Genomic DNA, 43,069 nt, shown 5'->3' with positions numbered 1-43,069 from the left:
GGGCAGGGTGACCGGGGTGATGTCGGCGGGCCAGAACCCCGACGCGATCGCCGCTTCGGCCAGGTTCTGGCTGCGCACCCCGAACTCGTCCTGCTCGGCCCGGGAGATCCCCCGCGCCTGCGCCACGTTCTCCGCCGTCTGCCCCATCGCCAGGTAGACGTCGGGCATCAGCCCCGCCTCGCGCGGGTCGCTCCACGGCTCGCCCGCGGCCACGCGGGCCGCCTCGCGCCGTCCGGCCGCCACGAACTCCGGGTGCGGCACCACGGCGTCGCCCGTGAGGTAGTGCGCGGGGTAGCGGCTCACGCACTCCACGCCGCCGGAGACGAACGCCTCCCCCTCGCGGGACCAGATCGCGTGGGCCGCCATGCGGGTGGTCTGCAGGCTCGACGCGCACGCGCGGTTGACGGTGGTGCCCGGCAGGTGGTCCATGCCGAGCAGCACCGCCACCACCCGCGCGATGGTGAAGTCGGCCTCGCCGCCGGGCTGGACGCAGCCGATCATCATGTCGTCGATCTCGCGCGGATCGAGCTCGGGCACCTGGTCGAGGGCGGCGCGCACCATCTGCGCGAGCAGGTCGTCCGGGCGCATCCCGGCGAGCGAGCCCTTGAGGGCACGGCCGATGGGCGAGCGGGCGACGGAGACGATCACGGCCTCGGGCACAGCGGTCCCTTCGTGGGCGGCAGAGTCGGTAGGAGGGCGACGGGCAGGACGGCGACGGCTACGGGCGGCGCGGCGGGCGCGGCACCAGGCCGCTCGTGCGCGCCGCGTAGGCGGTGAAGGCGTCGCCGCGGGAGCGGGCCATGCGCTTCTCGGTGAGCCTCTTGCCCGTGCGCGACACGAGCATCCGCGTCATCAGCAGCGGTGCGACGACGGTGACGACACCGATCCACGCCCCCAGCGCGATGAGCCAGAACGAGAACATCACGCAGATGTCGCCGAAGTAGTTCGGGTGCCGGGTCCACGCCCACAGGCCGGTGTCGAGGATCTTCCCGGCGTTGGCGGGGTCGGACTTGAAGCGGGCGAGCTGCGCGTCGCCGACGGACTCGAAGACGATGCCGAACGCGCCCAGGGCCACGCCCACCCAGGTGAGCCAGTTGACCGGCTGGAGCTGGTACATGGCGACGACGATCGGCGTCGCCACGACCCACATCACCCAGCCCTGCGCCCAGAAGATGTTCTTCACGGCGAACGGGAGCAGCGCCCCCTGCCGCTTGGACATCAGCGCGGTGTAGCGCGGGTCCTCGCCCTTGCCGTGGTTGCGCCAGTGGATGTACGCCGCGAGGCGCACGCCCCACACCAGCGGCACCAGGAGGGCCACCAGCCGGCGGCCGTCATCACCGTGGCCCGCCGAGATCACGTACGTGGTGATGGCCACGGCGACGAAGCCCAGGCCCCAGAACGTGTCGATGATCGACCAGTTGCCGCTGCGCGCCGAGATGGCGAGCACGACTCCCATCAGGACGCAGATCGCCACCGCAGCGGCGACGAGGCCCACCACGAGCGGACCCCACGACACCTCGCCCACACGTCCTCCTGACGCTTGACAGCACTGTTAGTTGTAGTGCGTGGCAGGGATCGCGTGCAAGGGATTCGGCGCACCAGTCGTCGAGTCCGCGCCCGGCGTCTCGACTTCCGGGACGTCGACGCCCAGGCCCTTGCCGGAGTTACTTCGTTTGGTGTAGTAAACAGGACCGTCCGTGCATGCACCGAGACGCCCACGACGAGGGAGCGCGCATGAGCTCGACCACCCGAGCGGCACGACGCCGGTGAGCCCCCGCGTCGAGGTATCGCTCGGCCTCTGGCAGGACCGGCCGGCGACGGAGGTCATCGACACCGCCCTCGCGGCCGACGAGCTGGGCTACGGCGCGGTGTGGGTCGGCGAGATGGCGACCTGGGACGCGTTCGCCCTCGGCACGCACATCGGCGGGCGGATGTCCCGGGCGCGCCTGGTGCTCGGCCCGTTCGGCGTCGCGATCCGCGACCCCATGATGATCGCGATGGGCGCGGCGTCGGTGGCCACGCTCACCGGCCGCGAGGTGTCGGTGGCCCTCGGGACGTCGTCCAACCTCGTGGTCGAGCGGTGGCATGGGCGCGACCGCAGCCGCCCGGGCCAGGCGCTCGAGGAGTCCGCGCGCGCCGTGCGGCTGCTCCTCGACGGCGAGAAGGCCGAGGTGCCCGGCGAGGTGGTGCGCACCAGCGGCTACCGGCTGCGGCTCGACGCGCCCCGCTCGGAGCTCGTCGTGGCCGCCTTCGGCGACCGCGCGATCGGCGTCGCCGCCCGGCACGCGGACCGCATGGTGCTCAACCTCGTCGACCCCGCCTCGGTGGCGCAGCTGGTCGGCCGGCTGCGCGACACCGCGGCCGAGCTGGGCCGCGAGATGCCGCGCGTGGCGGTGTGGACCACGTGCGCGGTCGACCCCGGTCCCGCTGCCATCGAGCAGCTGCGCCGCGGTGTGGTCGGCTACCTCGCCGCTCCCGGCTACTCCGAGATGTTCCGCCGCGCGGGGTTCGGCGACCTCGTCGACCTGGCGCTGTCCGGGCCGCACCCCACGGCGCTGCTGGCCGAGGTGCCGGCCGAGCTCATCGAGGTGGTGGGCCTGGTGGGCGACGAGCAGCGCGTGTCCGAGCGGCTGTCGCAGTACCTGGCGGCCGGCGCGGACGACGTCGTGATCGTGCCGTCGGCCACCGACGACGACCCCGCGGCGCGTCACACGCTCGAGGCCGTGGCGCGCATCAGCTCCCGGCTGGGCTGAACCCCTCGCGCGGCAGGCCGCCCTTGCCGTAGGGGGCGAACGCCGGCGGGCGCCGCTCGACGAAGCTCTGCACGCCCTCGTTGAAGTCGAAGGACGACAGCGCGGTGCGCTCGCGGCCCTCGGCGTCCTCGACCGTCTCGAGGAACGTCTGCTCGTAGCTGTGCCGCAGCTGCTCCTTGATGTGCGCGACCGACGCCGGCGAGCAGTTCGCCGCCAGGTCCTCGGCGTAGGCGCGCGCGGCCGCCACGACGTCGCCGTCGGCGGGCACGATCGTGTGCACCAGGCCCATGTCGGCTGCCTCGTCGCTGGTGAACGTGCGGCCGGACACGAGCAGCTCGGTGGCCCGGCTCACCCCGATCAGCCGCGGCAGCAGGTACGACGCCGCGTGCAGGGCCGGCAGCCCGCGCCGCGCGAACGCGGTGGACATGCGCGCGCCTGACACCGCGAACCGCACGTCGCACATGAGCGTCTGCACGAGGCCGAACCCGGCGCACGCGCCGTTGACGGCCGCGACCATCGGCTTGGGGACGGTGATCGGGTACCAGTCCGGCTGCTCGATGGTGGCCGCCTCCGGGTTGAAGTCGCCGGTCTGCGTGTACGTCTGCAGCTCGAGGAAGTCCGCGCCGGGACAGAAGCTCGAGCCCGCGCCGGTGACCACGATGGCGCGCACGGAGTCGTCCTCGACGCACTCCTGGAGCCGGCCGTAGTAGCGGCGCTGGAGCGGGATCGTCCACGCGTTCTTGCGCTCCGGGCGGTTGAGCGTGAGCACCGCGACGCCGTTCTCGTCCGACCGCAGCACCAGATCCTCTGCCATGCGCGTGGACGCTAGCCGAGAGGGGCGTCGTACTGCAATAGTCGAAGTGACTCCGGCGGCGTGCCGGCGCGACGACCGGTGGGGAGGGCTCCGTGGGACGACACCGGGGCAGCCGGAGCGCGCCGCCGCGGTCAGCCGCGCCGCCAGCGCAGCGTGTGCGTGCGCGTCGCGCCGCCCGCGCTCTCCTGCGCCACCAGCGCGAGCGCCGTCCCGTCGAGCAGCACCGTGCGCCGCTGCTCCGTGCCCACGAGCGCGGGGTTCTGCGCCACCTCCACGGCGTGCACGACCTCGCCGCCCTCCACCCGCCAGCGGCCGGCGTAGGAGAAGCTGCCGAGGTAGGCCGACGCGAGGGCCTCGGCCGGGGCCCGGCGCGGGCTCGGCGTGGGCAGCAGGGGGCGGCGCCGCTCGGACACCACCGCGGCCATGCCGCCGTCGGGCGCGTACACGAGCAGTCCGGCCGGGTCCTCGCCGTACGGGCTGCGCTCGCCGTCGGCGTCGGACAGGGTCCAGGCGGTCAGGGTCCAGGTGCCGACGAGCGCGGTGGCGATGTCGGACTCGGCGGGGGTCATGGCAGCTCCGGATGGACGAGGAGGACGCGATGAGCGTGGCACTGGTGCTGGGGGCCGGCGGCAGCGCCGCCCTGGGCTGGGAGACGGGCGTGCTGGCCGGGCTCGCGGACGAGGGCGTGCTGCTGCCCGACGGGCTCCGCGTGGTGGGCACCTCGGCGGGCTCGCTGCTCGCGGGACGGCGGAGCCGGCCCGCGGACGGCGACCTCGAGAGCGGTCTCGCCGACGTCGCGGCCCTGCGCCCGCCGTCGATCGACTTCGCCGAGGTGGCCGCCGGCTGGGCCCGCTCGGCCGCCGGCGCGTCCTCGGCGCAGGACGCCCGCAGGCGCATCGGCGACGCGGCCAAGGCCGCCACCACTATGGACCCGGCCGAGCGCCGCGAGGAGATCGCCGTGCTCGCCGGCCGGCAGGACTGGCCGCCCGGGGAGGTGCTCGTCACGGCTGTGAGCGCCGACACCGGGCGCTTCGTGACCTTCGACCGCGACTGCGGGGTGGAGTGGCTCGACGCCGTGGGCGCGAGCTGCGCCGTGCCCTCGGTGTGGCCCACCGTGGTGATCGACGGCGAGCACTTCATGGACGGATCTGTGCTCTCGCCCACCAACCTCCCGGCCGCGGCGCCCTGCACCCGGGCGGTGGTGCTCGCGCCGCTGCTGCCCGAGCTCGGCGGTGGCATCGCCCGCGAGATCGAGCGCCTCGGCGAGGGCTCCGCGGTCGAGGTGGTGGCCGCCGACGCCGGCTCGCAGGCGGCCTTCGGGCCCAACCCCCTCGACCCGCGGGTCACCCTCGCCGCGGCGCAGCAGGGACGCCGGCAGGGCCGGGGGGCCGCCGCCCGCGTGCGCGCCCTCCTGGCCTGAGACGGGCGCCGTCCTCACACCAGCCGGAAGTCGACGCCGGACAGTCGCACGGTGCGGCCCGCCTGGGCGCGGTCGGTCGCCGGCAGCTCCACGGCGACCAGGCCCTCGGCCCCGTCCGTCGGCACGAAGCGCAGCGCCGCGCCCGGCAGGTCGAGGCTGACGCCGTCGGCTGCGACCTCCACCTCGAGGACGTCGGCCCACGTGGCGGCGACGGCGTGCGGGTCGCGCACGGCGAGCTCCACGGCGGTGTAGTCGCCGACGACGTCCGTGCACCCGGTCTCGAACACGCGCGGCGCGTAGTGCCAGGAGTCGGCCGGGCGGATCTGGTCGAACTCCGCGAGGGTGCCGAGCCCGCGCGGGTGCCACTGCGTGATCGTGTGCCCCTCGTACGGGGTCTCCATCACCAGCGTGAGCCCGCGGTCGAGCGCCCGCTTCTTGGTGCGCTCGGCGTCGTCCACCTGCACCACGACCATGTAGCCGAGGTCGCCTCCGCGCTTGGCGAGCAGCCGGGCCGGCATGGTGTCCGGCCCGAGCGGCGCGGTGAACTCCAGGAACGTCGAGCCGATGGTGAGCACCTCGTGCACGAAGCCGAGGTCGGCCATGCCCTGCTCGTCCTTGATGCCCTGGCGCAGGCCGAGCCCGCTGCGCGCGTCGGCGAGCGTGGCGTCGAGGTCGGCGGCCAGGAAGACGAGCTGGCGCACCTGGGGCAGCGCGGGGGTCTCGGGCATGTCAGGCCTCCTGGCCGTCGAGGGAAGCGGCGGGGTCCGCGAGCCCGGTGAGGGTGGTGCACAGCTCCCACAGCGCGGCGCGCTCGGCGTCGGTCTCGCGGGTGGCGTCGGTGCGGTGGGTCTCGCGCGGGCGGCGGTCGAGCCAGAACTGGCCCGACGTGGTGGCCGGCTCGTCGGCCGAGCCGAGCCACACGATGGTGTCGGCGCCCTGCGCCGGCGTACGCAGCACGTCGCGGAACTTGGCCTCGAACTCCGGGATGGACGACGAGACCCCCGGGGTCGCGGCCCACCCCGGGTGCATCGAGTGGCACACGACGCCGGTGCCCGCCAGGCGCTCGGCGCGCATCTCCGTGACGATCACCTGGCCGCGCTTGGTGCGCGAGTACACGGCGGTGCCGATGAACTCGCGGTGCTCGGTGTGCGGGTCCTCGACGTCGATCCGCTGGCTGTACATGCCGCCGGAGGACACCTCGACGATGCGCGAGGGCGCGCTCGCGACGATGCGGTCGAGGAGCAGCTCGGTGAGCAGGAAGGGCCCGAGCAGGTTGGTGGCGAGGACGAGCTCGTAGCCGTCCTCGGACAGCAGCCGCTCGTTGAGCAGCACGCCGGCGTTGTTCACCAGCACGTGCACCTGCGGCTCGGTGGCGAGGATCTCCTCGGCCGCCCGGCGCACCGAGGCCATCGACGACAGGTCGCACACGATCACGCGCAGGTCGTGGTTGCCGGTGGCCTGCTCGATCTCCTCGAGGGCCGCCTGCGCGCGGGCGCCGTCGCGGGCGAGCATGACCACGCGCGCCCCGAGCGCGGCGAAGCCCTCGGCCGCCGCGCGGCCGAGCCCGGAGGTCACGCCGCTGATGACGACCGTGCGCCCGGCGACGTGGCTCATGTCCGAGTCGTCCCAGGTGGGACGCCGCATCTCGTACCCGAGGCGGCTGAAGCTCACCTTGTCGTCGGCGGTCGCCTCGGCGTCGATCGCGTCGGCCTGCGCGCGGTCCATGTCAGCGGACTCCGTCCTGTTGCAGCTGCTCGCCCCTGACCCAGCAGGCGTGGAACCCGGCCGGGACCCGGCCGGGCAGGAGCACGCGGGCCAGCGGGCCCGCAGCGATGTCGGTCGCGTCGAACACGTCCACCTCGGCCGTGCCCTCGCGCTCGTCGGTCACGAAGCACACGACGTAGCCGTCGGTCTCCCCGGTCGAGCCGTCGCGCGGGGCGAACGGCGCCTCGGAGCCCCAGCGCCCCGGGCCGAAGAAGTGCTCCTGCTTGACGTCCTCCTGCGAGTCGTAGCGCACGAGGCCGTCGAAGAGCAGCGTCGGCTCGGCGGCCAGCCGCATGGAGTAGGAGTACCGGTGCGGGAGCCCGACCACCCGGGCGTCCACCGACGGGAACTCGATGTTGTCGTCGTCGAGCGCGGTCTCGGTGGTGCGGCCGGTGCGCAGGTCGAAGCGGTAGCGGTAGAGCTGGGCGTCGAGCCGCATGTAGGCGAGCATGTTCGACAGCGGCGTGGCGAACGTGGTCTGGTGCTGCGGGTTCTTCACCCGGCAGGCGTCCATCACGATCTCGTCGCCGGACTCCCACGCGTTGATGACGTGGTAGATGTAGCAGGGCTTGGCCTCGAACCACCGCACCTGCTCCGCCGTGCCGTGGCGCGGGATGACGGCGAACCGGCTCACGAGCGCCTGGTCGTAGTAGATCCGGTACTTGCCTGCCGCGCGCGCCTCCTGGTCCTGCACGAGGGGCAGGTCCATGAGGACGGAGTAGTTCTCCGTGATCGCCATGTCGTGCGGCAGCCGCGGGCCCGGGATGTCGATGTGCACCAGGTCCGTCTGGCGGCCGTCGGCCCCGATGACGCCGTACCGCAGGTAGGGCAGGTCCGGCCCGTAGTCGAACCACATGAGCTCGTGCGTGGCGTCGTCCACCTTGGGGTGCGCCATCATGTCGCCGTAGAACGTGTCGAGGAACGTCTGCGCCCCGAGGGTCTCCAGCGACAGCGGGTCGACGCCGTAGGGCGAGCCGCAGAGGTACCACGTCGCCAGCACCTGGCCGCGGTGGTAGATGACGTCGGTGTTGGCCGAGTCCTTGATGCCCAGCCCGTGCGTGTTGCCGAACGGGTTGCCCTGCGGGTTCTCCATGAGCCCGGTCCACAGCGCGCGGCCGGCCTCGGACTCGGCCTCGAACGCCTTCGTGCGGACCCACCGGTTGCGGTAGCGCGCCCGGCCGTCCTCGAAGTGCACCGCGTGCACCATGCCGTCGCCGTCGAACATGTGGTAGCGGCCGGGGGCGGCGAAGCGCCGGTTGGGGCCGGTGCGCAGGTAGACGCCGTTGAGGTCGCGCGGAAGCTCGCCGATCACCGTGAGGTCGTCGGCGGTGAGCTCGGCGTCCACGGGTGCGTAGACGCCCAGCGTGTAGGGGTTGTCCGGGTCGGTCATCGACGCGGCGGCCAGCACGGGGCGGTCGGTCGCGGTCATGCGTCCTCCTCTCCTGCGCCCACGTGGGGACGCCGGGACTGCACCACGCGGAATCGCCCCGCGATGAACGACTCGTCGCTGAGCGTGGCGGTGCCTGCCGGGTTGAGACCGGTGACGTGGTAGTCGCTGTAGGCGGCCGAGAAGTTCAGCGGCATCGGGCCGGTGAGGTTGACCGACAGGGCGACGCCGGCGTCGGCGCTGAGCTCCTCGGCGAGCTCGACGAACTGCTCGTCGGTCGAGTAGACGAAGCCGGTGATGGCACCGACCTCGCGCGCGTCGCGCGTGGCCCGCTCGATCGCCTGCACCGCGTCGTCGGCCACCACGACGAAGCCCACAGGCCCGAACTGCTCCTGGGCGAAGAGGTCGTGCTCGGCGAGCCCGACCAGCCCGAGCAGCGGACCGCTGGTGCGCGCCGCGGGGTGCTCCGGGTGCTCGTACGCCGCCGGCTCGAGCAGCACGGTGCCGCGCGCGGCCACCTCGTCGCGCACGCGGGCGAGCAGCTCGAGCGTCGACTGCGCCTGCACCGCGCCCATCACCGCCGCGGCGCGGCGCGGCGTGCCGGAGATGGCGCGCACCGCCTCGGCGAGGCGCGCGGCCACCTCCTCCGCCGGCACGACGCCGTCGGAGGTGGGCAGGCCGTCGCGCGGCACGTAGACGTTCTGCGGGCTCGTGCACATCTGGGCCGTGAACAGGCACAGCGACCCGGCGACGGCGCGCAGCACGGGGGCGAGATCGTCCACCGACTCCAGCACGACGAAGTTCGCGCCGGAGGTCTCGGTGTACACCCGGGCCGAGCGGGCGTTCTGCTCGATCCACGACCCGAACGCCGCCGAGCCGGTGAAGTCGACGATCCGGGTCGCCTCGTGTTGCACCAGCCGCTTGGCGACCGGCTCGGCCGCGGAGTCGACGCTCAGCGACACCAGCGCCGGGTCGAACCCGGCGTCGGCCAGGGTCTCGCGCAGGATGCGCACGGCCAGCGCCATCTGGAGGACCGAGCTCGGGTGCGGCTTGAGCACGACCGGGTTGCCGGTGACGAGGTTGGCCAGCACCGCGGGGTAGGCGTTCCACGCGGGGAAGCTCGCGCACGCGATCACCACGGCGAGGCCGAGCGGCACCAGCCGGTAGCGCTTGTCGAGGCGCACCGTGGTGGACCCGAAGTCGCGCGACCACGTGGCGCTCGGGGCGACGCGCTCGTGCGCCAGGTGCGCCTGCGCCACCGCCTCGATCCCTCGGTCGATCGCGTTGGTGCCGCTGCCGGCGTAGGACATCGGGAAGCTCTGGCCCGTGGTGTGCATGGCGGCGTACGCCAGCTCGAGGTTGTGGCGGTAGAGCCGGTCGCAGGCCTCGAGGCAGACGCCCACGCGCTCCTCGTGCGACGCGCGGCGCCACGCGGGCCAGGCGGCGAGCGCCGCGGCCACGAGCGCGTCCACGTCCGAGCGGGGGTAGGAGATCCCGAGCGGCTCACCGGTGTAGGGCGACACCTCGTCGTCCTGCACCACGACGGGCCCCGGCTGGTCGAGGTCGAAGGGGCGGCCGAGCTGCCCGCCGAACCACTGCTCCGCGGCGGCTCGCCCCTCCTCGCCGGCCGGGTGCGCGGCCGGGTCGTCCGGGTACGCCGTCCAGTTGCGCCGCGTGCGGCAGGCCTCGACGGCGCGGCCGAGCAGGTCCCGGTGCCGCGCGAACAGAGACGTCGCCGACGCTTCGCCCGTGGTGGCCGGCACTACCGACCCGTCGTGGGAGCGGCCTCGCTCCGCATCACCTTGGCCATCCCGCGCTCCCAGCGGACCGGGTCGAGCGCGTACTTGGCGCGCGCCTCGATCGCCATGCGGTCGGTGTCGCTGATGCGCTCGCCGCGCTCCATGGCCTTGAGGCCGGCAGCGGCGATGTCGCGGGGGTCCTCCTTCGAGCCCTCCACGTGGTCGGCCATGCGGGTGTCGACCGAGCCGACCACCAGCGCCGTCACGCTGGTGCCCTGCGGCTCGAGCTCGGCCCGCGCGATGATCGACAGGAACAGCGTGGCCGACTTCGCCGGCGAGTAGCCGCCCATGAACGCCGTGGGGATCGCGCCCGCCACGGAGAGCACGTTGACGATGGCGCCGCCGCCGTTGGCCCCGAGCACCGGCGCGAAGCCGCGGATCATGTTGAGCGTGCCGAAGTAGTTGACCTCCATCTCCTGGCGCGCCATGTCGGGGTCGCGCGCCAGCACGAGGCGGTCGCGGCCGTGCAGGCCGGCGTTGTTGACCACCACGGTGACGTCGCCGCACCGCTCCACGGCGCGGGCCACGGAGTCGCGATCGGTGATGTCGAGCTGCACCGGCACGACGCCGAGGTCGACCAGCTCCTGCGGGACCGCGTCGAGGTCGCGCGAGCCGCAGTAGACGCGCTGGGCGCCGCCCGCGACGAGCTGCTCGCAGAACGCGCGCCCGATCCCGCGGTTGCCGCCCGAGACGATCGCGACGGCACCGCTCACGGTGGCGCTCACGACGCCGGCCCGGCGACGGGGGGACGGGGGACGCTCGAGGTTCGGGGCTCCGGCATGCGCCGCACGCTACAACTAATGGCGTTACTTGCCTAGGTCCCCTCGGCGGTCCACGCGTCGACGAGACGGCGCATGCCGGACAGCCAGCGCTCCGGGTCGGCCGCCTTCTGCGCCCAGAACGTGGCGACCTCGGGGTGGGGGAGGATGAGGAACGCGTCGCGGCCGAGCCCGTCCATCACGGCGTCGGCCACGGCGTCGACGCCGATCACCGCTCCGGAGGCGGCCACCACGCGCGCGTACTGGTCGCCCGCGGCCAGCGGCTCGGCGAGCAGCGGGGTGTCGACCCCCATGGGGCACAGCACGCTCACGCCGATGCCGCGGCCGCCGTAGGTGACGGCGAGCCACTCGGCCAGCGCCACTGCGGCGTGCTTGGTGACGGCGTACGGGGCGTCGCCCGGGGAGGTGAGCAGCCCGGCCGCGGACGCGGTGCTGAGCAGGTGGCCGCTCCCCCGCGCGAGCATCGACGGCAGCACGGCGTGCGCCGCGTGCACGTGCGCCATCACGTGGACCTCGTACGCCGCCTGCCAGGCGGCGGGGTCGTCGAGCCCGGCGCCGGTGGCCATCCCGGCGTTGGAGCACAGCAGGTCGACGCGTCCGTGCTGCTCGAGGGTGGCCTCGACCATCCGCCGAACGGCGTCCGGGTCGCGCACGTCGACCGTGACCGCGGTGCCGCCGACCTCCTCGGCCACCCGTGCGGCCGCGCCGGCGTCGCGGTCGGCCACGACCACGTGCTCGGCCCCCTCGGCCGCGAAGCGCCGTGCCAGGGCGGCGCCGATGCCGCTGCCCGCTCCCGTCACCAGGGTGATGGCGCCCTGGACCCTCATGCCGACCTCCTCCGCCGCGGTGACCGCCTCGTGCCCGTGCCCGGGCGTCCTGCGCTACACGCCGCCGCTCAGCGTGAGGCCGCCGTCGACGACCAGCACGTGCCCGGTGACCCACGAGGCCTCGTCGGAGGCCAGGTAGGCCACGGCGCCCGCGACGTCGTCGGGCTCGCCGAGCCGGCGCATCGGGTAGCGGGCCACGACCTCGTCCTCGTGCCCCTCGAACAGCATCGTCGCGAAGCGCGTCTTGACCACCGCCGGCGCGACGGCGTTGACCCGCACACCCGGGCCGAGCTCCGCGGCCAGCTGCTGGGTGAGGTGGATGAGCGCCGCCTTGCTCGAGCCGTAGAAGCCGATGTCGGCGGCGGGGCGCAGGCCGGCGACGGAGGCGACGTTGACGACGGTGCCGCCGTGCTCGGCCATCCAGGCGCGGTGGGCCTGCTGCACCCAGCCGAGCGCGGAGACGACGTTCACCTCCAGGATCTTGCGGGCCGCGCCGAGGTCGAGGTCGAGCAGCGGGCCGGCGGCCGGGTTGATGCCGGTGTTGTTCACGAGCACGTCGAGGCTGCCGAACGTCTCGACCGTGCGGGCCACGGCCTCGGCCCGGTGGTCGGGGTCGTCGGCCTTGCCGGCGACGGCCATCGCGTGGTCCGGACCGCCGAGCGACTCGACCGCCTCGGCGAGGGCGTCGGCGTTGCGGGCCGTGATGCACACCCGGCCGCCGCCGGACACGATGCGCGCGGCCACCGCCAGGCCGATGCCGCGGCTGGCACCGGTGACGATCGCGGTGCGGCCCTCGAACCGGGTGTCGGTCATCGCAACCTCCTGGGTCGGTGCAGCGTGCGTCCGGGCGGCACGCGGCGCCCAGCGTGGCACACGGGCCGCCCCCGCCCGCGGCCGACCGAGGACCCCGGGCGGACCGTTGACTGGCAACACTGTTTGTTGTAGTAATGAAGACCTACCTCGCCCCGACACCGCGCGCCCGTGCGCGACCTGCGGGCGACGTCGACTGACGGGAGTCACCGTGCTCGACGCCTACGTGTACGACGCCGTGAGGACCCCGCGCGGCCGGGTGCGCCGCGACGGCGGCGTCCTGGCCGGCGTGCCCCCGTGGACGCTGGCCGCCGGCCTGCTCACCGAGCTCGACACGCGGCTCGGCCTCGCCGAGCGCGGCGTGCACGTCGACGAGGTCGTGCTCGGGGTCAGCTCGGTCGTGGGCGACCAGGCGGCCGACATCGCGCGGTCCGCGGTGATCGCCGCCGGCTGGCCCGACGAGGTGTCCGGATCCGTGGTCTCCCGCCTGTGCTGCTCCGGCCTCGACGCGATCGCCGCCGCCTGCGCGCAGGTGTCCAGCGGCATGGCCGACATCACCGTGGCGGGCGGCGTCGAGTCCATGTCGCGCGTGCCGATGCTCTCCGACCGGCCGGCCATCGAGCAGGACGAGGCGCTCGCCGACCTCACCGGGTTCGTGACGATCGGGGTCTCCGCCGACGCCACCGCCCACGTCGTGGGGCTCGACCGGCCCGAGCTCGACGCCTACGCCCTGCGGTCGCACCAGCGCTCGGCCGCCGCCTGGGCCGAGGGCCACTACGACCGCAGCGTCGTCCCCGTGCGGGACGCGTCCGGCGAGGTGGTGCTCGCGCGCGACGACGCCATCCGTCCGCAGATGACCCTGGCCGACTTCGAGGCGATGCCGCTGCTGTTCCCGGACGACGCGGTGGCCCACGCCCGGGTCGAGCGGCGGCTGGGCCTCGGCGGCTTCCGCCCCGTGCACACCGCCGCGTCCGCGCCGCAGATGGTCGACGCGGCGTCCGCCGCCGTCATCGCCACCCGGGGCGCGGCCGACCTGCTCGGCCGCGAGCCGCGGGCCCGGATCCTGTCGGCCGCCACCGCCGGAGTGCGCTCGCCGCTGCTCACCGCCACGGTCGACGCGATCGGAAGGGCGCTCAAGGCCGCGGGCATCGGCGCGGACGACGTCGACATCGTGGAGGCCAACGAGTCGTTCTCGGTCAGCCCGATGCTGGTGCAGCGGGCGTTCGGCTTCGCGGACGAGATCGTCAACGTCGACGGCGGCGCGGTCTCCATGGGGCACCCGCTCGGGGCCAGCGGCGGGATCCTGCTCGCGACGGCGATGGACGCCCTCGAGCGCACCGGCGGACGGTACGCCGTGCTCACGATCCCGGCCGCCCTCGGGCTGGCCACGGCACTGGTCGTCGAGCGGCTGGGGAGCGGCTCGTGACGGACGCCGGGCGGCCCTGGCGCGTCGTCCAGTGGGCGACGGGCGCGGTCGGCAAGACCACGCTGCGCGCGGTGCTCGACCACCCGGACCTCGAGCTGGTGGGCCTCTACGTCTACTCCGACCGCAAGGTCGGCAAGGACGCCGGCGAGATCGCGCGCCGCGAGCCCACCGGGGTGCTGGCCACCCACGACCTCGACGAGATCCTCGCCCTCGACGCCGACGTCGTGCTGCACACGGCGCGGATCGGCGTCCCCTACGAGTCCGGCGACGCCGAGATCCTCGCGCTGCTGGAGTCCGGCAAGAACGTCATCACGACGCAGGGCCAGCACTACCCCCGCGCGCACGGCCCGGAGCGCGAGGAGCTGCTCGCGTCCGCGGCGCGCCGCGGCGGCGTCACCCTGTTCGGCACCGGCATCAACCCGGGCGTGGTGCTCGAGCGGCTCGCCCTGACCGCCACCGGCATGTGCCTCGACGTCCGGTCGATCACCGTGCGCGAGGTGGTCGAGGCCTCGGGCATGCCGAGCCCGGAGTTCGTCTTCGACGTGATGGGCATGGGGTCCGACCCCGCCTCGCCCGCCCTGCTCGACGGCCCGCTGCCCACGCTCTACGCCACGCTGTTCTCCGAGGCGATCCGCTACGCGACCGACAGCATCGGCGTGCAGGTCGAGCGCATCGAGCCGGACCACGAGATGTTCCCGGCCACGCGCCGCCTCGAGGTGCGGGCCGGCGTCATCGAGCCCGGCACGGTGGCCGGCACCTGCTGGCGCTGGCACGCGATCGTGGACGGACGCCGCTTCCTCACGCTGTCGATCAACTGGATCATGGACCGCGACCTGCCCGGGTTCGAGGACTTCCACCTGTGGACCGTGGAGGTCGAGGGCGTCCCGGGGATCCGCATGTCGATCGACCTCACCGAGCCGCCCAACCCCGACGGCCGGCTGACGCGCGCCGAGCAGTACGCCACCGCCGCACCGGTCGTGGCGGCCATCCCGGTCGTCTGCCAGGCACCACCCGGGATCTTCGAGCTGCCGACCCTCCTACCCTGGCACCCGTCCCTGCGCGCGCAGGCCTGAGCCGGCGCTCCCCCCACGACCCACCTTGGAGCTCGCATGACCGCCGAGACAGCACGAGTCGCCATCGTCACCGGAGCCGCGCGGGGGATCGGCGCGGCCGTCGCCCGCCGGCTGTCCGCGGACGGGCTCGACGTCGCGCTCGTCGACCTCGACGAGGCCTCGGCCGCGGCGACCGCCGCCGAGGTGGCCGCCCCCGGCCGCCGCACGCTGGGCATCGGGGCCGACGTCGCCGACGAGGCCTCGGTCGAGGCCGCCGTCGCACGCGTGGTGGCCGAGCTCGGGGCGCCGACGGTGCTCGTGAACAACGCCGGCATCATCCGCGACAACCTGCTGGCCAAGATGTCCGCGCTGGACTGGGACTCGGTCATGGGCGTGCACCTGCGCGGGTCGTTCCTCATGAGCCGCGCCGTGCTGCCCTCGATGACCGAGGCCGGCTGGGGACGCATCGTGAACCTGTCCAGCTCCTCCGCCCTCGGCAACCGCGGCCAGGCCAACTACGCCGCGGCCAAGGCCGGGCTCCAGGGCTTCACCAAGACCCTGGCCAAGGAGCTCGGCCGCTACGGCGTGACCGCCAACGCGATCGCCCCGGGCTTCATCGAGACCGACATGACGAAGGCGACGGCCGAGCGGATGCGGATGTCGTTCGACGACTTCCGCGCGGCCGCGATCGCGCAGATCCCGGTCGGGCGGTCGGGGGTGCCGGACGACGTCGCGGCCGCGGCGTCGTTCTTCGTGCGGGACGAGGCGTCCTACATCTCGGGCCAGGTGCTCTACGTGGCCGGCGGACCGCTGTCCTGACGGACGGCGACACAGGAGGAGACACGTGCGCACGTTCTCGGGGCTCGCGGAGCTCGAGGCAGCGGTCGGCAGCCACCTCGGCCACGGCGGGTGGCACACGGTGACGCAGGAGCAGATCGACGCGTTCGCCGACGCCACCGGCGACCACCAGTGGATCCACGTCGACCCGCAGAGGGCGGCGGGCGGGCCCTTCGGCACCACCATCGCCCACGGCTTCCTCACCCTGTCGCTGATCCCGATGCTGGTGCAGGACGTCTACCGCGTCGACGGGCTGAGCATGGGCGTCAACTACGGCTCGGACCGGGTGCGCTTCCCGTCCCCCGTCCCGGTGGGCTCGCGGGTGCGGGCCGGCGTCGAGCTGGTGAGCCTCACGCCGGCCTCGCTCGGCGTGCAGGCGCTGACGCGGGTCACGGTCGAGATCGACGGCTCGGACCGTCCGGGCTGCGTCGCCGACATGCTGAGCCTGCTCGTCGCATGACCCCGCCCGACCCCGACCTGCTCCCGCTCGACCGGGTGCTGCCGCTGGTGGCCGCTGCCGCCGGAGACGACGCCTGGCTCTCGGCGACGGCGTCGCTGGTCGCCGGCGGCAAGTCCAACCTCACCTTCCAGCTGGCCTGCGCGGCCGGGCGCCTGGTGCTGCGTCGCCCGCCCGCGGGCGAGCTGCTGGCCACCGCGCACGACATGGCGCGCGAGGTGCGGGTGCAGCGGGCGCTGGGCGGCAGCGCCGTGCCGGTGCCGCGGATCGTGCTCGACGACGACGGCTCCGCGTTCGGCGTGCCGTTCTACGTCATGAGCCTGGTGGAGGGCGACGTCGTGCGCGACGGCCTGCCGCCGTGGCTGGCCGACGACCTCGAGACCCGGCACCGCCTCGGCCTGGGGCTCGTGGACACCCTCGCCGACCTGCACGCGGTGGACCCCGAGGCCGTGGGGCTCGGCGACTTCGGCCGCCCCGCCGGCTTCCTCGAGCGGCAGGTGCGCCGCTGGGGCCGGCAGTGGGAGGCCAGCCGCACGGAGCAGGTCGAGGAGGTGGACCGGCTCGCCGGCCTCCTGCACGACCTCCTGCCGGAGAGCCCGGCGCCCACCGTGGTGCACGGCGACTTCCGGCTCGACAACTGCGTGGTGGGGCCGGGCGAGCGGCCCGTGCGCGGCGTGCTCGACTGGGAGATGTCCACCCTCGGCGACCCGCTGACCGACGTCGGCATGCTGCTCTTCTACTGGGTGGAGCCCGGCGAGCCGCCGAGCCCCCTCTCCCCCGCGGGGACGGCGTACGACGGCTTCCCCCGGCGGGCGGAGGTGGTCGAGCGCTACGCCGCCCGCACCGGTCGCGACCTGGGCCACCTGTGGTTCTACCTCGCCTTCGCGCACCTGAAGTTCGCCGTGATCACCCAGGGGATCCGGGTGCGGGTCGACAGCGGCGCCATGGCGGGCCAGGACTTCGGCGACCTGCGCGACGAGGTGCGCCGGGTGGCCGCGGCCGGGCTGGCCGTCGTCGACGAGCACGTGCGGCACGCGGGCTGAGCAGGAGGAGCGGGATGGACTTCGAGCACTCGGCGAAGGCGCAGGAGACCTGCGCGCGCATGTGGGACTTCATGCACGAGCACGTCTTCCCGGCCGAGCGCACGTACGCCGAGTGGCGTGCGGCCAACGACCCGCACGCCCACCCGCCGGTGATGGACGAGCTCATGGCCGAGGCGCGCCGCCGCGGCCTGTGGAACCTCTTCCTGCCGGCCGAGTCCGGCCTGTCCAACCTCGACTACGCCCCGGTGGCGGAGATCTCCGGCTGGTCGCCGGTGATTGCGCCGGAGGCGATCAACTGCCAGGCGCCGGACACCGGCAACATGGAGACGCTGCACCTGTTCGGCACCCCGGAGCAGAAGCAGCGCTGGCTCGAGCCGCTGCTGGAGGGCCGGATCCGGTCCGCGTTCGCGATGACCGAGCCGGAGGTCGCGAGCTCGGACGCGCGCAACATCCGCACGAGCATCCGGCGCGACGGCGACGACTACGTCATCAACGGGCGCAAGTGGTGGATCAGCGGCAGCGCGGACGAGCGCTGCGCGGTCTTCATCGTGATGGGCCGCTCGGACGAGGACGCCGAGCCCTACCGCCAGCAGTCGATGATCCTCGTGCCGCGCGACGCGCCGGGGCTGACCATCCAGCGGCACCTGCCGATCTTCGGCTACCAGGACCAGCACGGGCACTCCGAGCTCGTGCTCGACGACGTCCGTGTGCCAGCGTCCTCGCTGCTCGGCGGCGAGGGCGACGGGTTCGCCATCGCCCAGGCGCGCCTCGGCCCCGGCCGCATCCATCACGCCATGCGGGCGATCGGCATGGCGGAGCGCGCGCTGGCGCTGATGGTCGAGCGCTCGCGCAGCCGCGTGGCGTTCGGCCGGCCGCTGGCCGACCAGGGAGTCGTGCAGGAGCTCATCGCCGACTCGCGCATCGAGATCGAGCAGGCCAGGCTGCTGGTGCTGAAGACGGCGTGGCTGATCGACCGCTTCGGCGCCCGGGGCGCTCGCACCGAGATCGCCGCGATCAAGGTCGCGGCGCCGCGGGTGGCGACGCGGGTGATCGACCGGGCGATCGAGGTGTTCGGCGGCGCCGGCGTCAGCGACGACACACCGCTCGCCTACTTCTACGCGTGGGCCCGCGTGCTGCGCATCGTCGACGGGCCGGACGCCGTCCACCGTCGGTCGGTCGCGCGCGAGGAGCTCGGCCGCGACCGCGGCGCACGTCCGGATCCCGCCCACCCAGAGAGGACATGACATGGTCGACTTCGCGCTCAGCGACGAGGAGCGGCAGATCCGCGACACCGTGCGCGAGTTCGTGCGCCGCGAGGTGATGCCGCTCGAGCAGGAGGTGCTCGCCAACGAGCGCGCCGGGCGGCCCTCGCTGCCGCCGGGGACCCTCGCCGAGATCCAGCAGAAGGCGCGGCGCTCGGGCTTCTGGGGGATCAACACCCCCGAGGAGTACGGCGGGATGAACCTCGGGCCGGTGATGTCGGCCGTGCTCTCGATCGAGCTGGGCCGCACGTTCGTGCCGTTCACGTTCGGCGGCTACGCCGACAACATCCTCTACTCCGGCACCGAGGAGCAGAAGAAGGAGTACCTGATCCCCACGCTCGAGGGCGAGCGGCGCTCCTGCTTCGCGATCACCGAGCCCGGCGCCGGGTCCGACGCGCGCAACATCCGCACGCGGGCGGTGCGCGACGGCGACGACTGGGTGATCACGGGCGAGAAGACCTTCATCACCGGGGGCAACGAGGCCGACTTCGTGATGGTCTTCGCCGTCACCGAGGCGGAGCCGGGCGCCGACGGCGGCATCACCTGCTTCCTGGTCGACCGCGACATGGGCTGGACGTCGTCCCCCATCCAGACGATGGGCGAGTGGGGACCGGCGTCGCTGGTGTTCGACGGGGTGCGGGTGCCGGGCGACCACGTGCTCGGCGAGCTCGGCCACGGGTTCGACCTGGCCATGGAGTGGATCGGCAACGGCCGGTACATGATCCCGGCGCACGCGATCGGCGCGGCCGAGCGGCTGCTGGAGATGGCCGTGGAGTACTCCAAGGTCCGCGTGTCGATGGGCCACCCGATCGCCGACTACCAGGCGATCCAGTGGCAGATCGCCGACTCCCACGTGGAGATCGAGTCGGCCCGGTGGCTCACCCTCTACGCCGCGTGGGAGCAGCAGCAGGGCCTCGACTCGCGGCACTCGTCGTCGGTGGCGAAGCTGTCCGGCGCGACCATGGCCAACCGCGTCGTCGACCGCGTGCTGCAGATCCACGGCGGCATGGGCTACACCAAGGAGCTGCCGATCGAGCGCTGGTACCGCGAGCTGCGGCTGTTCCGCATCTTCGAGGGCACCGACGAGATCCAGCGCCGCACGATCGCCCGCAACCTCATCAAGGGCCACGTCCCCGTCACCCGCTGACCCGTCGTCGCTCCCCGGGAGCGCGGATCCGCCGGTCGGTCCCCGCGCGCCCGGGGAGTCAGGCGCGGGTCAGGCGGAGGGCTCGGCGTAGGGGCCGGTCGCCGGCCGGAACGGCGGCTCCTCCCACCAGGGGTAGGCGGCGGCTGGGGCGTCCTGCGGCAGGCGGCCGGGGAAGTGCGGCGGGCGCTTCTCGAGGAAGGACGCGATGCCCTCGGCGACGTCGGGGGTCGAGCCGAGCAGGTAGTTCATCCGCGAGTCGACCCGGTGCGCCTCCATGGGGTGCGGCGCGCCGGAGAACCGCCAGAGCATCTGGCGGGTCATCCCGACGGCCACCTGCGCGGTGTTGTCGGCGATCTCGCGCGCGAGCGCGTACGCCGCGGGCAGCAGGTCCTCGGGCTCGTGGATGCTGCGGACCAGTCCCGCGGCCCGCGCCTCCTCGGCGTCGACCTTGCGCCCGGTGTAGAGCCACTCGGCCGCGGTGCCGATGCCGACACGGCGCGGCAGGAACCAGGTGGACGACGCCTCGGGCACGATCCCGCGCCGCGCGAACACGAACGCGAACCGCGCCTCGCGCGAGGCCAGCACGAGGTCCATCGGCAGCAGCATGGTGGCCCCGAGCCCGGCGGCCACGCCGTTGACGGCGGCGATCACCGGCGTCGTGGCCGCGAAGATCCGCAGCGTGATGCGGCCGCCACCGTCGCGGAAGTCCTCGAGGTCCGGGCCCCAGTCGTTCGACGACGCGTCGAAGGCGTCCGAGCCGCCGGAGACGTCGGCGCCGGCGCAGAACGCGCGGCCGCTGCCGGTGACCACCACCACGCGCACGTCCGGGTCGTCGTCGGCGACGCCGACGACGTCGATGAGCTCCTCACGCATCTGCGGGTCGATCGCGTTGAGCCGGTCGGGCCGGTCGAGGGTGACCGTGGCGATGCCGTCCTCGACGTCGTAGCGGATGCGCTCGTAGGCCATGGGTCCTCCCGGTCGGTCCGCCCCGCGCCCTCGGGCCGCGGGTGGCACCGGCAACCGTAGTGCGGCCGCCTCCCCCGCCCGCCGTCGGGCAGCCCCCCGCAGGCAGAAAGTTGACGTCGCTAGGTTGACGCTGATCACTTATCGTCGTTAACGTACCGCCGTCAGCACGGCCGCCCGGCCGTCCCGCCTTCTCCCCGGGGAGCTCCCGATGTCCGCACCGACCGCCGGCGCCCACCGCGCCGCAGCACCCGCCGGCGGGTTCGCCCGGCTCGGCGCCTTCACCGTCCGCCGGCGCCGCCCGATCCTCGTGCTCGCCGTCCTGTTCGTCGTCGTCGCGGCCGTGGTGGGCGGCGGTGTCGTCGCCCGGCTGTCCTCCGGCGGCTTCGACGACCCCGGCTCGGACTCCTCCACCGCCGCAGCCGTGCTGGCCGATCGCTTCGACGCCGGCCCCTCGGACATCGTGCTGGTCGCCGGGGCCGCCGACGGCGCCTCCGTGGACGACCCGGCCGCGGCCGCGGCCGGGGGCGCCCTCGCCGCCCGGCTCGCCGCCGAGCCCGGGATCCGCGACGTCACGAGCTACTGGGCCGCGCCCAGCCCGGCGCTGCGCAGCACCGACGGCACCCTGGCGCTGGTGACGGCCCGGCTCACCGACGGCGGCGACGCCGCGCAGAAGCGCGCGGGCCAGATCGCGGCGGACCTGGCCGGGACCACCCCCGACGGGCTGACCGTGCACGTCTACGGCGCACCCGTCGTGTTCGACGCCGTCGGCACCACGATCGAGAAGGACCTCGCGCGCGCGGAGAGCATCGCGATCCCGGTGACGATCCTGCTGATGCTGCTCGTCTTCGGCGCGCTCGTCGCGGCCGGGCTGCCCGCGGTGATCGGCGCGATCGCGGTGATGGGCTCGTTCCTGGCCCTGTTCCTCACCACGCAGGTCACCGACGTGAGCATCTTCGCCCTCAACCTCGTCACCGCCCTGGGCATCGGCCTGGGCATCGACTACGCGCTGTTCCTCGTGACCCGCTTCCGCGAGGAGCTCGCCTCGGGCCGCGAGCCGCACGACGCGGTGGTGCGCACGGTGGCGACCGCGGGGCGCACGGTGGTGTTCTCCGGCATCACGGTGGCCATCGCGCTCTCCGCCCTTCTCGTGTTCCCCCAGTTCTTCCTGCGCTCGTTCGCCTACGCCGGCATCGCCACGACGGCGCTCGCCGTGCTGGCGGCCGTGCTCGTACTGCCGGCCCTGCTCGCGGTGCTGGGCAGCCGGGTCAACCGGTTCCGGGTGCTGCGCTCCACGCCCCGCACCGCCGACCACGGGTTCTGGTACCGGCTCTCGCGCGTCGTGATGGCGCGGCCGTGGCCGATCCTCGTCGGCGGCGTCGCGCTCCTCGTGGCCCTCGGCCTGCCGTTCCTGCGCGTCACCTTCGGCCAGACCGACGACCGCGTGCTGCCGTCCTCGGCGCAGGCGGCGCAGGCGGGCCAGCTGCTGCGCGACAAGTTCGACTCGCGCGAGTCCGACCCGCTCACCGTCGTCGCGCCGTCGAGCACGGCACCGGCCGGTGTGGTGACCTCGTACGCCGAGCAGCTCTCGCGCGTCGCCGGGGTCACCCGGGTGGACGCCGCGACCGGCTCGTTCTCCAGCGGCGCCCAGGTCGCGCCCGCCGGCCCGGCGAGCACGCGCTTCACCGCGGCCGACGGCGCGGGCACGTGGCTGTCCGTCGTGGTCGACGTCGAGCCCTACTCCGACGCCGGCAAGCAGGTGGTGGCGGACCTGCGCGACGTGCCCTCACCCCTGGGCACGACGTACGTCGGCGGCTCCGCCGCGGTGTTCGCCGACTCGCAGGACGCCATGGGCGCCCGGCTGCCCTGGGCGCTCGGCATCATCGCCGTGGCGACGTTCCTGCTGCTGTTCCTGTTCACCGGCTCGGTGGTGCTGCCGCTCAAGGCCCTCGTGACCAACACGCTGAGCCTCTCGGCCGCGTTCGGCGCCATGGTGTGGATCTTCCAGGAGGGCCACCTGAGCCAGTGGCTCGGCGACTTCACCGTCACCGGGGAGCTCGACACCTCGATGCCGATCCTCATGTTCTGCATCGCGTTCGGGCTATCGATGGACTACGAGGTGTTCCTGCTCTCGCGGATCAAGGAGGAGTACGACCGCACCGGCGACAACACCGCGGCGGTCGCCCTCGGTCTCCAGCGCACCGGTCGGCTGGTGACCTCGGCCGCGGGCCTCATGGCCCTCGTGTTCATCGCCTTCGCGACCAGCGGCGTCACCATCATCAAGATGCTCGGCGTGGGCGTGGCCCTGGCCGTGCTGGTCGACGCCACGATCGTGCGCGGGCTGCTCGTGCCGGCGTTCATGCGCATCGCCGGCGACGCCAACTGGTGGGCCCCCGGGCCGCTGCGGCGCCTGCACGACCGCATCGGCATCCGCGAGTCGGACGACGATCCCGGCGTCTCCGACCCGCGCCCCGGAGCGCCCGTGGCCGTAGGCTGATCGGCATGACGACCGCAGCAGCTCGCCCTCGTCGCCGCGCCCGTCGCGGCCAGGGCGAGCTGCTGCGCGCCGAGATCCTCGTGGCGGCGCGCGAGCTGCTCGCCGAGGCCCAGGACGCCGACGCCGTCTCGGTGCGTGCCGTGGCCGACCGCGTCGGCGTCACCACGCCGTCGATCTACCTGCACTTCGCCGACAAGGGCGCCCTGCTCGACGCGGTGTGCGAGGACGTCTTCACCGAGCTCGACTCGCGCATGGAGCAGGCGGCCGCCACCACGGACGACCCGTTCGAGAGCCTGCGCCTGCGCGGGCTGGCCTACGTGCAGTTCGCGCTCGAGAACCCCGAGCAGTACCGGCTGGCCATGATGCGGATGCCCGGGCACGGCTCGGCGAGCACCGTCTTCTCCTACGACGACATCGTGGGCGGGCCCACGTACCACCACCTCACCGAGGCGGTCGGGCGCTGCATCGAGGTGGGGGTCTTCGCCCCCGGCACCGATCCGGGGCGGATCGCGACCACGCTGTGGGCGGCCGCGCACGGGGCGGTCTCGCTGTGCCTGGCCAAGCCCGGGCTCGCCGGGGAGGACGCCCTCGCCCTGTGCGAGTCGGTGATCCACAACGCCGGGCTCGGGGCGGCCCTGCACAGCTACGTGTGCGCCGCCCATCCCGAGGCCGACGACGTCGGCGCCGGGGAGAGCAGCGAGCAGATCGCCGCGCTGCTGCGCAGCATCGACCTCGGCTGATCCGGGAGGCCGTCGCCCGCGGGCGGCGGCGGGGGGCTCACTGGCCCGAGGCCGCGGCGTCCCCGTCGGTGTCGCGCTGGCCGGGGATCTCGCCGAGCAGGGCGCGGACCTCGGCGGCCCGGTAGCGGCGGTGCCCGCCCAGCGTGCGGATCGAGGTGAGCTTGCCGGCCTTCGCCCAGCGCGTGACCGTCTTGGGGTCCACCCGGAAGAGCGCCGCCACCTCGGCGGGCGTGAGGAGCTCGTCCGCCGCCTCGGGCACTCGACCAGTCATGCGCTCCCCCTCAGGACGTCCGGTGTCGGGACTGGACCGGGGCGCCGGGGTGTCCGGTTTGGTCCCTTTGGTCCGGCGGTGACTATCGCACGAGGGAGGCCGGTACGCGCGGTCCGTTCTCCATTCGTGACCGAGCGTCCGCTCCAGGGAGAGCGTCCCGCGGCTGCTCCCGCCGCCGCGGCTGACCTGCGCGGGGACGGCTCACTAGGGTGGCCCCGGCTGCGCGCCGGTCGCCCGACCGGGCCGCGGGGCAAGGCCGCCCGGCGGCCGGAGGGAGGCGCACGGTGTCGCTGCTCGTGGTCGGGGAGGCCCTCGTCGACCTCATCCTGGCCCCGGACGGCAGCACCCGCGCCGTGCCGGGCGGCGGGCCCTTCAACCTCGCGCGCGCGGCGGCGCGCCTCGGCGCGGCCACGGCGTTCGGCGGCGGCGTGTCCGACGACGCCTTCGGCCGGCGCATCGCCGCCCTGCTCGAGGCGGACGGCGTCGCCCTCCCGCTGCCGCCGCGGCGCGGGCTGCCCACCACGCTCGCCCTCGCCGAGCTCGACGCCGGCGGCGCGGCGACCTACCACTTCTACGTCGAGGGCACGTCGGCGGCCGCCGTCGAGGTCGGCGAGCTCGCGCTCGGCCCGGAGGTCACGGCCCTGGCGGTCGGCACGCTGGGCCTGGTCCTCGAGCCGGTGGCCACGGCGGTCGAGGCGCTCGTGGCCGCGGCGTCCGACGACGTCATCGTCATGGTCGACCCCAACTGCCGGCCGCAGATCATCCGCGACGAGGACGCCTACCGCGCGAGGCTGGCCCGCGTGCTGCGCCGGGCCGACGTCGTGAAGGTCAGCGGGGACGACCTGGCCTGGCTCGAGCCGGCGTCCGAGCCGCTCGACGCCGCGCGCGACCTCGTGGCCGCCGGCGCGCGCGTGGTGCTGTTCACCGACGGCGCCGACGCCGTGCGCGTCCTGCTGCCCGACGCCGAGGCCGTGGTGGCCGTGCCGCCGGTGCCGGTGGTCGACACGGTGGGCGCGGGCGACACCTTCGGCGGCGCGTTCCTCGCGTTCTGGACCACCGCCGGCCGCACCCGCGACGACCTCGCCGACCTCGACCTGGTGCGCGCCACCGTGGAGCGCGCCGTGGTGGCCGCCGGCATCACGTGCACGCGGCCCGGCGCCGACCCGCCGCACCTCGCCGACCTGCCGGTGTGACCGGCTCGCTCTGCTGACGGGCCCGGCGGCCCCGCGACCCGTCCGCAGGCCGGACGGCCTAGCCTGCACCCGTGGGCATCCCGGACGGCATCGCGGCGTACGAGCAGGTGGTCTTCGGCAACGACCCGGCGGCAGGGCTGCGCGCCATCGTGGCGGTGCACTCCACCGCCCTCGGGCCGGCGCTCGGCGGCACCCGGTTCGTCCCCTACCCGGACGAGGACGCCGCGCTCGCGGACGTGCTCGACCTCGCCCGGGCGATGACGTACAAGAACGCCCTGGCCGGGCTGCCCCACGGCGGCGGCAAGGCCGTGATCATCGGCGACCCGCACCGCGACAAGACCCCCGAGCTCGTCACCGCCTACGGCCGCCTCGTCGCCTCGCTGCACGGCGCCTACGTGACCGCCGCCGACGTCGGCACCTACGTGGCCGACATGGACCTCATCTCCACGGTCAACCCCTGGACCACCGGCCGGTCGCCCGCGCTGGGCGGCTGCGGCGACTCGGGCGACCTCACCGCGGTGGGCGTGCACCACGCGCTGCGGGCCGTGGCCGAGCACCTGTGGGGCACGCCGTCCCTGGCCGGACGGCGGGTCGGGATCACCGGCGCGGGCAAGGTCGGGGCGCGCCTGGCCGCGCACGTCGTGGCCGAGGGCGGACGGGTGCTGGTGGCCGACGTGAGCGCCGAGGCGCTCGAGCGGCTGCGGGCGAGCGTGCCGGAGGCCGAGATCGCCGCGGACGCGGACGCCGTCGTGGACGCCGAGCTCGACGTGTTCAGCCCGTGCGCGCTCGGCGGCGCGGTGACGGCCGAGGTGGCCGGGCGCCTCACCGCCCGGGCCGTGTGCGGCGCGGCCAACAACCAGCTCGCCGAGCACGGGCTGGTCGACGTCCTCGCCGGGCGCGGGGTGCTCTTCGCACCCGACTTCCTGGTCAACGCCGGCGGGGTGATCGCCGTGGCCGCCGAGTACGCCGGCGCCGGCCGCTACGACGACGACGCCGCCCGCGCACGGGCCCGGGCGATCGGCGACACCCTGCTCGACGTGCTGCGCCGGGCCGAGGCGTCCGGCCGGACCCCGCTGGCCGAGGCGGAGGCCCTGGCGGAGGAGCGGATCGCCGCGGCACCGCCGCGTCCGTCGTTCACCTCACCCGCCTGACCGGCCACGATCCCGGGCGACGCGCCGAGGGGTCCGCTCGCGGCGAACCCGGCCCGCGAGCGTCCGGGCTGGCGTTTATGATGACGGTCGAACCATCGACGGCACGCCCTCGGTGGCTGTCATATCGGTCGATTCCGGGGTCGGGAGGCCCCAGAGGGGGTCAGCCATGGGGCGTGGCCGGGCCAAGGCCAAGCAGACCAAGGTCGCGCGGGAGCTCAAGTACGGGACGGTCAACACCGACCTCGGTGCCCTCCAGGCCGAGCTGTCCGGGCACCGCGACGACCTGCCGTCGACCCCCGCCCAGGTCGTCGACGACGAGGACGACGACGACCTGTACTCGAAGTACCTCGAGGACGACGACGAGGACTGACCTCCCCACTACCGTCACGGGCGCTCACCTGCGGGTGGGCGCCCGTCGTCGTGCCGGTGGGCGCCGGCGTCAGGCGAGCAGCGCGAGGTCGCGCCGGATGTAGCGCAGGTGGGCCCACTCCTCCTCGAGGATGACCCGGACGCAGTCGCCGACCGTGGGGTGCCAGTCGCCGCCCCAGGGGTCGTCGCGCTCCTCGGCGAGCAGCTCCGGGGTCGCCGTGGCCAGGAAGTCGGTCACCTGCCCCTGGCGCTCGGCCCGCACGGCCAGCACCTCGTCGTAGGCGGGGGGCTCGGCCCGGAAGATCGAGGTGTCGAACCCCATCTCGGCGGCGCCGCTGAAGATCTGCCCGATCTCGTGGAAGGGCTGCGGGTCGCGCCGGATCGCCCGGCCCAGCCAGGTGTCGGTCGCGAGCACCAGGTGCCTCAGCGTCTGGGCCAGCGACCACTCGTCCGGCACGTGGGCGTCGACCAGGGCGGCCGGGGTGGAGTCCACGGTCTCCTGCCACGCGGCCTGCACCGCGACCCAGCCCTCGCGCAGCCCCTCGGGGGTCTGCGCCTTCTGCAGCTCGCGACCCGGGAAGCGCCGGTTGAGCTCGGCGTCCACCAGCGGCACGACGTCGACGCCGTTGACGAGGACCTTGCCGAAGAACAGGTCGTGGCTGTCGATGTCCAGCCCGTCGACGTCGACGCTGCGCATGGTGACGCCGCTGACGTCGGAGAAGCGCACGGTGGCGCCCTTGAAGCTCGTCCGCACGAACGTGCCGCCCTCGAAGTCCTGGGGCCCGGAGAAGGTCGTCATGCCCGCATCCTGGCAGCCGCCCCCGACGCTCTCCCCGGACGTGCGCGCGGGAGCGGACACCGAGGCACCCTCCTCGCCGAGTGCGCGGGTCAGGTGCCGCGAGTCCGTCGCGTCTCGTCAGCCCGGGGGCACGGGGCGAGGTCAGCCCCCAGGGCGCCAGTCCGAACGCAGCAGTCCCGCCACCCATTCGTCGTGGCGCGTCCCGTCGGAGACCCGGAACGCACGCCGACGGCGCAGGCCCTCCCTGCTGAAGCCGACAGCCTCGGCGACGCTCCAGGAGTGGTCGTTGCCCACGGACGCCGACCAGTCGATGCGTTCGAGGCCGAGGTCGGTGAAGACCCAGTCGATCATCAGCGTGAGCGCCCGGCGCATCGCACCTCGGCCGCGGGCGGCCGGGGTGAGCCAGTAGCCGATCTCTCCGCACCGGGTCCTCGGCTCGGGAAGACGCAGCCCCACCTCCCCCAGGAACTCGTCGGTGACCTCGTCGGCCACCGCCAGCCAGAACTCGGACCCGTCGGCCCACCCCCTCGGCACCACCTCGCGGATCCAGTCCAGCGACTCCTGATGCTCATAGGGGTGGGGCACGGACACCAGCCACTGCGCCGTCCGCCAGTCCGACAGGCACGCGGTCATCGGCTCGGCATCGACTTCCACCTCCGGCCGCAGCGCCACGACGCCGTCCGACAGGCGGGGAGGGATGCGGCCCGGTCTCGTGACCGTCGCATCGTCCGGGTGCGACAAGGCCCACCCCTCCCACGGAACCGGTGCTGCCCCCGGCGCACAGCATGCCCAAGACGGGACGTCCGGCAACGAGTCTTGCCGAACTGGCGGGCGCCCTGCGAGCGGGAGAGGGGTGCCGCACCAGGAGCCCGGTGCCGCGTGACGCGGCGGGGGGCTCAGCCGATGCAGCGGCCGCCGAGGGCGGCGAAGGTGGTGGCGCAGTCGGGGAGGGGCGCGCCGGTGCGTGCGGCCGTGACGACGTCGGCGATGGCCGCCTCCACGATCGGCGGGTTGTCGTCCTGGATGAGGTGGCCGGCGCCCTTCACCACGACGTGCACCGAGTCGGTCGAGAGCGCGGCCAGCGAGTCCTGCAGCGGGTACCACTGGTCGCGGTAGGTGCCGGTGGCGTCCTGCGTCAGCACCACCAGCGGCGTGGAGCCGAAGGTGCCGGAGGCGTCGAGCTCGCGGATCGACGCGGGGACGTCGACGGAGTTGCCGCCCTCCCACCAGTGCACGTCCGCGAAGTACGGCGAGCGCAGCTCGCCCACGGTGGAGGCGTCCACCATCACCACACCGCGCACGTCCGACCTCTGCTGGGAGACGAACAGCCGCGCCACCATGCCGCCGTAGGAGTGGCCCACCACCACGAACGGCGGCTCCAGCCCCGCCTTGCGCAGCAGCACGCCGAGCTCGGTGGCCACCCGCCCGATCGTCGGCGTGGCCGAGGGCCGGCGCGCCTCGCTGGTGCCCAGGCCGGGCCGGTCGTAGGAGCACACCCGTGCGCCGCTCTGCTCCGCCGACGCCGACGCGACCCGTCGCCACAGGGAGCCCGGGGCGGTGAGCCCTGGGATCACGACGACGGTGGGCGAGCCCGTGCCGAAGCAGTACAGCGCCGTGCTGCGCCCGTCGACGGTGTAGAGGTGCACGCTGCCGTCGCCGGGCGGCCCGGGCGAGGTGGCCGAGGCGGTGGGGGACGGGGTGGACGGCGGCGCGGACGAGGCCGGTGCGGACGACGCCGGAGGGGAGCTCGACGCCGGGGGCGCCGGAGCCGACGACGTCGTACCGGTGGACACCGTCGCGGACGGCGAGCCCGCGCTGCACCCGGTCGCGACGAGCGCGAGCGCGACGACGGCCAGCCCTGCGATCGCGCGCCGCACCGGCTCAGCGGTCATGGGATCCGACGAGGCTCACCGCGCCACCGGCGCCGCCCTTGGCGGGGGCGTCCCCGGCCTCGCCCTGACGGGCGCGCGCCTCGCCGAGGACCCAGGCGTCGACCCCGCGCGCGGCCAGTCGCGCCAGGGCGGCGTCGACCGAGGCCGGGTCCACCAGCGCCACCATGCCGACGCCCATGTTGAAGGTCTTCTCGAGCTCCGGCAGGGCCACGCGGCCGACGTCGCCGACGAGGGAGAAGACCGGGTGCGGGGTCCACGTCGAGCGGTCGACCACCACGTGCACGTCAGGCGGGAGCACGCGGGCGAGGTTCGCCGCGAGGCCGCCCCCGGTGACGTGGCTGACGGCGTGCACCTCGATGTCGGCGGCGCGGGCGAGGTCGAGCACGTCGAGGGCGTAGATCCGGGTGGGCTCGAGCATCTCCTCGCCCAGCGTGCGGCCAAGCTCGGGAACGTGCGCATCGAGCCGCAGCCCCCCGGTGGTGAGCAGCACGTGCCGGGCCAGGGAGTAGCCGTTGGAGTGCAGGCCGCTGGCGCGCATGGCGATCGCGACGTCGCCCACGCGGACGCGGTCCGGGCCGAGCAGGTCCGCGGCGTCCACCACGCCGGTGCCGGCGCCGGCGACGTCGTACTCGTCCGGGGCGAGCAGCCCGGGGTGCTCGGCGGTCTCGCCGCCCACGAGGGCGCAGCCCGCCTGGCGGCACCCCTCGGCGATGCCGGACACGATGGCCGCGATCCGCTCGGGCACCACCTTGCCGGTGGCGATGTAGTCGGTCATGAACAGCGGCTCGGCACCGCACACGACGAGGTCGTCGACCACCATCGCCACGAGGTCGATCCCGATGGTGTCGTGCTTGTCGAGGCGCTGCGCGATGACGACCTTCGTGCCGACGCCGTCGGTCGAGGTCGCGAGCAGCGGCCGCTCGAACCGGGCGATCACCGAGACGTCGAAGAGGCCGGCGAAGCCGCCGAGGTCGCCCACGACCTCGGGCCGCGTCGCGCGCGCGATGGACGCCTTCATCAGCGCGACCGCGTGCTCCCCGGCCTCGACGTCGACGCCTGCGGCCGCATAGGAGGCGGGCGCGGAGGGACCTCGGCGCACGACGTCGCCGGTGACGGGCTCGCTCACGGGCGGGTCAGCGCGTCCGCGGCGCCGCCGCCCCCGATGAGGGTGGGCAGGCCCTCGACGTCGACGACCGTCTCGCGCGCCTCGCCCGCGAGCACGCGGCTCTCGAGGCCCTCGAGGCCCTCGAGCAGGTGCTTGCCGAGCAGCTCGGGCTCGGGCAGCTCGACCGGGTAGACGCCGTCGAAGCAGGCGCGGCACAGCCGGTCCATCGCGACGTCGGTGGACGCGACGAGCCCGTCGAGGGAGACGTAGCCGAGGGAGTCGGCGCCGATCGACGTGCGGATCTCCTCGACGCCGAGCCCGTTCGCGATCAGCTCGGCCCGGGTCGCGAAGTCGATGCCGTAGAAGCACGGCCACTTCACCGGCGGGCTCGAGATGCGCACGTGGACCTCGCGGGCGCCGGCCTCGCGCAGCATCCGCACGATGGCGCGCTGGGTGTTGCCGCGCACGATGGAGTCGTCGACGACGACGAGTCGCTTACCGGCGACGATCTCGCGCAGCGGGTTGAGCTTGAGCCGGATGCCCAGCTGCCGGATGGTCTGCGACGGCTGGATGAACGTGCGGCCGACGTAGGCGTTCTTGACCAGCCCCTGGGCGAAGGGGATGCCGGACTCCTGCGCGTAGCCGACCGCAGCGGGCGTGCCGCTCTCCGGCACCGGGATCACGATGTCGGCGTCGACGGGGAACTCGCGGGCGAGCTGGCGGCCCACCTGCACGCGGACGGCGTGGATGCTCTTGCCGGAGATCGTGGTGTCCGGCCGGGCGAGGTAGACGAACTCGAACAGGCAGCCCTTGGGGTCGGCCTCGGCGAAGCGCTGCGAGCGCAGCCCCTGCTCGTCGATGGCGACGAGCTCGCCCGGCTCGATCTCGCGGACGAACGACGCACCGACGATGTCGAGGGCCGCGGTCTCGCTGGCCACGACCCAGCCGCGCTCGAGCCGGCCGAGGGTGAGCGGGCGGATCCCCTGCGGGTCGCGCGCGGCGTAGAGGGTGGTGTCGTCCATGAACACCAGCGAGAACGCGCCCTTGAGCAGGGGCAGCTCGACCATCGCCGCGGCCTCGAGCGAGAGGTCCGGGTGCGAGGCGAGCAGCGCGGTGAGCAGGTCGGTGTCGCTGGTGCTCGAGCGCATGTCGCCCAGCGGCAGCTCGCCCGACGCCTCGGCCCGCTCGCGCACCCGGCGCAGCAGCTCGTGGGTGTTGGTGAGGTTGCCGTTGTGGCCGAGGGCGAGGTGGCCGGTGGCCGTGGCCCGGAAGGTGGGCTGGGCGTTCTCCCACACGCTCGCGCCGGTGGTCGAGTAGCGCGCGTGCCCGATCGCGATGTGGCCGTGGAGGCTCTCGAGCGACGCCTCGTTGAACACCTGCGAGACCAGGCCCATGTCCTTGTAGACCACGGTGTGGGTGCCGTCGCTCACGGCGATGCCGGCCGACTCCTGCCCGCGGTGCTGGAGGGCGTAGAGGCCGAAGTAGGTGAGCTTCGAGACCTCCTCGCCCGGCGCCCAGACACCGAAGACCCCGCAGGCGTCCTGCGGGCCCTTCTCGCCGGGGATGAGGTCGTGGCCGAGCTGTCCGTCGCCGCGAAGCACGGGAGCAGTCTACGTGCCGCGGGGCCCCCCGTCGGCCGCCCGCGCGGGCCGTTCGCCCACCGGGCGCCGGGACCCGTCGGTCAAGCCCCCGCGCCCTCCGCGGCGAGCTCGTCGAGGGCCACCACGACGTGCGGCCACGCCCGGGAGACGGGGTCGATCAGCGCGAAGTGTCCGGTCTCCGGGAGCAGCTGCACCCGGGTCCCGGGGTGGGCGGCGGCGTACGACTCGGACTGCGCCGGCGGCACCACCAGGTCGTCGGCCCCGTGCAGGATCCGCACCGGGGCGGCGCTCGCGGCGAGGCGGCACGGGTCGAGGTCGGCGCGGGCGCCGGCGTCGCGCCCGAGGAAGTCGCGCACCGCACCGGAGCCGAGGCGGGCGGCGTCGGCGGCCGCGAGGTCGGCCACGGGCGCCAGGGCGAGGGTGCCGGCCAGCCCGGCCGCCGGGGCCGACGCCGCGGCCCACAGCGCCAGGTGCCCGCCCGCCGAGTGGCCGACGACGAGCACCCGTCCGTCGTGGTGGCCGCGCAGGTCGACCGGCAGCACCCGCAGCGCGGCGCGCACGTCCTGGCAGGTGCTGTCCGGGTCGCCGGGCACGCGCCGGTACTCCGGGGCCGCCACGGTCCAGCCGGCCGCAGCGAGCGCCTCGGTCATCGGCCGCAGGTGCAGCCGGTCGTAGGTGGGTCGCCAGAAGCCGCCGTGGAGCACGACCACCAGCGGCCGGTCCACGGCGCCGAGCCGGACGTCGGCGACGTCGTGCGGCGCCGGGCCCCAGTGGGTGACGGCGTCCGGCTCGGCGGACGCCCGCTCGAGCACCGAGTCGTCGTCCTGCTCCACGGACCGCATCCTGTCGGACAGCGCGTGGCCGTCGCCCGCGGTTCCGCGAGACCCGCGCGCGCGGGCCGGCCGGCTCAGGGCTCGGCGCCGGCCTGGGGCACGCGCCCAGGCCCGTCGGACATCCGCATCGCGAGGTAGACCGGCAGGATGAACGCCACGAGCACCGCGGCCGCGACGGCGTTGATGATCGGGCCCTGGTTCGGCCGGAACAGGTTGTTGAAGATCCACTGCGGGAGGGTCTCGACGCCCGGGCCCGAGGTGAACGTCGTCACCACGATCTCGTCGAACGAGAGCGCGAACGCCAGCAGGGCGCCGGCCACCAGCGCCGAGCGCACGGCCGGGAAGGTGACGTCGCGGAAGGTCTGGAACGGCCCGGCGCCGAGGTCCATCGCGGCCTCCTCGAGCGAGGTGCCGGTGCGCCGCAGCCGCGCGAGCACGTTGTTGAACACCACCACGATGCAGAACGTCGCGTGGCCGAGGATCACGGTGAACAGGCCGAGGCTGATCCCGAGGGGCCCGAGCACGGTGCTGAACGACGAGTTCAGCGCGATGCCGGTGACGATGCCGGGCAGGGCGATCGGCAGGATCACCACGAAGCTGATCGGCTCCCGGCCGAAGAACCGGTAGCGCGCGACCGCGAAGGCCACCATCGAGCCGAGCAGGATGGCGATGAGCGTGGCGCCGGTAGCCGCCTTGAGGCTGGTGAGCAGCGCCGCGCGCACCCCGTCGTTGGTGGCGGCCTTCTGCCACCACTCCAGCGTCCACGACGTCGGCGGCCACGAGAACACCTTCGAGGCGTTGAAGGAGTTGACCAGCACCACGACGAGCGGGAAGTAGATGAAGACCAGCACGCCCGCGGACAGCAGTCCGAGGATCCAGCGGGCCCGGCGCGAGAGGGTCATGGCGTCCTCACAGGTTCTCGAGCGCGCCGGTGCGCCGCACGGCGAGCAGGTAGAGGACGATCACGGTGATGGGGAAGAGCGCGGCCGCGGCCGCGAGCGGGAGGTTGTTCGCCACTCCCACGTTGTCGTAGATGATGTTGGCCCACATCTGCGTGGTGCCGCCGACGATCTTGACCATGATGTAGTCGCCGAGGGTCAGCGAGAACGTGAAGATCGAGCCGGCGATCAGCGAGGGCACGAGCAGCGGCAGCACGACCGAGCGGAACGTGCGCGAGGCCGCCGCGCCGAGGTCGGCCGAGGCCTCCAGCAGCGAGTCCGGGATCCGCTCGAGGCCGGCGTACACCGGCAGCACCATGTAGGGCAGCCACAGGTAGGCGAGCGAGAACACGACCGCGGCGAGCCCGAGGCCCGGGCCCTTGAGCCCGAGCGGCGCGAGCATCCAGTCGATGACGCCGTTGTTGATGAACATGGTCTGCATCGCGTAGCCCTTGACCAGGTACCCCGCCCACAGCGGCATGGTGACCGCGATGACGAGGGCGTAGCGCAGGCGCCGGCTGCGCACCACCTTGGCGGCGACGAACGCGAGCGGCACGGCGAGCACCATGTCGATGAGCGTCACGGCCAGCGCGATGCCGACCGTGCGCAGCGCGACCACCCAGTAGACCTGGCCGCGGAAGAGCGTCTGGAAGTTCTTGAGGGTGGGCTCCCGCACCAGTGCGCCGGTGAACGAGTCGGTCGACCAGAACGCCGCGACGACCATGATGGCCAGCGACCCGAGGTAGAGCACGACCAGCCAGAACAGCGGCGCCGACAGCAGCGCGGCGAGACGCACGCGCGGATGGCGGTAGAGGAACCCCGAGACCGCCCGCGACGAGCCCTGGGGGCTCGCCGCGGGCGGCGTGGCGGTGCTGACCGACATCAGCCCTTGATCTCGGTCCACGCCTGTGTCCAGGCGGCGTAGTCCTTGCAGATGTCACCGCGTCCGTCGAGGCAGTTCGACGTCGGCGTCGTCCAGTACGAGATGGAGTTCGCGTAGGACGCGTCGAGCGCGTGGTAGCCGTCGCAGAAGGTCTTGTCCGACGTCTGGTCGCACGCGAGCGTCTGCGCGGGGGCCTCGCCGAACCACTCCGCCACCTGGGCGTTCACGGACGGCGAGATGATGTAGTCCATCCACTTGTACATGCAGTTCGGGTGCGCGGCCTTGCTGGCGATCATCCAGGTGTCCGACCACCCGGTCGCGCCCTCGCTGGGGACGATCGAGTCGACCTTCACCTTGCCCTCGCTGTTGATGAGGTTGGCGTTGATCTGCCACGCGGTGCCGATCACCGACTCCTGCGAGCTGAACGAGTTCACCTCGTCGGTGTAGGCGGCCCAGTACTTGCTGATCATCGGGCGCTGCGCCTTGAGCAGGTCGACCGCGGCCTGGAACTGCGTGTCGTCGAGCGCGTAGGGGTTCGTGATCCCGAGGTCGGGCTTGGTCTTCATCAGGTAGAGCGCGGCGTCCGCGATGTAGATCGGGGAGTCGTACGCCGTGATCTTGCCCTTGTACGGCGAGTTCGGGTCGAACACGGCGCTCCACGACGTGGGGGCGGGCGTGACGGCCTTGGTGTTGTACGCCAGCACGTTGGCGCCCCAGCCGTGCGGGATGCCGTACGCGACGCCGTTCACGGAGTTCCACGGCTGGAGCTTGAGGAAGTCCGACACGGTCTTGTAGTTGGGCACGAGGTCGGTGTTCACCGGCGCGACGTCGCCGCCGTAGATGAGCCGCAGCGTCGCGTCGCCGGAGGCGGACACGCCGTCATAGGCCCCGGAGTGCATGAGCGTCACCATCTCGTCGGACGTATTGCCGATCTTGACGTTGACCTTGCAGCCGGTCTGCTGCTCGAAGGGGTGGACCCAGTCGACCGTCTTGTCGGTCGAGCCGTCCTCCGCGTACCCCGCCCACGCGATGATGTTGAGCTCGCCCTCGCCGGCGCCGACCGAGGTCGCCGCCGTCCCGGCCGGCGGCGCGGGACGCTCGGTGCCGCCCGTGGCGGAGCCCGAGTCAGTGGGGCTGGTGCTGGAGCCGCAGGCGGCGGCCAGCAGGACGACGGCGAAGCCGGAGGCGGCCGTCTGGAGCAAGCGCCTGGTGTGCACCTGCTACCTCCTTCTTCCTGTTGCCCCGGCGACGTGCCGGGGGGCGTGGGGGCGTCCGTCAGTGGACGCGGTACTCGTGCTCGCGACGCCAGGCCAGGCGCACCCGCCGGCCGCGCATCGCGGCGACGTCGGAGGACGACGTCGCGGAGTTCTGCTGGAGGGCCACGAGGGTGCCGCCGGCGTCGAGGTCGACGACGAAGCGCGTGGCGTCGCCGACGTAGACCACCTCGGCCACCGTGCCGTCGGCGCCGTGGCCGCCGTCGCCGATCACGGTGTCGGTGTCGACGACGCGGATCTTCTCCGGGCGCACGCTGAACACGCCCTCGTTGCCGAGCACCTTGAGGGCCGCCTCGCCGCGCAGGAGGTTGGAGGTGCCGACGAAGCCGGCGACGAACTCGGTGGCCGGCCGCTCGTACACCTCGGCCGGCGCGCCGATCTGCTCGATGCGCCCGGCGCTGAAGACCGCGATGCGGTCGCTCATCGTCAGCGCCTCCTCCTGGTCGTGCGTGACGAACACGAAGGTGATGCCGACGTCGCGCTGGATCCCCTTGAGCTCCACCTGCATCTGCTCGCGCAGCTTGAGGTCGAGGGCGCCGAGCGGCTCGTCGAGCAGCAGCACCTGGGGCCGGTTGACCAGCGCGCGGGCCAGGGCGACGCGCTGGCGCTGGCCGCCGGACATCTCGGAGGGCTTGCGCGGACCGAAGCCCTCGAGCCGCACCGAGGCCAGGGCCTCCTGGGCGCGGCGGCGACGCTCGTCGCGGCCGACCCCGGCCACCTTGAGGCCGTACTCGACGTTCTCCGCGACGGTGAGGTGCGGGAAGAGCGCGTAGTCCTGGAAGACGGTGTTCACGTCGCGCTGGAACGGCGGCCGGCGGGTGACGTCGACCCCGCCGAGCTCGATGGAGCCGGCGGTGGGCAGCTCGAAGCCGGCGATCATCCGCAGGACCGTCGTCTTGCCCGAGCCGGACGGGCCGAGCAGCGTGAGGAACTCGCCGGTGCGGATGTCGAGGTCGACGTCGTCGACCGCCACCACCGACCCGAAGGTCTTGCGCAGGCCGCGCAGGCGGATGGCGGGGGTGACCCCGGAGTCGGGGGTCGGCGTCGCTGGGCTCATGCGGGGGTCCTCGGGGTCTGCGTCCAGGCTCCGGCGGGCTGGTCGAGCGGCGTCGCGCCGGCGATGGGGACGCCGACGTGATGCGGCACCCTAGCCGGACGGATCGCGGTGAGGCCACGGCGGGGCACTGATTTCGTCGCGATCGTGACCGAACCGTGCGAATTCGGCAGCGAGTCAGGCCTGTGACGACGGGTTCCGGAGGTCGGCCCGGTGCCGGGATGCGGCTGAGCGGGGCTCGCGGGGCCGCAGGTCGAGCTCGGCCCGGCGCACCCCGACCTCGCCCGGGGCGGAGATGCCGAGGCGCACCACCCCGCCGCGGGTGTCGATCACGGTGACGACGATGCGCTCGTCGAGCACGACGCTCTGGCCGGCCGAGCGGGCGAGCACGAGCATGGAGGTCCTCCTGCGGGCACCCCCACGCCAGCCAGTGTCCGCACGGAACAGCGACGAGTCCCGCCAGAGTCACCCACCCGGCCCGATGTCACTGGTGAAAGGGTCGCTTCCCGGGCCGGGTGGCAACCGTTTCACCAGTGACATCGGCGTCAGCCGGGGAGGGGGAGGTAGGCGGAGAGGTCGCTGCGCTCGCCGCTGGCGCGGACCCGGCCGTCGGCGACGGCGTCGGCCCAGGCCAGGCGGCCGGTCGCGAGCCCCAGCCACGTGCGGGGGTCGCACTCCACGACGGCCGGCGGCGTGCCGCGGCGGTGGGTCGACCCGGGTACCGCCTGCACGGCGGCGTAGGGCGGCACGCGCACCTCGACCGACCGGCCCGGTGCGCGGGCGACGAGCTCGGCCAGGGTCTGCTTGACCGCGGCCTTCACCGCGGCGCGGTCCGGGGCGCCGCCGGCGTCCCACAGGTCGAGCACCTCCGCGACGACGTCGGTCATGCGCCGCTCCGGCCGGTCGCCACGTCACTGGTGAAACGGTCGTCTCCGGGCCTGGGAAGCGACCGTTTCACCAGTGACATCGGTGGCAGGGGGAGGCGGCTGCTCATCGGACGGCCGCGGTGCCCCAGGCGGGGAGGTCCGCCGCGAAGGCCAGCACGGTGTCCAGCACGCGGTCCCAGCCGGCGTCGAGCATGACGTCGTGGCCCATCCCCGGGAACCACACGGGCTCCACGCCGTAGGACTCCGCGGTGCGCTCGACGTCGGCCGGACGCACCAGGCGGTCGCCGGGGGTGCCGATCACCAGCACCGGGCAGCGCACCGGCCCCACCCGCCGGCGCAGCAGCAGCTCCCACTGCACGAGCGGCGACTCGGTGCCGGTGCGGTCGGAGTACGCCCGCGCGGTGGCCGGGTCGAGGCCCTCGAAGAGGATGTCCGGCTCCATCGACAGCGTGCGGCCCACGAGCGCGCGGCCGAGGTCCGCCGGGCGGTCGCGCGCGATCGCGACCAGGTCGCCCATGGCCGAGTGCAGGGGCGCGGGGGTGAGCAGCACGAGGCCGCGCAGCGGGTAGCGGTCCGCGACCAGCTGGGCGATCAGCGCGCCCATCGAGTGGCCGATCAGCACCGGCGGCTCGGGCAGCTCGGTGATCGTCTGCATCACGTCGTGGACGTAGTCGCGCATGAGCGTGCGCCGCAGGTGCCGGGCGCCACCGGAGCCGGCGTGCCCTCGCAGGCTCAGCGCGTACGCCGGCCAGCCCGCGCGGGCGGCCGCCGGAACCCAGTTCTCGCCGAAGCACCAGGCGCCGTGGGCGATGCCGTGGACCATGAGCAGCGGCGGCCGGTCGGTGGGCGGGTCCGGCAGCGCCGAGAGCACCTCGCGATGCGCCACCGGCCGGGGCGGGAAGGCCCAGTCCCACGGGCGCATCGCGAGCGTCTTGCGCCGCACCGGGTTCGCGGTCATGCCGGGGCCTCCAGCTCGCGGATGGCGTCCTGGAGCGCACGCAGGTAGTCCTGGTGCGCCACCTCGTAGTAGTGCCGGGTCGAGTCCTTGTACTGCGCCCCCGCGGAGTAGCGGCGGCCCGCCTCGGCGCCGGCCCTCGACAGGAACGCGCGCGCGGTGGACGGGTGCCGTCGCAGCGCCTCGGCGACCCGGGCGGCGAGCACGCCCTGCCAGTGCGCGAGCGTCCACTGCCCGGAGTCGGGCTGGATCAGGCCGGTGACCACGAGGTTGTCGAAGCGCGGCGTGAACATCTGGAGGAACAGCTGCGGGTGGTCGTCGTCCCAGTTGAGCCACTCGTGCTGGAGGAACGGCACGCTCACGAGGTAGCCCGTGCAGAGCACCACGAGGTCGACGTCGGCGCGCGAGCCGTCGGTGAACACCGCGCCGTCGGCGTCGAACCGCTCGACGTCGTCGACGGGGGTGATGTCGCCGTGGCTGACGTAGTAGACGAGCTGCTGGTTGACGATCGGGTGGGTCTCGAAGAACTTGTGGTCCGGCTTCTTGAGCCCGAAGCTCGTGAGGTCGCCGACGGCGAAGCGCAGCGACGCCGAGAACAGCACGCGGCGCACGGCGAGCGGCACGCGCAGCGCGAGCAGGCCGTCGGCCACCTGGTCGCTCGGGCGGCCGGTGAGGTACTTGGGGTTGTAGTAGTAGCCGCGCCGCGTGCTGTGCCAGGTGTGCGTCGCGTTCTGCGCGGCCTCCACCGCGACGTCGCAGCCGGTGTTGCCGGCGCCCACCACGAGCACCCGGCGTCCGCGCAGCACGTCGGCGTCCTTGTAGTCGGCCGAGTGGATCACCTTGCCGCGGAAGTCCTCGATCCCCGGGTAGGCCGGCCGCTTGGGCGACCAGTTGTGGCCGTTGGCGACGACGAGCCCGGCGTAGCGGTAGGTGGTCTCGACGCCGGTCCCCCGGTCGCGCGCGGTGACGTCCCATGCGCGGCCGTCATCGACGGGGACGGCGTCCACGACGTCGGAGGAGAACCGGATGCGCGCGCGCAGGCCGAAGTGGTCGGCGTAGCGGCGGAAGTACTCCTTCACCTGGCGATGGCTCGGGTAGTCCGGGTACGAGTCGGGCATCGGGAAGTCGGGGTACTGCGTGAACGGCTTGCTGGAGATGAGGTGTGTCGACTCGTAGACGCGGGAGTTGTCGGCGCCGAAGTTCCAGTTGCCGCCCACGTCGCTCTCGCGCTCGAAGCCGTCGGCCTCGATGCCGTTCTGGAGCAGCGCCTTCAGCGCGGCCAGGCCGTGGGGGCCGGCCCCCACCACTGCCCACGCGTCGCCGCGGTCGACGAGCGCCGGTGCGCTCGAGGGTCCGTCGGCCGATTGGCTCGCCGCCGGCGGCTCCTTCGGCGCGGACCGCCGACGGCGCGGCGCCGCCGGCTCGGTCGAGGGCGCGGAGGCCGCACGGGTGCGCCGGCTGCCGCCGCCGTCGGGCGAGGCGGCTGCCTTGCGGGACCGGGAGGTCGCCCCGGCTGCGGCACCGCGAGCGGGCCGGGCCGGGGCGTCGGACGGCGGCTGCTCGGCGCGGGGGGCCGCGGCCTTCGCGGGGCGTGACCGCCGCGCGGTGCCGTCGCCGGAACCTGTGCCGGGGTCGGGCGGCGCAGCCTTCGTGCGCGGACGCCGGGGACGTGGCGCGTCCGGTGCGGGCTGGTCGGCGGGGTCGCTCGGGCCGTCGGACATGGCCCTCATTGTGGCGAGGCCGGCGCCGTCATGCCGGTGATGGGGTGAACCCGCCCGTGTGGTTGCGCCCGTGACGAACGCGGGAGGCCGGTCCGCACGTGCTGGGGCATCATGGCCGCGTGCCGGCCGACGACCTCGACGCGCTCGCCCGCCTCGTCGCGGGCGGCGGGGTGGCCGTGCTCACCGGCGCCGGGATCTCCACGGAGTCCGGCATCCCGGACTACCGCGGCCCCAGCGGGGCGGCGCAGCGGCGGCACGCGCCGATGACGGGCCAGGCCTTCCGCGACGACGCCGCCGCGCGGCGCCGCTACTGGGCGCGCGGGCTGCTCGGGTGGCGGCTGCTGACCACGGCGCGGCCGAACACCGGCCACGAGGTCGTGGCCCGGCTCGAGCGACGCGGCCTGGTCACCGGTGTGGTCACCCAGAACGTCGACGGGCTGCACCAGGCGGCCGGCAGCGTCAACGTCGTCGACCTCCACGGCCGCCTCGACCGCGTCGTGTGCCTGGCGTGCCGGGCCACGCTCCCCCGCGACGCCGTCCAGGCCCGGCTCGCGGCGGCCAACGCCGACTGGTCCGCCCACGTGAGCGCCGTCAACCCGGACGGCGACGTCGACATCCCGGAGGAGTCGCTCTCCTCGTTCACCGTGGTCGACTGCGAGCGCTGCGGCGGCATCCTCAAGCCCGACGTCGTCTACTTCGGCGACAACGTCCCGCCCGAGCGGGTGGAGGCGGCGTACCGCCTCGTCGAGGAGGCCTCGGCGCTGCTCGTGCTCGGCAGCTCGTTGCACGTGTTCTCGGGCCGCCGCTTCGTGCTCCGGGCGGCTCAGCAGGGCATCCCCGTCGCGATCGTCAACGACGGCGCCACCCGCGGCGACGAGCACGCGGCGCTCAAGCTCGAGGCACCCCTCGGCGAGACGCTCGCCCGCATCGAGTCCCTCCTCCCCGCCGTCGCCTGATCGGCCGTCTCGCCTCCCCGGCCCCGGCGGGGCACGGCAGTTGGGCCGGGTACCAGCGGCAGCGGTACGCATGCGGGTTCTGTCACCGACGTCGGGCAACGCGTCGGGCGGAACCTGACGAGCGGGGCCCGCCCACCGCTCGACGACCTGGCCGACAGCGCCATCGCTCCAGGAGCAGGCGTCTCGGCAGCAGGCGTGGGGAGGCGGACCTCCCGTCGCGTGCGTGCCCGCACCTTGTGTGATCGCGCAGCCCCGTCGGATCAGAACGAGGGGAGGTCCGGTGGGCCGGCGTCGTGGTCGTCCTCGGTGTCGCCCACGACGCGCTCGTCCGACCGAGCGCAGGGTGGTGCCTCACCCGCTGACGTAGCGGGTGGTCCACTGGGTGGTGCTGGTCGATCCGGTGGTGCGAGCACCGGCTGGGCCGGGATCCGGATGCGTTGCCGCCATCGGGTGACCCACGTGCCCGATCCGTCGGCGGCACTGTCCTCGATGGTGGCGTGCCCGGCGGTCTTCACCTGGTGGCAGCGCGAGCACAGCCCACCGCAGTTGGCCGTGTCGCTCGCGCCCTCGGGGAACGGGAGCGCGTGGTCCATCTCCTGCGCGCGTCGGGTGCAGCCGGGACGCCGGCAGATGGGGTCGCGGTGGAGCACGTGCTCGCGCAGGGCGGCGGGCAGGTACTGGCGGGTGCCGTAGTCCAGCAGGTGCCCGTCGACCGGGTCCACGACCAGCCGGCGCCAGGACTCCGCGACGCCGGCTACCTCACGGGCGATCTGCGCCGGGATCGGGGTGCCGTTCAGGAGAGCCAGTCCGTCGCGCTCTCCGCGGAGGGTGTCGAGGTCCATCACGACGTGCAGCTCGGTCTGCGTGCGCGAGGCGTCGTACACCAGCTGGCCCTCCTCGCCGCGGGTCCCGAGCACGAGAGCCGCCAGCGCATCGGCGCGGCAGGCTCCTGAGGCTGCGTCTTGATTGCCGGCTCGCAGGGCGTCGGCTCCACCGCGCTGCGCGCGCAGCGCCTTGCCCGCGGCCTGGATCGCGTCGAACACCGCGTCGATCACCGGCGCCTGGTGGGTGACCCCCAGGAACGCCATGCCGTCGCCGATCGGCTGCCGGTACACATCCCGAGTCGCCGCGGCCTTGTGGGAGCGGACGGTCGCGTCGGGGTCGTGGCGCGCGATGAGCTTGTCGAGGTGCTTGCGCAGCTCCGAGGCGGTCAGCGTGCGGGCCTTCTCCAGCGCCTGGCTCTCGATCGTCGCGAGGACCTCCGGGTCGGTGAGGAACCTGGTCTGGTCCACGAGGACGGCGCAGTGGCGCTCGGTGATCTCACCCGCAGCCAGCGCGGCACCGAACGCGGGGAAGAGCTCCTTCAGGGCCCGGGCACGGTCGATCTCCTTCGACGCGCCGTAGACGCTG

43 protein-coding genes are annotated in these 43,069 nt (G+C 74.0%); 15 read left to right on the top strand and 28 right to left on the bottom strand.

The genetic code is table 11. The features are described from left to right. On the bottom strand, positions 1-660 hold a 660-nt coding region (locus GC157_08130), incomplete at its 3' end, for an acetyl-CoA C-acyltransferase (GenBank protein ID MBI1377434.1). A 58-nt stretch (positions 661-718) separates the two neighbouring features. Then, on the bottom strand, positions 719-1,456 hold the full coding sequence (locus tag GC157_08125) for a DUF1295 domain-containing protein (GenBank protein MBI1377433.1): 738 nt from the start codon (positions 1,454-1,456) through the stop codon (positions 719-721). 310 nt (positions 1,457-1,766) lie between these two features. Here GC157_08125 and GC157_08120 point away from each other — a divergent pair, with 310 nt between their 5' ends. After that, positions 1,767-2,753 carry an LLM class F420-dependent oxidoreductase gene (locus GC157_08120; GenBank protein ID MBI1377432.1) on the top strand — a complete coding sequence of 329 codons (987 nt, stop codon included), beginning with the start codon at positions 1,767-1,769 and terminating at the stop codon, positions 2,751-2,753. On the opposite strand, the gene GC157_08115 is transcribed toward GC157_08120, so the two are convergent. Then, the gene (locus tag GC157_08115; GenBank protein MBI1377431.1) at positions 2,734-3,567 is read right to left on the bottom strand and encodes an enoyl-CoA hydratase; all 834 of its coding nucleotides are present in this window, start codon (positions 3,565-3,567) and stop codon (positions 2,734-2,736) included. The genes GC157_08120 and GC157_08115 overlap by 20 nt on opposite strands. A gap of 131 nt (positions 3,568-3,698) precedes the next feature. Beyond that, positions 3,699-4,136 (bottom strand): hypothetical protein, encoded by a 438-nt coding sequence (locus GC157_08110; protein ID MBI1377430.1) that lies wholly within the window; start codon positions 4,134-4,136, stop codon positions 3,699-3,701. Positions 4,137-4,147: 11 nt separating this feature from the next. Between GC157_08110 and GC157_08105 the strand changes: the two genes are divergently transcribed. Continuing rightward, the gene (locus tag GC157_08105) at positions 4,148-4,987 is read left to right on the top strand and encodes a patatin-like phospholipase family protein (protein ID MBI1377429.1); all 840 of its coding nucleotides are present in this window, start codon (positions 4,148-4,150) and stop codon (positions 4,985-4,987) included. 14 nt (positions 4,988-5,001) lie between these two features. Here the strand turns inward: GC157_08105 and GC157_08100 are convergent, their stop codons facing one another. From GC157_08100 to GC157_08070, 7 genes are all read right to left on the bottom strand, one after another. Next, the gene (locus tag GC157_08100) at positions 5,002-5,715 is read right to left on the bottom strand and encodes a hypothetical protein (GenBank protein ID MBI1377428.1); all 714 of its coding nucleotides are present in this window, start codon (positions 5,713-5,715) and stop codon (positions 5,002-5,004) included. A gap of 1 nt (position 5,716) precedes the next feature. Next, complete coding sequence (locus GC157_08095) at positions 5,717-6,712, bottom strand: SDR family NAD(P)-dependent oxidoreductase (GenBank protein MBI1377427.1); 996 nt, start codon at positions 6,710-6,712, stop codon at positions 5,717-5,719. A gap of 1 nt (position 6,713) precedes the next feature. Continuing rightward, positions 6,714-8,180, bottom strand: coding sequence for a 9-cis-epoxycarotenoid dioxygenase (locus GC157_08090; GenBank protein MBI1377426.1), 1,467 nt, complete (start codon positions 8,178-8,180; stop codon positions 6,714-6,716). Further along, a complete protein-coding gene (gene paaN / locus GC157_08085) occupies positions 8,177-9,901 on the bottom strand; it encodes a phenylacetic acid degradation protein PaaN (GenBank protein MBI1377425.1) in 1,725 nt (574 codons plus the stop codon). Before paaN ends, GC157_08090 begins: the two co-directional genes overlap by 4 nt. Continuing rightward, positions 9,901-10,662, bottom strand: coding sequence for an SDR family NAD(P)-dependent oxidoreductase (locus tag GC157_08080; protein ID MBI1377424.1), 762 nt, complete (start codon positions 10,660-10,662; stop codon positions 9,901-9,903). Before GC157_08080 ends, paaN begins: the two co-directional genes overlap by 1 nt. Before the next feature lie 89 nt (positions 10,663-10,751). Further along, on the bottom strand, positions 10,752-11,543 hold the full coding sequence (locus tag GC157_08075; GenBank protein MBI1377423.1) for an SDR family NAD(P)-dependent oxidoreductase: 792 nt from the start codon (positions 11,541-11,543) through the stop codon (positions 10,752-10,754). A gap of 54 nt (positions 11,544-11,597) precedes the next feature. Continuing rightward, positions 11,598-12,356, bottom strand: a complete 759-nt coding sequence (locus GC157_08070) for a glucose 1-dehydrogenase (protein ID MBI1377422.1) — start codon at positions 12,354-12,356, stop codon at positions 11,598-11,600. On the opposite strand from GC157_08070, the gene GC157_08065 reads away from it, so the two are divergent. Genes GC157_08065 through GC157_08035 form a run of 7 tightly spaced genes read left to right on the top strand, consistent with a single transcriptional unit; the run spans position 12,298 to position 19,577 of the window. After that, a complete protein-coding gene (locus GC157_08065) occupies positions 12,298-13,779 on the top strand; it encodes an acetyl-CoA C-acyltransferase (protein ID MBI1377421.1) in 1,482 nt (493 codons plus the stop codon). The genes GC157_08070 and GC157_08065 overlap by 59 nt on opposite strands. After that, complete coding sequence (locus tag GC157_08060) at positions 13,776-14,852, top strand: dihydrodipicolinate reductase (GenBank protein ID MBI1377420.1); 1,077 nt, start codon at positions 13,776-13,778, stop codon at positions 14,850-14,852. Before GC157_08065 ends, GC157_08060 begins: the two co-directional genes overlap by 4 nt. Positions 14,853-14,888: 36 nt before the next feature. Continuing rightward, positions 14,889-15,650: an SDR family oxidoreductase gene (locus tag GC157_08055; GenBank protein MBI1377419.1), complete on the top strand. Its 762-nt coding sequence runs from the start codon at positions 14,889-14,891 to the stop codon at positions 15,648-15,650. 25 nt (positions 15,651-15,675) lie between these two features. Then, positions 15,676-16,128: a dehydratase gene (locus GC157_08050; GenBank protein ID MBI1377418.1), complete on the top strand. Its 453-nt coding sequence runs from the start codon at positions 15,676-15,678 to the stop codon at positions 16,126-16,128. After that, positions 16,125-17,168, top strand: coding sequence for a phosphotransferase (locus tag GC157_08045; protein ID MBI1377417.1), 1,044 nt, complete (start codon positions 16,125-16,127; stop codon positions 17,166-17,168). The genes GC157_08050 and GC157_08045 overlap by 4 nt, the downstream gene beginning before the upstream one ends. A gap of 14 nt (positions 17,169-17,182) precedes the next feature. Next, positions 17,183-18,412 carry an acyl-CoA dehydrogenase gene (locus tag GC157_08040; protein ID MBI1377416.1) on the top strand — a complete coding sequence of 410 codons (1,230 nt, stop codon included), beginning with the start codon at positions 17,183-17,185 and terminating at the stop codon, positions 18,410-18,412. A gap of 1 nt (position 18,413) precedes the next feature. Further along, complete coding sequence (locus tag GC157_08035; GenBank protein ID MBI1377415.1) at positions 18,414-19,577, top strand: acyl-CoA dehydrogenase; 1,164 nt, start codon at positions 18,414-18,416, stop codon at positions 19,575-19,577. Between the two features lie 69 nt (positions 19,578-19,646). Here GC157_08035 and GC157_08030 read toward each other — a convergent pair whose 3' ends face one another. Next, a complete protein-coding gene (locus GC157_08030; GenBank protein MBI1377414.1) occupies positions 19,647-20,543 on the bottom strand; it encodes an enoyl-CoA hydratase in 897 nt (298 codons plus the stop codon). Between the two features lie 208 nt (positions 20,544-20,751). On the opposite strand from GC157_08030, the gene GC157_08025 reads away from it, so the two are divergent. Beyond that, positions 20,752-23,037 (top strand): MMPL family transporter, encoded by a 2,286-nt coding sequence (locus GC157_08025; protein ID MBI1377413.1) that lies wholly within the window; start codon positions 20,752-20,754, stop codon positions 23,035-23,037. 5 nt (positions 23,038-23,042) lie between these two features. After that, positions 23,043-23,777 carry a TetR family transcriptional regulator gene (locus tag GC157_08020; protein ID MBI1377412.1) on the top strand — a complete coding sequence of 245 codons (735 nt, stop codon included), beginning with the start codon at positions 23,043-23,045 and terminating at the stop codon, positions 23,775-23,777. 37 nt (positions 23,778-23,814) lie between these two features. Here the strand turns inward: GC157_08020 and GC157_08015 are convergent, their stop codons facing one another. Continuing rightward, on the bottom strand, positions 23,815-24,048 hold the full coding sequence (locus tag GC157_08015; GenBank protein ID MBI1377411.1) for a BldC family transcriptional regulator: 234 nt from the start codon (positions 24,046-24,048) through the stop codon (positions 23,815-23,817). A gap of 209 nt (positions 24,049-24,257) precedes the next feature. Here GC157_08015 and GC157_08010 point away from each other — a divergent pair, with 209 nt between their 5' ends. The 3 genes from GC157_08010 to GC157_08000 all read left to right on the top strand — a co-directional run bounded on the left by GC157_08010 (position 24,258) and on the right by GC157_08000 (position 26,762). Continuing rightward, the gene (locus GC157_08010; GenBank protein ID MBI1377410.1) at positions 24,258-25,241 is read left to right on the top strand and encodes a carbohydrate kinase; all 984 of its coding nucleotides are present in this window, start codon (positions 24,258-24,260) and stop codon (positions 25,239-25,241) included. Between the two features lie 71 nt (positions 25,242-25,312). Next, a complete protein-coding gene (locus tag GC157_08005; GenBank protein ID MBI1377409.1) occupies positions 25,313-26,392 on the top strand; it encodes a valine dehydrogenase in 1,080 nt (359 codons plus the stop codon). A gap of 166 nt (positions 26,393-26,558) precedes the next feature. Continuing rightward, on the top strand, positions 26,559-26,762 hold the full coding sequence (locus GC157_08000; protein MBI1377408.1) for a DUF3073 family protein: 204 nt from the start codon (positions 26,559-26,561) through the stop codon (positions 26,760-26,762). Between the two features lie 69 nt (positions 26,763-26,831). Here the strand turns inward: GC157_08000 and GC157_07995 are convergent, their stop codons facing one another. From GC157_07995 to GC157_07930, 14 genes are all read right to left on the bottom strand, one after another. Further along, positions 26,832-27,560, bottom strand: a complete 729-nt coding sequence (locus GC157_07995; GenBank protein MBI1377407.1) for a DinB family protein — start codon at positions 27,558-27,560, stop codon at positions 26,832-26,834. Positions 27,561-27,701: 141 nt separating this feature from the next. Next, positions 27,702-28,193: a GNAT family N-acetyltransferase gene (locus tag GC157_07990; GenBank protein ID MBI1377406.1), complete on the bottom strand. Its 492-nt coding sequence runs from the start codon at positions 28,191-28,193 to the stop codon at positions 27,702-27,704. A gap of 263 nt (positions 28,194-28,456) precedes the next feature. Beyond that, positions 28,457-29,452, bottom strand: a complete 996-nt coding sequence (locus GC157_07985) for an alpha/beta fold hydrolase (GenBank protein ID MBI1377405.1) — start codon at positions 29,450-29,452, stop codon at positions 28,457-28,459. Then, a complete protein-coding gene (locus GC157_07980; protein MBI1377404.1) occupies positions 29,442-30,551 on the bottom strand; it encodes a phosphoribosylformylglycinamidine cyclo-ligase in 1,110 nt (369 codons plus the stop codon). Before GC157_07980 ends, GC157_07985 begins: the two co-directional genes overlap by 11 nt. A 23-nt stretch (positions 30,552-30,574) precedes the next feature. Further along, a complete protein-coding gene (locus GC157_07975; GenBank protein ID MBI1377403.1) occupies positions 30,575-32,158 on the bottom strand; it encodes an amidophosphoribosyltransferase in 1,584 nt (527 codons plus the stop codon). An 80-nt stretch (positions 32,159-32,238) separates the two neighbouring features. Beyond that, entirely contained in the window at positions 32,239-33,000 is a 762-nt protein-coding gene (locus GC157_07970) for an alpha/beta fold hydrolase (GenBank protein ID MBI1377402.1), read from the bottom strand. Positions 33,001-33,065: 65 nt separating this feature from the next. Next, a complete protein-coding gene (locus GC157_07965; protein ID MBI1377401.1) occupies positions 33,066-33,893 on the bottom strand; it encodes an ABC transporter permease subunit in 828 nt (275 codons plus the stop codon). Between the two features lie 7 nt (positions 33,894-33,900). Further along, entirely contained in the window at positions 33,901-34,812 is a 912-nt protein-coding gene (locus tag GC157_07960; protein ID MBI1377400.1) for an ABC transporter permease subunit, read from the bottom strand. Then, complete coding sequence (locus GC157_07955) at positions 34,812-35,978, bottom strand: extracellular solute-binding protein (protein ID MBI1377399.1); 1,167 nt, start codon at positions 35,976-35,978, stop codon at positions 34,812-34,814. Before GC157_07955 ends, GC157_07960 begins: the two co-directional genes overlap by 1 nt. A gap of 109 nt (positions 35,979-36,087) precedes the next feature. Continuing rightward, positions 36,088-37,143 carry an ATP-binding cassette domain-containing protein gene (locus GC157_07950; GenBank protein MBI1377398.1) on the bottom strand — a complete coding sequence of 352 codons (1,056 nt, stop codon included), beginning with the start codon at positions 37,141-37,143 and terminating at the stop codon, positions 36,088-36,090. Positions 37,144-37,317: 174 nt separating this feature from the next. Beyond that, positions 37,318-37,536: a carbon storage regulator gene (locus tag GC157_07945; protein MBI1377397.1), complete on the bottom strand. Its 219-nt coding sequence runs from the start codon at positions 37,534-37,536 to the stop codon at positions 37,318-37,320. A gap of 149 nt (positions 37,537-37,685) precedes the next feature. After that, positions 37,686-38,027 (bottom strand): hypothetical protein, encoded by a 342-nt coding sequence (locus GC157_07940; protein MBI1377396.1) that lies wholly within the window; start codon positions 38,025-38,027, stop codon positions 37,686-37,688. A 103-nt stretch (positions 38,028-38,130) separates the two neighbouring features. Next, positions 38,131-38,985, bottom strand: coding sequence for an alpha/beta fold hydrolase (locus tag GC157_07935; protein MBI1377395.1), 855 nt, complete (start codon positions 38,983-38,985; stop codon positions 38,131-38,133). Then, positions 38,982-40,289 (bottom strand): SidA/IucD/PvdA family monooxygenase, encoded by a 1,308-nt coding sequence (locus GC157_07930; protein ID MBI1377394.1) that lies wholly within the window; start codon positions 40,287-40,289, stop codon positions 38,982-38,984. The genes GC157_07935 and GC157_07930 overlap by 4 nt, the downstream gene beginning before the upstream one ends. Before the next feature lie 533 nt (positions 40,290-40,822). On the opposite strand from GC157_07930, the gene GC157_07925 reads away from it, so the two are divergent. Continuing rightward, entirely contained in the window at positions 40,823-41,659 is an 837-nt protein-coding gene (locus GC157_07925; protein MBI1377393.1) for an NAD-dependent protein deacetylase, read from the top strand. Between the two features lie 260 nt (positions 41,660-41,919). Here GC157_07925 and GC157_07920 read toward each other — a convergent pair. Next, on the bottom strand, positions 41,920-43,069 hold a 1,150-nt coding region (locus GC157_07920; protein ID MBI1377392.1), incomplete at its 5' end, for a DUF222 domain-containing protein.

This window comes from Frankiales bacterium (genome assembly GCA_016125335.1).
Classification (GTDB): Bacteria; Actinomycetota; Actinomycetes; order S36-B12; family CAIYMF01; genus Longivirga.
This window is presented reverse-complemented; position numbering and strand designations above follow the sequence as displayed.

Bases quoted from the DNA above. Each gene is read 5' to 3' on its own strand.
- GC157_07970 (MBI1377402.1), bottom strand. From the start codon at position 33,000: ATGCGGTCCGTGGAGCAGGACGACGACTCGGTGCTCGAGCGGGCGTCC.
- GC157_08090 (MBI1377426.1), bottom strand. From the start codon at position 8,180: ATGACCGCGACCGACCGCCCCGTGCTGGCCGCCGCGTCGATGACCGAC.
- GC157_07995 (MBI1377407.1), bottom strand. From the start codon at position 27,560: ATGACGACCTTCTCCGGGCCCCAGGACTTCGAGGGCGGCACGTTCGTG.
- GC157_08105 (MBI1377429.1), top strand. From the start codon at position 4,148: ATGGACGAGGAGGACGCGATGAGCGTGGCACTGGTGCTGGGGGCCGGC.
- GC157_08025 (MBI1377413.1), top strand. From the start codon at position 20,752: ATGTCCGCACCGACCGCCGGCGCCCACCGCGCCGCAGCACCCGCCGGC.
- GC157_08095 (MBI1377427.1), bottom strand. From the start codon at position 6,712: ATGGACCGCGCGCAGGCCGACGCGATCGACGCCGAGGCGACCGCCGAC.
- GC157_08075 (MBI1377423.1), bottom strand. From the start codon at position 11,543: ATGAGGGTCCAGGGCGCCATCACCCTGGTGACGGGAGCGGGCAGCGGC.
- GC157_07960 (MBI1377400.1), bottom strand. From the start codon at position 34,812: ATGTCGGTCAGCACCGCCACGCCGCCCGCGGCGAGCCCCCAGGGCTCG.
- GC157_08125 (MBI1377433.1), bottom strand. From the start codon at position 1,456: ATGGGAGTCGTGCTCGCCATCTCGGCGCGCAGCGGCAACTGGTCGATC.
- GC157_08045 (MBI1377417.1), top strand. From the start codon at position 16,125: ATGACCCCGCCCGACCCCGACCTGCTCCCGCTCGACCGGGTGCTGCCG.
- GC157_07950 (MBI1377398.1), bottom strand. From the start codon at position 37,143: ATGAGCCCAGCGACGCCGACCCCCGACTCCGGGGTCACCCCCGCCATC.
- GC157_08100 (MBI1377428.1), bottom strand. From the start codon at position 5,715: ATGCCCGAGACCCCCGCGCTGCCCCAGGTGCGCCAGCTCGTCTTCCTG.
- GC157_07965 (MBI1377401.1), bottom strand. From the start codon at position 33,893: ATGACCCTCTCGCGCCGGGCCCGCTGGATCCTCGGACTGCTGTCCGCG.
- GC157_08055 (MBI1377419.1), top strand. From the start codon at position 14,889: ATGACCGCCGAGACAGCACGAGTCGCCATCGTCACCGGAGCCGCGCGG.
- GC157_08070 (MBI1377422.1), bottom strand. From the start codon at position 12,356: ATGACCGACACCCGGTTCGAGGGCCGCACCGCGATCGTCACCGGTGCC.
- GC157_08020 (MBI1377412.1), top strand. From the start codon at position 23,043: ATGACGACCGCAGCAGCTCGCCCTCGTCGCCGCGCCCGTCGCGGCCAG.
- GC157_08035 (MBI1377415.1), top strand. From the start codon at position 18,414: ATGGTCGACTTCGCGCTCAGCGACGAGGAGCGGCAGATCCGCGACACC.
- GC157_08115 (MBI1377431.1), bottom strand. From the start codon at position 3,567: ATGGCAGAGGATCTGGTGCTGCGGTCGGACGAGAACGGCGTCGCGGTG.
- GC157_08030 (MBI1377414.1), bottom strand. From the start codon at position 20,543: ATGGCCTACGAGCGCATCCGCTACGACGTCGAGGACGGCATCGCCACG.
- GC157_07940 (MBI1377396.1), bottom strand. From the start codon at position 38,027: ATGACCGACGTCGTCGCGGAGGTGCTCGACCTGTGGGACGCCGGCGGC.
- GC157_08040 (MBI1377416.1), top strand. From the start codon at position 17,183: ATGGACTTCGAGCACTCGGCGAAGGCGCAGGAGACCTGCGCGCGCATG.
- GC157_08015 (MBI1377411.1), bottom strand. From the start codon at position 24,048: ATGACTGGTCGAGTGCCCGAGGCGGCGGACGAGCTCCTCACGCCCGCC.
- GC157_07935 (MBI1377395.1), bottom strand. From the start codon at position 38,985: ATGACCGCGAACCCGGTGCGGCGCAAGACGCTCGCGATGCGCCCGTGG.
- GC157_08065 (MBI1377421.1), top strand. From the start codon at position 12,298: ATGCCGCGGCTGGCACCGGTGACGATCGCGGTGCGGCCCTCGAACCGG.
- GC157_07985 (MBI1377405.1), bottom strand. From the start codon at position 29,452: ATGACCGCTGAGCCGGTGCGGCGCGCGATCGCAGGGCTGGCCGTCGTC.
- GC157_08110 (MBI1377430.1), bottom strand. From the start codon at position 4,136: ATGACCCCCGCCGAGTCCGACATCGCCACCGCGCTCGTCGGCACCTGG.
- GC157_07945 (MBI1377397.1), bottom strand. From the start codon at position 37,536: ATGCTCGTGCTCGCCCGCTCGGCCGGCCAGAGCGTCGTGCTCGACGAG.
- GC157_07990 (MBI1377406.1), bottom strand. From the start codon at position 28,193: ATGACCGCGTGCCTGTCGGACTGGCGGACGGCGCAGTGGCTGGTGTCC.
- GC157_08000 (MBI1377408.1), top strand. From the start codon at position 26,559: ATGGGGCGTGGCCGGGCCAAGGCCAAGCAGACCAAGGTCGCGCGGGAG.